Here is a 57,036-nt window from a genome sequence, read left to right on the forward strand (position 1 = left end):
CGTCGATGCTCCGCATCGACTCCCTCCTCCGCCTTGCAATGCACGGCACCAGACGACGCGGCCTGTCCGACCCTGATCCGCCGGACACCCCCTAGATGAGTGAGTCCGATGTTTGTGCTGGCCGCGACCATGGCGAAGGGCGCCCGTTGGCTTGTGTGTGAAGACCAGCCTGGACGCCCTTCTGGCGGCACTGTACGTGTTCATCGACGACCATGTGGCCCCACGTCGCCGGATCGGGCGACCCCCGAAACTGACGGACGCCGAACTCCTGTGCCTGGCAGTCGCCCAGGTCCTGCTCGGCTTTCCCTCGGCCCGGCACTGGATCCGCTTCGCCCACACCCGGTTGGGGCACTTGTTCCGCTACCTGCCCCAGCAGTCGGCCTACAACAAGCGTCTGAACGCCGCCGGCCCGCTGATCAGCCACGTGATCGAGGCCCTTGCCAGGCAGGTCCCCACCTGGGACGACGACCTGCGGCTGATCGACTCCACCCCGCTGCCCTGCGCGGCCTCCCGCGAGACGGTCAAACGATCCGACCTGGCCGGGCACTGCGGCTACGGCTACTGCCGTTCCCACTCCCGGTTCTTCTGGGGCTTCCGGCTCTACCTGGTCGCCACCGCCGAGGGCATGCCCGTCACCTGGTGCCTGGCCAACCCGAAACTCGGCGAACGGGAGGTGATGGCCGCGCTGCTGGAACGCGACCACCGCCTCGTCCGGGCCGGTCAGGTGATCCTGGCCGACAAGGGCTTCGCCGGGAAGGAGTTTGAAGCCTTCTGCACGGAGCGACTGGGTGTGCACCTGGTGCGGCCGGACCGCAAGGACGAGCCCGTCCGCCACGGCAAGATCGCCCGGGTCCGTCAGTGGATCGAGGCCGTCATCGACACCCTCAAAGGCCAGCTCAGCCTCGAACAACACGGCGGCAGAACCCCCGCCGGAGTCTTCGCCCGCACCGGCCAAAGACTCCTCGCCCTCGCGGCCGGAATCTGGCACAACTGGACCACCGGCGCCAAGATCAAACGCTCCCTGATCGCCTACGACCACTGAGAACATCGGACTCATTCATCTAGGCCTCCGGCCCGGTCCCGAGTCGGCTGCGGGGCCGGCTCTGCAGGGCTGGGTGTGGGCCGGCGCCGGAGCCCCCGGGTCCGGGCAGAGCCCGGCCGTACCCTCCAGCCCGTCCGGCGTTTGAGGACCGGGTCTGGGGCGGAGCCCCAGTCTCGGGAAGGGGCGGGGTGGGGGACGGCTCCGCACACCCGGCCCCGGCGGGGTGGTGCGGGGCTGCGGGGATGCCCCGGTGAACACCCGGCCCTGTCCGGGCCGGCGGGTGCCGGTCCGGTCAGTGGGCCATTGCACGGGCCGCGTCGGCTGATGGGCGGCCCTTGGGGAGGAGGGCTGCCGCGGTCAGGGTCAGGGCCAGGGCCGGGAGTGGGAGGGTGCTGAAGCCGCCCGGGGCCAGGGCGGCTACGCCGAGGGCCGCGCCGAGTTCGTGCGAAGTGCCGACCAGGCCGGAGGCCACTCCGGAGTGTTCCGGGGGGACTTCGGAGAGGGCGGCCGTCGTCGCGCAGACGAAGGCCCCGCCGAGACCGAGGGCCAGCAGGGCGAAGCCGGGGACCAGGCCGGTCCAGAGCCCGCCCGTCGGAGCCAGGGCGGCGCCCGCCGCGGCGAGGGCGAAGGCCGTCGCGCCGACCGGGCGCCAGCCGAAGCGCACCACCGCCGGGCCGCCCAGGTGAGCGCCCGCGGTGACCGCCACCGCCACCGGGAGGAAGGCCAGCCCGGTGACGAGGGCGCTGCGCCCGAGGGCGTGCTGGATGTGCAGGGAGCTGAGGTAGAAGCCGGCCACCAGGAGTCCGGCCGCCCCGAGCATCACCGCGCTCCCGCCCAGCAGGGCTCGGCGGCCCGGGAGGGCGGAGGGCAGCAGGGGGTGCCGGCTGCGCCGTTCGGCCACCGCGAGGAGGAGGCCCGCCGCGGCGGCTCCGGCGAGCCAGGGCCAGGAGCGTTCGGTCAGCCCGTAGACCAGGCACGCGGAGGCCCCCGTCAGCAGCGCGGCTCCCGTCAGGTCCACGGGGTACCGGCGGGTGGGGGTGCGCAGCGAGTGCCCCAGCAGCAGCGGGACCGCGATCAGTGCCAGGGCCCCGGCGGGGAGGTTGACGTAGAAGATCCACCGCCAGCCCGGCCCGGCGGCCAGGATCCCGCCGAGCAGGACTCCGAGTGCCGCTCCGGCGCCGCCGATCCCCGCCCACACGCCGAGGGCGCGGTGGCGTGCCGGGCCCTCGAACAAGGCCAGGACCAGCGCCATCGCCGCAGGTGAGAGCAAGGCAGCGCCGATGCCCTGGGCGGAGCGCGCCACGATCAGCGTGCCGCCGGTCCCCGCGAGGCCGGAGGCCACGGAGGCCGCGGTGAACAGCGTCAGGCCGGTCAGGAACATCCGCCGCGCCCCGAACCGGTCGGCGAGTCGCCCGCCCACGAGCAGCAGGGCGCCGAAGAAGAGCGTGTAGGCGGTGACGACCCAGGGGAGGCCGGTGTCGGAGAGCGCGAGGTCGGCGCCGATGACGGGCAGGGCCACGTTCACCACCGTGACGTCCGCGATGAGCATGAACTGGGCCAGGCAGAGGAGGGCCAGGAGGCGCCACCGGTGCGGGTGCGTGTGGAGCTGCGTATGGGCGTGGGCGTGAGAGGGCATGGCGAAGCCGCTCCTAAAGTTAACAGGGCTGTTAGGGATCGAGTATGCGCGTCCGCCCGTGGAATGTGAACAGTGGTGTTAAGTTTGGGTTCATGGCAACCGACACCCCCGGCTCCCGGCCCCGCCGCGCCGACGCCGAGCGCAACGCCGCCGCGATCGTCGACGCGGGCCTGGACTGCTTCCTCGCCGACCCGCAGGCCGGCATGGCTGCCATCGCCCGCGCCGCCGGAGTCAGCCGGGTCACGCTCTACTCCCACTTCGCCACCCGGGAGGCGCTCCTCGACGCCGCCTTCGACCGGGCCGAGGCCGAAGCCGCCGCCGCCCTCGCGGACGGCGGCGACCTCGCCGGGCTCGTCCGCACCTCCTGGCGGCTGCTGGACCGGCACTCTGCCGTCTTCGCCGCAGTCTCCGCCGCCTTCCCGCCCGAGCGGCTCCGCGAGCGCCACGACCGGATCCTGGCCCCGGTCCGCCGCCTGATCGTGCGCGGCCAGGAGGCCGGCGAGCTGCGCTCCGACCTGTCCGCGGACTGGCTGGTCACCGTCGTCTACAGCCTCGTCCACGCGGCCGCCGCCGAGGTGCAGGCCGGCCGTTTGGACCCGGTGGACGCCCCCGAGGTGCTGACCTCGACCGTCCTCGCCGCCGTCCGGGGCTGAGCGGGCAACGCGAAGGCCCCGGCTTCCGCCCTGGGGAAGGGTGGAGGCCGGGGCCTTCGGTCACTGCGTGAAGATGCTTGCGCCGCACCCGCGTGGCGAACGCAGGCCGCGTGCGGCGCGGTGTGCCGGTGAGGGAGCGGAAGAGAGGGCCCGCTGGGTCCCTACCGGCGATTCACATCGAGAGCTCAGCCCTGGAGGGAGGCAACCTTGGTGGCCAGCGCCGACTTCTTGTTGGCGGCGGCGTTCTTGTGGATGACACCCTTCGAGACAGCCTTGTCGAGCGCACGCGCGGCGGCGCGGGAAGCCACGGTGGCCTTCTCGACGTCACCGGCGAGGACGGCCTCGCGGGCCTTGCGGATCGCGGTCTTGAGCGAGGACTTGACGGCCTTGTTGCGCAGGCGCGCCTTCTCGTTCGTCTTGTTCCGCTTGATCTGGGACTTGATGTTCGCCACGAAAGAGCCTTTTCAGGTTCAGAGTTTGATCTTCGGATTGTGTCCCGACAGCTGAGAGGGCATACGAGACACAGCTGCCCAGGCTACCAGGGACGCTCCCGGCGGCCCAAACCGAGCGCACTGCCCCGTCCATGGGACCATGGGAGGACTTCAGACTTCGTTCCGCGTTCCGACTGCGACCGAGAATCAGGACACTGCGTGCCCGCGATCCCCAGCCACGTGCCCGAGCCGAGCCGTACCGACCCGGCGCTGATCCGCAATTTCTGCATCATCGCGCACATCGACCACGGCAAGTCGACCCTTGCCGACCGGATGCTCCAGCTCACCGGTGTGGTCGACCAGCGGCAGATGCGCGCCCAGTACCTCGACCGCATGGACATCGAGCGTGAGCGCGGTATCACGATCAAGTCCCAGGCGGTCCGACTGCCCTGGGCGCCCACCGAGGGCGAGGGTCAGGGCAAGACGCACATCCTCAACATGATCGACACCCCCGGGCACGTCGACTTCACCTACGAGGTCTCGCGTTCCCTCGCCGCGTGTGAGGGCACCGTCCTCCTGGTGGACGCCGCCCAGGGCATCGAGGCGCAGACCCTCGCCAACCTGTACCTGGCGATGGAGAACGACCTCGCGATCGTCCCCGTGCTCAACAAGATCGACCTGCCGGCCGCCCAGCCGGAGAAGTTCGCCGAGGAGCTGGCGAACCTGGTCGGCTGCCAGCCCGAGGACGTACTGCGCGTCTCGGCCAAGACCGGCCTGGGCGTCGAGGCCCTGCTCGACAAGGTCGTCGCCACCGTCCCGGCCCCGGTCGGCGTCAAGGACGCCCCCGCCCGCGCGATGATCTTCGACTCGGTCTACGACTCGTACCGCGGCGTGGTCACCTACGTCCGTGTGGTCGACGGCCAGCTCAACAAGCGCGAGCGCATCAAGATGATGTCCACCGGCGCCACCCACGAGCTGCTGGAGATCGGCGTCTCCTCGCCCGAGATGACCCCGGCCGACGGCATCGGCGTCGGCGAGGTGGGCTACATCATCACCGGCGTGAAGGACGTCCGTCAGTCCAAGGTCGGTGACACCATCACCAGCCTGCTGGGCGGCGCGACCGAGGCCCTCGGCGGCTACAAGGACCCGCGCCCGATGGTCTTCTCGGGCCTGTACCCGCTCGACGGCTCGGACTACCCGGACCTGCGCGAGGCCCTCGACAAGCTCCAGCTCAACGACGCCGCGCTCGTCTACGAGCCGGAGACCTCGGCGGCGCTCGGCTTCGGCTTCCGTGTCGGCTTCCTCGGCCTGCTCCACCTGGACGTGGTCCGCGAGCGCCTGGAGCGCGAGTTCGGCCTCGACCTGATCGCCACCGCGCCCAACGTGGTCTACCGGGTGGTCCTGGAGGACGGCAAGGAAGTCACCGTCACCAACCCGAGCGAGTTCCCCGAGGGCAAGATCTCGGACGTGTTCGAGCCGGTCGTGCGGGCCACCATCCTCGCGCCCAGCGAGTTCATCGGCGCGATCATGGAGCTCTGCCAGACCCGCCGCGGCACCCTCCTCGGCATGGACTACCTCTCCGAGGACCGGGTCGAGATCCGCTACACCCTCCCGCTCGCGGAGATCGTCTTCGACTTCTTCGACCAGCTGAAGTCCAAGACGCGCGGTTACGCCTCCCTCGACTACGAGCCCACCGGCGAGCAGAGCGGCTCGCTCGTCAAGGTCGACATCCTGCTGCACGGCGACAAGGTCGACGCCTTCTCCGCCGTCACGCACAAGGACGCCGCCTACGCCTACGGCGTGCGCCTGGTCGCCAAGCTGCGCGAGCTCATCCCGCGGCAGGCCTTCGAGGTGCCGATCCAGGCCGCGATCGGCTCCCGCGTCATCGCCCGCGAGACCATCCGCGCCATCCGCAAGGACGTCCTCGCCAAGTGCTACGGCGGTGACATCTCCCGTAAGCGGAAGCTGCTGGAGAAGCAGAAGGAAGGCAAGAAGCGGATGAAGATGGTCGGCTCCGTGGAGGTCCCGCAGGAGGCCTTCATCGCGGTGCTGTCCAGCGACGACTCCGGCGGCAAGAAGAAGTAGCCCGACGACGGGCATTGCGTACGAGCCAGGCCCCCGAGTGGATACCCGGGGGCCTGTTTCGTTATGAATCGGCCGCTCGGGGGCTCTTACGCACCGGCCGGAGGGCCCCTACTCTGATCACTGCTCGATGGTTACTCGCCAGTTACAACCCTGAGTCACCGCCCTGAATGACAGGCCCTGCCGCGTGGTCCGGAGGACGTCCGTGAGCGACACACAGACCTTGATCGAGAACCGCCCGCCCACCGTGGCGACCCTCTTCCTTGAGCGCGTCGCCAAGACGCCCGACGACGAGGCCTACCGGTTCCCGGTGCCCCCGGCGAGCGGCCAGGGCCCCGACGACTGGAAGTCGCTCAGCTGGGGCCAGACGGCCGAGCGGGTCTTCGCCATCGCCGCCGGGCTGATCGACCTCGGCATCGGGTCGGAGCAGCGGGTGGCCCTCGCCTCCAACACCCGGGTCGAGTGGATCCTGTCCGACCTCGGTGTGATGTGCGCGGGCGGCGCCGTGACCACCATCTACCCCAGCACCAACGCGGACGAGTCGGCGTTCATCCTTTCGGACTCCGAGAGCCGCATCCTCATCGCCGAGGACGGCAAGCAGCTCGCGAAGGCCCGCGAGCGCCGCGCCGACCTGCCGCACCTCGCCCACGTGGTGGTCGTGGAGTCCGCCGACGCGGTCGCCGAGAAGGGGGACCCCGAGGGCTGGGTGCTCTCGCTCGCCGACCTGGAGAAGCGCGGCGCGAACTACCTCGCCAAGCACCCCGAGGTCGTCAAGGAGCGGATCGGCGCCATCACCGCCGACCAGCTCGCCACCCTCATCTACACCTCCGGCACGACCGGCCGCCCCAAGGGCGTACGGCTGCCGCACGACAACTGGTCGTACATGGGCAAGGCCATGGTCGCCACCGGCCTGCTCGCCAAGGACGACGTCCAGTACCTGTGGCTGCCGCTGGCCCACGTCTTCGGCAAGTGCCTGATCTCCGGGCAGATCGAGGCCGGCAACGTGACGGCCGTCGACGGCCGCGTCGACAAGATCATCGAGAACCTCCCGGTCGTCCAGCCGACGTACATGGCGTCCGTTCCGCGCATCTTCGAGAAGGTCTACAACGGCGTGGCCGCCAAGGCCCGGGCCGGCGGCGGCGCCAAGTACAAGATCTTCCAGTGGTCGGTCGGCGTGGCCCGCGAATACGCCAAGGTCACCCAGGACAACTTCCGGCGCACCGGCCGCAAGACCGCGCCGCTCGGCCTCACCGCCAAGCACAAGATCGCCGACGCGCTCGTCTACTCCAAGCTGCGCGAGGCCTTCGGCGGAAAGCTGCGCGCCGCCGTCTCCGGCGCCTCCGCCCTGGCGCCCGAGATCGGCTACTTCTTCTCCGGCGCGGGCATCCACATCCTGGAGGGCTACGGCCTCACCGAGTCCAGCGCCGCCTCCTTCGTCAACCCGGGCGAGGCCTACCGCACCGGCACGGTCGGCAAGCCGCTCCCCGGCACCGAGGTCCGCATCGCCGACGACGGCGAGGTCCTGCTGCGCGGCCCCGGCATCATGCAGGGCTACCACGGGCACCCGGAGAAGACCGCCGAGGTCCTGGAGTCCGACGGCTGGCTGCACACCGGCGACATCGGCGAGCTCTCGGCCGACGGCTACCTGCGCATCACGGACCGCAAGAAGGACCTGATCAAGACCTCGGGCGGCAAGTACGTCGCCCCGGCCGAGATCGAGGGCCAGTTCAAGGCGATCTGCCCGTACGTGTCGACCATCGTCGTGCACGGCGCCGACCGGAACTTCTGCTCGGCGCTCATCGCGCTCGACGAGCCGTCGATCCTCGTCTGGGCCGCCGAGAACGGGCTCGAGGGCAAGACCTACGGCGAGGTGCTGGCCGCGCCCGAGACCGTACGGCTCATCGAGACGTACGTGCAGACCCTCAACGAGGGCCTGCAGAGATGGCAGACGCTCAAGAAGTTCCGCCTGCTCCCGCGCGACCTGGACGTGGAGCACGGCGACCTCACGCCCAGCCTGAAGCTGAAGCGGCCGGTCGTCGAGCGTGAGTTCAAGCACCTGATCGACGAGATGTACGAGGGCTCCCGCGAAGCCTGACGCCTGCCGCGGGCCCGGCGGGGGCGGGGCGGTGCCGGTGCGCGGTTCCCTGCGGGCCGCGTGCGGGGGCTCCGCCCCAGACCCTCCCCCGGACTCCGTCCGGGGGACCCGCACGCCTCAAACGCCGGCGGGGCTCGGTCTCCCGCGGGTGCGGGATGATGGGGGTATGCCTTCCGCACTCCCCGACGGTGACCCCATGCCCGAAGACGGCTCGCTGCCGTCGCACGCCCTGGCGGGCGCGGGGGACCGGCCGCTCGGCTTCTACCTGCACGTCCCGTACTGCGCCACGCGCTGCGGGTACTGCGACTTCAACACCTACACGGCCACCGAGCTGCGGGGCACCGGCGGTGTGCTCGCCTCGCGGGAGAACTACGCCGACACCCTGATCGACGAGATCCGGCTCGCGCGCAAAGTGCTCGGGGACGACCCGAGGGCCGTGCGCACCGTGTTCGTCGGCGGCGGCACGCCGACCCTGCTGCCCGCCGGAGACCTCGTACGGATGCTCGCGGCGATCCGGGACGAGTTCGGCCTGGCCGAGGACGCCGAGATCACCACCGAGGCCAATCCGGAGTCGGTGAACCCGGCCTACCTGGCCGAGCTGCGCGCCGGCGGCTTCAACCGGATCTCCTTCGGCATGCAGAGCGCGAAGCAGCACGTCCTGAAGGTGCTGGACCGCACGCACACGCCGGGCCGTCCCGAGGCGTGCGTCGCGGAGGCGCGGGCGGCGGGCTTCGAGCACGTCAACCTCGACCTGATCTACGGGACCCCGGGGGAGTCGGACGACGACTGGCGGGCCTCGCTCGCCGCCGCGCTCGGCGCCGGGCCGGACCACATCAGCGCCTACGCGCTGATCGTCGAGGAGGGCACGCAGCTGGCGCGGCGGATCCGCCGGGGCGAGGTCCCGATGACGGACGACGACGTGCACGCCGACCGGTACCTGATCGCGGACGAGGTCATGGCCGAGGCCGGCTACGCCTGGTACGAGGTGTCCAACTGGGCCACCTCGGAGGCCGGGCGCTGCCTGCACAACGAGCTGTACTGGCGCGGCGCCGACTGGTGGGGCGCGGGCCCGGGCGCGCACTCGCACGTGGGCGGGGTGCGCTGGTGGAACGTGAAGCACCCGGGTGCCTACGCCGCCGCCCTGGCGGAGGGCCGCTCCCCGGGCGCGGGCCGCGAGCTGCTGTCCGAGGAGGACCGCCGGGTGGAGCGGATCCTGCTGGAGCTGCGCCTGGTGGACGGCGTACCGCTGTCCCTGCTGGCCCCCGCCGGTCTGGCCGCGTCCCGCAAGGCCCTGGCGGACGGGCTGCTGGAATCCGGCCCGTACGAGGCCGGGCGGGCCGTGCTGACCCTGCGGGGACGGCTGCTGGCGGACGCGGTGGTCCGGGACCTGGTCGACTAGGGCGGCGGGTCCGGCCTGATCCGGAAGACCCGCCCTAGGGGGCCGTGACGTGGTCGATCAGGTGCTCCACCGAGCCCAGCAGCGTCGGCTCCAGGTCCTTGTAGGACGTCACCCGGGACAGCATGTGCTGCCAGGCGGCCCCCGTGTTCTCCGGCCAGCCCAGCGCCCGGCAGATGCCCGTCTTCCAGTCCTGGCCGCGCGGGACCACCGGCCACGCCGGGATGCCCAGGGCGGACGGTTTCACCGCCTGCCAGACGTCGATGTACGGGTGGCCCACGATCAGGACGTCCGGGGAGGTCACCGCGGCCGCGATGCGGGACTCCTTCGACCCCGGGACGAGGTGGTCCACCAGGATGCCCAGGCGGGCGTCCGGGCCCGGGGCGAACTCGGCGACGATGGCCGGGAGGTCGTCGATGCCCTCCAGGTACTCCACCACCACGCCCTCGATGCGCAGGTCGTCGCCCCAGACCTTCTCGACCAGTTCCGCGTCGTGGCGGCCCTCCACGTAGATGCGGCCGGCCCGCGCCACCCGCGCCCGGGCCCCCGGGACGGCGATGGAGCCCGAGGCCGTACGGGAGGGCGCCGCGGGGGCGCGTGAAGGGCGGACCAGGGTGACGACCGCCCCTTCCAGCAGGAACCCGCGCGGCTCCATCGGGAACACCCGCCGCTTGCCGAAGCGGTCCTCCAGGGTCACCGTGCCCGCCTCGCAGGCCACCACCGCGCCGCAGAAGTCCGTACCGGCCACCTCGACGACCAGGTCCCGTTCCGCCGCCACCTCCGGCACGGCCTTCGGGCGCTTCCACTGCGGGGTCAGGTCGGGGGAGTACTCGCGCATCCGGCCGAGAGTAGGAGAGGTACGGCGATCACCGCTACGACACGCCGAAACGCGCCGCCAGTGTGGCGCGTTGCGCACGGACGAAGCCCGCGTCGACCACCGCTCCGTGACCCGGGACGTACAGGGCGTCGTCCCCGCCGAGCGCCAGCAGCCGGTCCAGGGCGGCGGGCCACTGGCCCGGAGTCGCGTCCGGGCCCGCCATGGGTTCGCCCGACTCCTCCACCAGGTCGCCGCAGAACACCGTCTCGCGCTCGCCCGGCACGAAGACCGCCAGATCGTTCCGGGTGTGCCCGGGACCCACATTGGCCAGCAGCGCCTGCACCCCGCCCAGTTCCAGCGTCCACTCGCCCGACACGAGGTGCTTCGGCATCACCAGCAGGTCCGCCGCCTCCGCCGCCTCCGCCTCGGCCAGGCCCTGCCGCACCGCGTCGTCGCGCAGCTCCTCGCGGCCCGTGGCGAGCACCGCGTCCAGCCCGACCGCCCCGTACACCTCGACCCCGGAGAACGCGGCCCCGCCCAGGACGTGATCGAAATGGCCGTGCGTGAATGCGATATGGGTCACTCGCCGACCGGTGAGCAGCTCCGCCTCCGCGCGCAGCTGCGCGCCCTCGCGCAAGCACGAACCCGGGTCGATGAGGAGGACGGAATCGTCGCCCACCACCAGTCCCGCGGTGCAGTCCCACACCGGCAGCCGTCTGCGGCCGGTCCGTCCGGTCAGGCGTTCCCAGCCCGTCTCTTCCCAACGCACGTCCATGCCGCGACGCTACCCTGGCGGGCCTCCCTTGCCAGGGTCTTACTACCCGGCCGTACACTGAGCGGGGGATCTCTGGCACTCGAACGATCAGAGTGCCAAACGAACAGGGCAACGGACCACAGCCGGAGGTGTGCGCGATGCTCAGCGAACGCAGACTCGAAGTGCTGCGCGCCATCGTCCAGGACTACGTCGGGACGGAGGAGCCGGTCGGCTCCAAGGCGCTCACCGAGCGGCACCGCCTCGGGGTCTCGCCTGCCACCGTGCGCAACGACATGGCCGTGCTGGAGGAAGAGGGCTACATCGCCCAGCCCCACACCAGCGCCGGCCGGATCCCCACCGACAAGGGCTACCGCCTCTTCGTCGACAAGCTGGCGGGGGTCAAACCGCTGTCGACCCCCGAGCGGCGGGCCATCCAGAACTTCCTCGACGGCGCCGTCGACCTCGACGACGTCGTCGGGCGTACGGTGCGGCTGCTCGCCACGCTCACCCGGCAGGTGGCCGTCGTCCAGTACCCGAGCCTGACCCGGTCGACCGTCCGGCACGTGGAGCTGCTCTCGCTCGCCCCCGCGCGCCTGATGCTCGTACTGATCACGGACACCGGGCGCGTCGAGCAGCGGCTGATCGACTGCCAGACCCCCTTCGGCGAGGCCTCCCTCGCCGATCTGCGGGCCCGGCTCAACGCCCGCGTCGTCGGCCGTCGCTTCACCGACGTGCCCCCGCTCGTCCAGGACCTGCCCGAATCCTTCGAGGCCGAGGACCGCGCCACGGTGTCCACCGTGCTCGCGACGCTCCTCGAAACCCTGGTCGAGGAAGCCGAGGAGCGGCTGATGATCGGCGGCACCGCCAATCTCACGCGCTTCGGACACGATTTTCCCCTGACGATCAGGCCGGTGCTCGAAGCGCTGGAGGAGCAGGTCGTGCTCCTCAAGCTGCTCGGCGAGGCCAACGAGTCGGGAATGGCCGTGAAGATCGGGCATGAGAATGCCTACGAGGGACTGAACTCCACGTCCGTCGTCTCGGTCGGTTACGGTTCGGGCGGCGAAACGGTCGCCAAGCTCGGCGTGGTCGGACCGACCCGCATGGATTACCCCGGAACGATGGGAGCGGTACGCGCAGTGGCACGTTACGTCGGACAGATCCTGGCGGAGTCGTAAGTGGCCACGGACTACTACGCCGTGCTCGGCGTGCGCCGCGACGCATCCCAGGATGAGATCAAGAAGGCATTCCGGCGGCTCGCGCGCGAGCTGCACCCGGATGTGAACCCCGATCCCAAGACGCAAGAGCGTTTCAAGGAGATCAACGCAGCCTACGAGGTGCTGTCGGACCCGCAGAAGAAGCAGGTCTACGACCTCGGCGGCGACCCGCTGTCCTCCTCGGGCGGCGGCGGCGCGGGCGGCTTCGGGGCGGGCGGCTTCGGCAACTTCTCCGACATCATGGACGCCTTCTTCGGCCAGTCCTCGCAGCGCGGCCCGCGCTCGCGGACCCGCCGCGGCCAGGACGCCATGATCCGCCTGGACCTGGAGCTGGACGAGGCGGCCTTCGGCACGACCAAGGACATCCAGGTCGACACCGCCGTCGTCTGCACCACCTGCTCCGGCGAGGGCGCAGCCCCCGGCACCTCGGCGCAGACCTGCGACATGTGCCGCGGCCGCGGTGAGGTCTCCCAGGTCACCCGGTCCTTCCTGGGCCAGGTCATGACCTCGCGCCCCTGCCCGCAGTGCCAGGGCTTCGGCACCGTCGTCCCGACCCCGTGCCCCGAGTGCGCGGGCGACGGCCGGGTTCGCTCCCGCCGCAGCCTCACGGTCAAGATCCCGGCGGGCGTCGAGAACGGCACCCGGATCCAGCTCGCGGGCGAGGGCGAGGTCGGCCCCGGCGGCGGTCCCGCCGGCGACCTGTACGTGGAGATCCACGAGCTGCCGCACCCGACGTTCCAGCGGCGCGGGGACGACCTGCACTGCACGGTGACCATCCCCATGACGGCGGCGGCCCTGGGCACCAAGTGCCCGCTGGAGACCCTCGACGGCATGGAGGAGATCGACATCCGGCCCGGCACCCAGTCCGGCCAGGCGATCCCGCTGCACGGGCGCGGCGTCACCCACCTGCGCGGCGGCGGGCGCGGCGACCTGATCGTCCACGTCGAGGTCACCACCCCGGGCAAGCTGGACGCCCAGCAGGAGGAACTGCTGCGCCAGCTGGCGAAGCTGCGCGGCGAGGAGCGGCCGACGGGCCAGTTCGCGCCCGGCCAGCAGGGTCTGTTCAGCCGCCTGAAGGACGCGTTCAACGGCCGCTGACCGGCCCGTGCGCACCGCATAGGAGCCCGGCCGGGGACCATCCCCGGCCGGGCTCCGTGCGTTGCCGGCGGGTGGTCCGTACACCGGTTTCGGCCAGCGGGGGAAGCGGACTATGCCAGGCGAATGCCGTGATTCGGCCCGCTGAGCGGGACATGGCACGATGCAGTCCATGTCCTCGCCACCGAACGGTCTCTCCCCCCATCCGATCGTGCAGGCGCCCATGGCGGGCGGCGCCTCCTGCCCCGCGCTCGTCGGGGCGGTGTGCGAAGCGGGCGGACTGGGCTTCCTGGCCGGCGGCTACAAGACCGCCGACGGCATGTACCACGAGATCAAACAGGTGCGCGCGCTCACCCGGCGCCCCTTCGGTGTCAACCTCTTCATGCCGCAGACCGGTTACGTGGACCCGGCCGCCGTCGAGGCGTACCGCGGGCAGCTCGCCGGGGAGGCCAGCTGGTACGCGATCTCCCTCGCCGAGGACGACATCATCGGCACCAGCGACGACGGCTACGACGCCAAACTCGCCATCCTCCTCGAAGACCCGGTCCCGGTCGTCTCCTTCACCTTCGGCTGCCCCACCCCCGAGGCCCTCGCCGCCCTGCGCAAGGCCGGTACGTACACCGTCGTCACGGTGACCTCCGTCGACGAGGCGCGCGCCGCGCAGGCAGCCGGAGCCGACGCGGTCTGCGTGCAGGGCGTCGAGGCCGGGGGCCACCAGGGCACGCACCGCGACGACCCCCAGGCGGACGGCACGGCGGCCGTGGGGCTGCTCGCGCTCGTGGCCCAGGTACGGGAGGCGGTCGCGCTCCCGATCATCGCGGCGGGCGGCCTGATGCGGGGCTCGCAGATCGCGGCCCTGCTGGCGGCGGGCGCGGTGGCGGCCCAGCTCGGCACGGCCTTCCTCGCGTGCCCCGAGTCGGGGGCGGACCCCCTGCACAAGAAGGCGCTGACCGACCCCCTCTTCGTACGGACGGAGCTCACGCGGGCCTTCTCCGGGCGGCCCGCGCGCGGCCTGGTGAACCGCTTCATGCGGGAGCACGGGCCCTACGCGCCCGCCGCGTACCCGCAGGTGCACCACCTGACCTCGGGGCTGCGCAAGGCGGCCGCCGCGGCCGGGGACCCGCAGGGCATGGCCCTGTGGGCGGGCCAGGGGCACCGGCTGGCGCGGGTGCTGCCGGCCGGCCAGCTGGTGGAGGTGCTGGCGGCCGAACTCGCCGAGGCGCAGAGAGCGTTGAAGGACATGCAGATGAGGAGTGCGTCATGACCGCCCCCGTGTTCGTGGTCGAAGAGGTCCCCGCGGGGCCGGAGTTCGTCCTGGACGGCCCCGAGGGCCGGCACGCGGTCTCCGTGAAGCGGCTGAACCCGGGCGAGGCGGTGGTCCTCGCGGACGGCCGCGGGCGCTGGGCCGAGGCCGTGGTGAAGGCGGCGGAGGGCAAGGACCGGCTCGTCGTCTCGGTGTCCGGGGTCTTCGAGGAGGCCGAGCCGGCCGTCCGGATCACCGTCGTGCAGGCCCTGCCCAAGGGCGACCGCGGCGAGGTGGCGGTGGAGACCATGACCGAGACCGGCGTGGACGCGATCGTGCCGTGGCAGGCCTCGCGGTGCATCACCCAGTGGCGCGGCGACCGGGGGGCCAAGTCCCTGGCCAAGTGGCGGGCCACCGCCCGGGAGTCGGGCAAGCAGTCCCGCCGGGTCCGCTTCCCGGAGGTGGCCGAGGCCATGTCCACCAAGCAGGTGGCCGCGCTGCTGGCGGGCGCCGACCTGGCGGTGGTCCTGCACGAGGACCGGGACACCCCCTCCGAGGCGCTGGCCGTGGCGGAGCTCCCGTCCTCCGGCTCCGTCGTGCTGGTGGTCGGCCCGGAGGGCGGGGTCTCCCCGGAGGAGCTGGCCGCCTTCGCCGAGGCCGGCGCGCGGCCGTACCGGCTGGGCCGCTCGGTGCTGCGGACCTCCACGGCGGGCACGGCGGCGACGGCGGTGCTGCTGGCGCGTACGGGCCGCTGGTCCTGAGGGGTTCCGCTCCGGTACGGCCGATACGATGCCCGGACCGATCAACGTCACGGGAGGCTCAGCAATGGCCGGGGAACCGCAGGCGGACTGCCTGTTCTGCAAGATCGTCACGGGAGTCATCCCGGCGACGGTCGTCCGGGAGACCGAGACGACCGTCGCCTTCCGGGACATCAACCCGCAGGCGCCCACGCACGTGCTCGTCATCCCCAAGGTGCACTACCCCGACGCGGCCTCGCTCGCGGAGGCCGAGCCGACGGTCGTCGCCGACATACTGCGGGAGGCCGGGCGGATCGCCGCCGACGAGAAGATCGACGACCACGGCTACCGGGTCGTCTTCAACACCGGCGCCGGCGCGGGCCAGACCGTCTTCCACGCCCACCTGCACGTCCTCGGGGGCCGCGGCCTCCAGTGGCCGCCCGGATAAGTCGTGTCGGTACGAGAGTTCGTGGTGCTGGGCACCGCCAGTCAGGTGCCCACCCGCCACCGCAACCACAACGGCTACCTGCTGCGCTGGGACGGCGAGGGCATCCTCTTCGACCCGGGCGAGGGCACCCAGCGGCAGATGCTGCGGGCCGGGGTCGCCGCGCACGACATCAACCGGATCTGCGTCACCCACTTCCACGGCGACCACAGCCTCGGGCTCGCCGGGGTGATCCAGCGGATCAACCTCGACCGGGTGCCGCACCCGGTCACGGCGCACTACCCGGCGTCCGGGCAGAAGTTCTTCGACCGGCTGCGGTACGCCACGGCCTACCGGGAGACCGTGCTCCTGGAGGAGGCTCCGGTGGCCGAGGACGGGCCGCTCGCGCGCGGGGACTCGTACGTCCTGGAGGCGCGGCGGCTCTCGCACCCGGTGGAGTCCTTCGGCTACCGGCTCACCGAGCCGGACGGCCGGCGCATGGTCCCGGAGCTGCTCGCGCGGCACGGGATCAAGGGGCCGGACGTGGGCCGGATCCAGCGCGAGGGGCGGCTCGGGGAGGTGTCGCTGGACGACGTCAGCGAACACCGGGCGGGGCAGCGGTTCGCCTTCGTGATGGACACCCGGATGTGCGAGGGCGTGGAGGCCCTCGCGGAGGGCTGCGACATGCTGGTGATCGAGTCGACCTTCCTGGAGGCGGAGGCCGCGCTGGCCACCGAGCACGGCCACCTGACGGCCGGCCAGGCGGCCCGGGCGGCGCGGTCGGCGGGCGTCCGGCACCTGGTGCTGACGCACTTCTCGCAGCGGTACACGGACCCGGAGGCGTTCGAGCGGGAGGCCCGGGAGGCCGGGTTCGAGGGCGAGTTGACGATCGCGGCCGACCTGCTCCGGGTCCCGCTCCCGAAGCGGGGCCCTGCCGGGTCCCTGGCCGGGGGCTCGGCGGGCTAGGGCCTGTCCGGCGGATCATGGCCGGGGCCGCGGTGTCTGGCACGGCGCCTCGCCGCGTTGCCGAAACGCCCCGATAGCTCCGCTATCGAGACGCTCCGGCGCCTTGCGATGCACCGCACCAGACACCGCGGCCTGTCCGACCCTGATCCGCCGGACAGGCCCTAGGCGGATCCCGCGGGTACGGCTGCGCCGGGGCTCGGCGGTGTTCGCCAGCGAGGGTGCCGGGTCCCTGACGGGGCTCGGCGGGGTTGCCTGGCGGGAGTTACGTGAGGGGTCTCGTGCCGGGGCTGCGTGTGGGGGCCGGTGCCGGGGTGGGGTGTCATCCGGGACTGCATGATTTATGGCGCCTGGACGCGTCTTCGTCTGTGCGGGCGCTGCCGCGCCACAAATCACGTTCTACGTCCCGGACAACACCCCACCCCGTCCCCGTCCAGGGCGTTCCAGTCCCGGCCGCGCACAATCCAGCCCCTCCGGCGATTGAGGAGCGGGGTCTGGGGCGGAGCCCCAGTTTCGGGAAGGGGCGGGGTGGGGGACGGCCCCGCGCAGCGGCCACCGGCCGGTACGGGCGGCGACCGTGGTCATGGGGGCGGCCACCGCGAGGAGCACGGCCGCCAGGGCCAGGCCCGCGCCCGGGAAGCCCGCCGCTTCGGCGAGGAGGCTGCCGGCCAGCGGCCCGCACGCGACGCCCAGGGAGGACGCCGCCCCGGCGAGGACCGCCCACCGCCCCCGGGGGTCGAGCGCGGCGGCCAGCCCGATCGCGTACGACAGCACGACCGGGTAGAGCGCGTTCCACAGGATCTCCCCGGCCGCGAAGGAGCCCGGCCCGCGCGCGGAGGAGGCAAGCAGCACGCAGCCGGCGATCAGTACGGTGCCCGCGCCGATCGGGACGGCCCGCCCGAGGCGCGGGCCGAGCGCGGAGGCGGCCGTCACCCCGAGCAGGCCCGCGCCGAGGGCGGCGGCGAAGACGGTGCCGAGGGCGACCTCGGACAGCCCCGCCTGTTCGGCGCCGATCCGGCCGCTGACCCCCCACAGGGCGTTCTGGGCCGGCGACCACAGCATCAGGCCCAGCGAGAGGGCCAGCCCGGCCCGCGGCCGGGGGAGGCGGGCGGCGGTCAGCTGAGGGGCGGCGGCCGGGGCGTGGACGAGCCGACCGGTGGCCGGCCAGGCCGCCGCCGCGACCAGCGCGAGGGCGAGGAAGGGCAGCCCGTGTCCGCCGCCCAGCCGCGGCAGGGTCAGGTAGAGCGCGCCCGCGGTCGCCGACACCGACAGCAGCCCGAGGGCGGACGCGCGGTGCGGATCGGGCCGGCCGGCCATCCCCGAGGCGGCCACGGCGGTCGCGGTACCGGAACCGAAGCCGCCGAGGACCGCGCCCGCGACGACCAGCGGGAGCACGGCGGTCGCGGCGGCCGTGCCGTAGCCGGCGACGGCGAGCAGCAGCCCGAGCCGGGCGAGCCGGCGGGGCCCGTGGCGGGGGATGCGGGGGGCGAGGACGAACCCGGCCGCGGCGGAGCCGAGGAGCAGCACCGTGCCGGTCAGACCGGCTTGCGCGGGGCTCAGCGGAAGGTGCGCGTCGAGGCGCCCGACGACGGTCGGCAGCAGGTACGGGGCGGCGTAGCCGGCCGTGAACAGGGCCACCAGGGGCCACGTGGCGGGGCGGTGGTGCACGGGCGTTCCAGGTGGTGCGCGGGGTCGCCGCGGAGGGCGGGGGCTCTGTCTATCAAGCGGGCCGAGCCGCGGAGAAGAGCGCTCCGGTGGTGATCTGCGCCACACTGGGGTTTGGTTCTGGCCGAGGAGGGCAGGACGCGACCCTTCCAGAATTGCGGGGAGCACACGTGACCAGTCGGGACGCCTTCGACAGAGCCTCAGCCGCCGTGGACCCGCTCGGTCCGGTGCGGGACCCCGAGGAGCCCGGCTGCGACGTCTTCCTCACCGGAACGGTCTTCCTCGACATCATCTTCACGGGCCTGGACTCCGCGCCCGTGCGCGGTACGGAGTCCTGGGCGCGCGGCATGGGCTCCAGCCCCGGCGGCGTCGCCAACATGGCCACCGCCCTGGCGCGACTGGGCCTGCGCACCTCGCTGGCCGCGGCCTTCGGGGACGACCACTACGGCGAGTACTGCTGGGACGCGCTCGAACAGGGCGAGGGCATCGACCTCTCCATGTCGCGGACCATCCCCGGCTGGCACAGCCCCGTCACGGTCTCGATGGCGTACGAGGGCGAGCGCACGATGGTCTCGCACGGCCACGAGGCACCGCCCCCGGCGGGCCCCGGACCCTTCCCGCAGTGCCCGCCGAGGGCCCGGGCGGCCGTGGCCTCGCTGGGCCCGGGCCGCGGGGAGGGCTGGATCGGCGAGGCCGCCCGGCGCGGTTCGCGGGTCTTCGCGGACACCGGGTGGGACGAGAGCGGGCGGTGGGACCTGGCGGCCCTGGCCGACCTGGAGCACTGCGAGGCGTTCCTGCCGAACGCGGGCGAGGCGATGCGCTACACCCGGACCGAGTGCCCGCGCGCGGCGGCCCGGGCGCTGGCCGAGAAGGTGCCGATCGCGGTGGTGACGATGGGCGCGGAGGGTTCGTACGCGGTGGACGGGCACACCGGGGAGACGGCGCAGGTCCGCGGGATCGCGGTGGACGAGCTGGATCCGACGGGCGCGGGCGACGTGTACGTGGCGGGTTTCGTCACCGGCACCCTGGCGGGCTGGCCGCTGGCGGACCGGCTCGCCTTCGCCGGGCTGACGGCCGCGCTGTCGGTCCAGGAGTTCGGCGGCTCCCTGTCGGCCCCCGGCTGGCCGGAGGTGGCCCACTGGTGGCGGTCCGCCCCGGAGGAGCTGCGCGGCCGGTACGGCTTCCTGGAGGACCTGGTCCCGCGGGGGTCGACGCCGGCCGCGCGCCGGCGGGCGGTGCCGACGATCGGCTTCCGGCACTCCGCGTAGCCGCTGCCCCGGGTCCGGGCGGAGCCCGCCTGGTCCGCCGGGAAAACCTCTCGGGGATGGCGCCGGGGCGTCGTAGGCTTGGTAGTCCGGAGGTCGTCGAACGGCGCGGCCCCTCAGCGGGAGGTATGTGCAGGCCACAGTGCCGGCCCATGACTCAGACATCGACAGCCCACATCCCCGCGCCGGGGCAGGCGCGAGCCCACTTCACCGTTCCGGCCACGCACCCGATGGTGAGCGTGCTCGGCTCGGGTGACGCCCTGTTGCGCGTGATCGAGAAGGCCTTCCCGAAGGCCGACATCCATGTTCGGGGCAACCAGGTCAGCGCGATCGGTGCGGCGGCGGAAGTCGCTCTGATCCAGCGCCTGTTCGACGAGATGATGCTGGTGCTCCGCACCGGGCAGCCGATGACGGAGGACGCAGTGGAACGCTCGATCGCCATGCTCAAGTCGAGCGAGAACGGCAACGGCCCGGACGAGACGCCCGCCGAGGTGCTCACCCAGAACATCCTCTCCAGCCGCGGCCGCACCATCCGCCCCAAGACCCTCAACCAGAAGCGGTACGTCGACGCGATCGACAAGAACACGATCGTCTTCGGCATCGGCCCCGCCGGTACCGGCAAGACCTACCTCGCCATGGCCAAGGCGGTCCAGGCCCTGCAGTCCAAGCAGGTCAGCCGGATCATCCTGACCCGGCCCGCCGTCGAGGCGGGGGAGCGGCTCGGCTTCCTGCCGGGCACCCTCTTCGACAAGATCGACCCGTACCTGCGGCCGCTCTACGACGCGCTCCACGACATGATGGACCCCGACTCCATCCCGCGCCTGATGGCGGCCGGGACCATCGAGGTCGCGCCGCTGGCCTATATGCGAGGCCGTACGTTGAACGACGCGTTCGTCGTACTGGACGAGGCGCAGAACACGACCGCCGAGCAGATGAAGATGTTCCTGACCCGGCTCGGCTTCGACTCGAAGATCGTCGTCACCGGTGACGTCACCCAGATCGACCTGCCGGGCGGCGCCAAGAGCGGTCTGCGTCAGGTCCAGGAGATTCTGGAAGGCGTGCCGGACATCCACTTCTCGCGGCTCACGTCCGAGGATGTCGTCCGGCACAAGCTGGTCGGCCGTATCGTCGACGCGTACGAGAAGTACGACGACAGCCAGCAGCCGGCACCGAACGGCCATCAGCGGAAGTAGAACCCAGCGCACCATGTCGATCGACGTCAACAACGAGTCCGGAACCGAGATCGACGAGCAGGCGATCCTCGACATCGCCCGCTACGCGCTCACCCGGATGCGGATCCACCCGCTCTCCGAGCTCTCCGTCATCGCCATCGACGAGGAGGCGATGGAGCAGCTCCACATCCAGTGGATGGATCTGCCCGGAGCGACCGACGTCATGTCCTTCCCGATGGACGAGCTCCGTCCGCCGTCGAAGGACGACGAGGAGCCCCCGCAGGGGCTGCTCGGCGACATCGTGCTCTGCCCCGAGTTCGCGAAGAAGCAGGGCCAGGAGGCCCCGACGCAGCACTCCATGGACGAGGAGCTCCAGCTCCTGACCGTCCACGGGGTGCTGCACCTGCTCGGTTACGACCACGAGGAGCCGGACGAGAAGGCCGAGATGTTCGGCCTCCAGGCGGCCATCGTCGACGGCTGGCGCTCCGAGCGCGGCATCACCGGCCCGTCCCCGGCCCCGACCGTCTCGTGAACGCCCCCCAGCTGATCACCGGAGCGGTGCTGCTGGTCGTGGTCGCCTGGTTCGCGGCGTGCGCGGAGTCCGGGATCGCCCGGATCTCCAGCTTCCGCGCGGAACAGGCCGTACGGGAAGGACGGCGCGGCAGCGCGAAGCTCGCCCAGGTCGCCGGGGACCCCACCCGCTACCTGAACGTGGCGCTGCTGGTCCGCGTCACCTGCGAGATGGCGGCCGGTGTCCTCGTCACCTACGTCTGCCTCGACGAGTTCGGTGAGAACTGGACCGCGCTGCTCGTGGCCATCGCCGTGATGGTGCTGGTGTCGTTCGTCGCGGTGGGCGTCTCGCCGCGCACCATCGGCCGCCAGCACCCGCTGAACACGGCGACGGCGGCCGCGTACGTCCTCGTACCGCTCGCCCGGGTCATGGGGCCGATCCCGCAGCTGCTGATCCTCATCGGCAACGCGCTCACCCCCGGGAAGGGCTTCCGCAAGGGGCCGTTCGCCTCCGAGGCCGAGCTGCGCGCCATGGTGGACCTCGCGGAGAAGGAATCGCTGATCGAGGACGACGAGCGCCGGATGGTGCACCAGGTCTTCGAGCTCGGCGACACGCTGGTGCGCGAGGTGATGGTGCCGCGCACCGACCTGATCTGCATCGAGCGGTACAAGACGGTCCGTCAGGCGACCACGCTCGCGCTGCGGTCCGGCTTCTCGCGCATCCCGGTGACCGGGGAGAACGAGGACGACATCGTCGGGATCGTCTACCTGAAGGACCTGGTCCGCAAGACCCACATCAGCCGCGAGGCCGAGTCCGACCTGGTCTCGACGGCGATGCGGCCCGCGGTCTTCGTACCCGACACCAAGAACGCGGGCGATCTGCTGCGGGAGATGCAGCAGGTGCGCAACCACGTGGCGGTGGTCATCGACGAGTACGGCGGCACGGCCGGCATCGTCACCATCGAGGACATCCTCGAAGAGATCGTCGGCGAGATCACCGACGAGTACGACCGGGAGCTCCCGCCGGTCGAGGAGCTCGGCGAGGACCGCTACCGGGTCACGGCCCGGCTCGACATCACCGATCTGGGTGAGCTGTTCAAGGTCGAGGCCTTCGACGACGAGGACGTGGAGACGGTCGGCGGCCTGCTGGCCAAGGCGCTCGGCCGGGTGCCGATCGCGGGGGCCACGGCGCTGGTGGAACTGCCCGACGGGCGACCGCTGCGGCTGACGGCCGAATCCCCGGCGGGGCGCCGGAACAAGATCGTGACGGTGCTCGTGGAGCCGGTTGCTCCGGCCGCGGGCGAAGGCGAGGGCGAGGAGGGCGAATGACCCCGGAGCAGCTGCGCGCGTTCTGCCTGGGCTTCAACGCGGCGGTGGAGGAGTTCCCCTTCACGCCGGAGACCTCGGTGTTCAAGGTGCTGGGGAAGATGTTCGCGCTGTCGGCGCTGGACGCCGAACCGCTGAAGGTCAACCTCAAGTGCGAGCCGGAGCTGGCGGTGCGGCTGCGGGCGGAGCACGAGGCGATCGTGCCCGGCTGGCACATGAACAAGCGGCACTGGAACACGGTCACGGTGGGCGGGCCCGGCGGGCTGCCGGACGGGATGGTCCGGGAGCTGGTGGAGGACAGCTACGACCTGGTGGTCGCGGGTCTGCCGAGGGCGGAGCGGCTGCGGCTGGACCGGCCGTGACGCGTCCCGCGGGGTAGGACGAGGCAGGGTCGAAGGTCATTCCAATCGGGGACCTTCGGATCGCAGGATCTTCTTACGGCCCGCTTATGTTTGTCCTGCCCCAGGGGGAACGGGGTGTGGAGGGGAGGGCGCCCCGGCGGGGTCGTTGTACGGTCCGGCCGGGGTGCTCCATATGCTTCGCCCATGACCGACAGCACGGGGATCGACCCCGAGGACAGCAAGATCATCACGCTCGCCCGCAGCGCGCGGGCCCGCAACGGCGTGCCCGAGGGGGCGGCGGTACGGGACGAGACCGGCCGCACCTACGTCGCCGGAACGGTGGAGCTCGACTCCCTCAAGCTGAGCGCGCTGCGGACCGCGGTCGCGATGGCCGTGGCGAGCGGGGCGCAGTCGCTGGAGGCGGCGGCCGTCGTCAGCGCCGCCGAAGCCCCGGCCGACGCCGACCGCGCGGCCGTCCGCGACCTCGGCGGCCCGGACACCCCGGTCCTGCTGGCCGCGCCGGACGGCACCCTGAAGTCCACGACGCCCGCCGGAGCGTAGCCCCGCCGCGCGCCCGGCCCCGGCGGCCCCTTGCGTGCGGGCCGGGGGTGGGGCCGCTGCGCGGGGCTTCCCCCACCCCGCCCCTTCCCGAAACCGGGGGCTCCGCCCCCAGACCCCCGGTCCTCAAACGCCGGACGGGCTGAAAGGCGCCTCAAACGCCGGCGGGGCTGAGTTTGGATGGTCGCCCGCCCGCCGGAGGCTAACGGCGGCGGATGACCATCGCCATCAGTGCCGCCATCGCGCACAGCCCGCCGGACGCGTACCAGACCAGGTCGTACGAGCCGAAGGCGTCCCGCGCCAGGCCGCCCAGGAAGGCCACCACCGCCGCGCCGATCTGGTGCGAGGCCAGCACCCAGCCGAAGACGATGGCGCTGTCCTCCCCGTACTGCTCTCGGCACAGGGCGATGGTCGGCGGGACCGTCGCGACCCAGTCCAGGCCGTAGAAGACGATGAAGAACACCAGCGGCGGCCGCACCGACGGCGCCAGCAGCATCGGCAGGAAGAGCAGCGAGATCCCGCGCAGGGCGTAGTACACGGCCAGCAGGCGCCGCGCCTCGAAGCGGTCCGTGAACCAGCCCGACGCGATCGTGCCGACCACGTCGAACACGCCGATCACCGCGAGCAGCCCCGCGGCCGCCGTCACCGGCATGCCGTGGTCGTGGGCCGCCGGCACGAAGTGGATCCGTACCAGCCCGTTCGTCGAGGCCCCGCAGATCGCGAACGTGCCCGCCAGCAGCCAGAACGGGCCGGTCCGGGCCGCCCTGAACAGGACGGTGACGGCCCTGCGCGCCGCACCCGGCACCGGTGCCGGCTTGGGTGCATACGTGCCCCCGTACGGGGCGAGGCCCACGTCCGCCGGGTGGTCGCGCAGCAGCAGCCAGACGAACGGGACCACGGCCAGGGCGGCGAGCGACACCGTGATCGCAGCCGGGCGCCAGCCGTGGCGTTCCACCAGCCACGACAGCAGCGGCAGGAAGACCAGCTGCCCGGAGGCGCCCGCGGCGGTCAGGATGCCCGTGACCAGCCCGCGCCGGGCGGTGAACCAGCGGTTGGTCACCGTCGCCGCGAACGCGAGCGCCATCGAGCCGCTGCCCAGGCCCACCAGCACGCCCCAGAACAGCACCAGCTGCCAGGACGCGGTCATCCACACCGTGGCCGCGGAACCGCCGGCGATGACGGTGAGGGCCACCGCGACGACCTTCCGGATGCCGAAGCGGTCCATCAGCGCGGCGGCGAACGGCGCCGTGAGCCCGTAGAGGGCGAGGTTGACCGAGACCGCGAAGCCGATCGTGCCGCGCGACCAGTCGAACTCCTCGTGCAACGGCTCGATGAGCAGTCCCGGGAGGGAGGCGAACGCGGCGGCGCCGATGATCGTCACGAAGGCGACGGCCGCGGCGAACCAGGCGCGGTGGATGCGGCCGGGCCGGCGGGGGGCCTGCGGGGCGGCCGTGGAGGCGGGGGCTGTCTGTGTCACGCGGACAGCTTCCGGGCCGCGGGGCCCCGTACGACAGTGGCCTGACTGTCATGCTTCGCTACGATCGGGCCATGGACCCGCAGCCGCACCCCCACCGCGTCGTCGTCCTCGCGCTCACCGGGCTGCTCCCCTTCGAGCTCGGCATCCCGCACCGGATCTTCGGCCGCGCCAATGACCAGGCCGGGCGGCCGCTCTACGAGGTCCTCACCTGCGGACTCGCCCCCGGGCCGGTGCGCACCGAGGCCGACTTCGCGGTCCAGGTCGAGCACGGCCCGGAGCTGCTGGCCACCGCCGACACGGTGGTGGTGCCGGCCTCGTGGGAGCTGGGCCCGGTGTACGAGTCCGGCACGCTGACCGACGAGCTCGCCGCGGCCCTCGCGCACATCCGGCCCGGCACCCGGCTCGTCTCCATCTGCACCGGCGGCTACGTACTGGCCGCCGCCGGCTACCTGGACGGGCGGCCGGCCACCACCCACTGGGCCTCCGCCGAGCACTTCCAGCGGCTGTTCCCGGCCGTACGGGTGGACGCCGGGGTGCTCTACACCGACGACGGGGACGTGCTGACCTCGGCCGGAGTCGCCTCCGGGGTCGACCTGTGCCTGCACATCGTGCGCCGAGACCACGGCGCGGCCGTCGCCAACGAGGTGGCCCGGCGGACCGTCGTACCGCCGCACCGGGACGGCGGGCAGGCCCAGTTCATCGAGCGCCCGGTCCCCGAGCCGCAGCTCGCCACGACCGCGGCGGCCCGCGCGTGGGTGCTGGACCGGCTGCACGAACCGCTGCGGCTGACCGACCTGGCCCGGCAGGAGGCCATGTCGGTACGGACCTTCACGCGCCGGTTCCGCGAGGAGTCGGGCACCAGCCCCGGCCAGTGGATCCTCGGCCAGCGCGTGGAGCGGGCCCGGCGGCTGCTGGAGCAGACGGAGCTCTCGATGGAGCAGGTCGCGCGGGAGAGCGGCTTCGGGACGGCGCAGTCGCTGCGCAAGCACGTCCAGGCGGTGCTGGGGGTCAGCCCGACGGCCTACCGGCGCACCTTCCGGGCCGCGAGCAGCGTCGGCACCCTGCCATCTCCTGATGGGCCATCAGTTGATGCGGGATCCGTCCATTGACTTCTCCCGCCGCCCGCTCGTGAATGGCCCCCTGGGGAGCGGAGGGGGCGGGCAGTGCGAACAGGGGCGCGCAGCAGGAGAAGCAGCAGATGGTCGGCGGCCGTCGGCATGGCCGTGCTCGCCGCCGCGAGCGGGGGAGCGCTCGGCGCACCGGCGGCCGCCGAGGGGGAGGCCCCGGTGGGCCAGGTGGAGTTCCCCACGCACTGCCTGCCGCCGCAGGAGGCCGGACTCCCGCCCGCCGACGGGCCGACCACCGCCCGGATCACCGTCGACAACCCGGCCCCGCGGGTCGGCGACACCGTCACCGTGACCTACCAGGTGGCCGCCACCCCCGCGGCCAACCCCGCCGGAGCGGAACTCCCCGCCGACGCGCTGACACCGACCGGGCGGGTCCTCCTCTCCGGCGCGCAGAGCGGCGAGGTCACCGTGGTCGGCGCGAAGCGGAACGATCCCGTGCCGGCCGGGGCGGCCCTGCCCGCCGTCACCATGACGGGCACCTTCACCGTCACCGCCCCCGGGCAGACGGCCCTCGCCCCGGGCTCCTACACCCTGCACACCAGCCATCCGCTGGACCTCGACACCACCTGCACCCCCGCCGCCGAGGCGTCGGCGGTGCCGGTGTCGGCGCGGCTCACCGCGAGCGAGCTGCCCACGGCCAACCTGCGCAGCGTCTTCCTCGCCGCCGCCTCCGGGAAACCGGGTGCCAAGGTCGAGGTCACCGCCGCCGGCTTCGCCCCGGGCGCGGCGGTGACCGTCGCCGGGCGGGCGGGCGCCGCCGAGACCGCCGACCGGGTCACCGCCACCGCCGACGAGCGGGGCGTGGCGGTGGCCGCGCTGCCGGTCACGGACAAGGCCACGACGGCCGTGGTCGCCTACGAGGGCGAGGCCTGGTCGGCGGGGCAGGGCTCCGGCCCGGCGGCGTACGCGGTCATCGACGCCGCGCCCGCGCCGACGGCCACTCAGCGGGTCCTCGCCACCGTCGAGCCGGGCGCGCTGGCCATGACCCAGACCGGCGAGGACATCACCCTGGGGGCGGTCCCGTACGGCGACGGGGGCGCGGCGCCGGGGCGGATCGGCACGGTCACCGTCACCGACGCGCGGGGCGGGCCGGCCGGGTGGTCGCTGATCGGCAAGGTCACCGACTTCACGGGGCCGGGCGGGGTGCGGATCCCGGGTGCGTCGCTGTCCTGGACCCCGGTGTGCGTGGTGGCCGTGGGCCCCAGTGCGTGTGTGGCGGGGAGCGCGGGGGTGGTGGGGCCGGAGGGGGCGCTGCTGGCCTCGACGCCCGACGCGGCGGTGGTCGGCGGCACGTTCACGATCGACGCGGCCGTCACCCTCCAGGTCCCGCGGTACACCCCGCCGGGCGCGTACACGGCGGTCCTGACTCTGACCCTCTCGTGACGGGGGCCGCCGCCCCCGCACCAGTGCGGGGGCCGCTGCGCGGGTTTGCGGTCGGCGTGGCCGTGGTGGTGGCCGGGTTGCTCGGCCCCGCAGGGGTGGCGGCTGCCGCGGACAACGGGCAGTGGTCCGTGCTGCCCGCCGCCAACGCCGTCGGACAGCGGCCGTACTTCTACCTCGCCGCCTCCCCCGGCGCGGCCGTCACCGACACCGTCACGCTCGCCAACCGCTCCGACCGCCCCCGCACCTTCCGCCTGTACGCCGCCGACGCCTACAACACCGCCCGCGACGGCGGCTTCGCCCTCCGCGGTCCCGACGAGCCCCGCCGGGCCACCGCCGCGTGGGCGCGGCTCGAGCGGGAGCGGGTCACCGTCCCGGCCGGCGGCACGGTCAGCGTCGCGTTCACCGTCACCGTCCCCGAGCGGGCCGAGCCCGGCGACCACCCCGGCGCCATCGTCGCCCTGGAGGAGCGGCCCGCCGCCGCCCCGCAGGGGATCGGGGTGCAGCAGGCCGTCGCCGCCCGGGTGTACCTGCGGGTGACCGGCCCGACCGCCGCCGCCCTCGCCGTCGAGGGGGTCCGGGTCCACGGCAGCGGCGCCCGCGCGGAGGTCTCGTACACGCTCCGCAACAGTGGCAACGTCACCCTCCGCCCCCGCGCCGCCCTCACCGCCACCGGAGCCCTCGGCCGGACGCTCGCCGACCGCGAGCTCGGCGGGCTCCCGGCCGAGCTGCTGCCGGGGCAGGAAGTCCGGCTCAGCGCCCGCTGGGACGGCCCGCCCCTCGTGGAGCGGGCCGAGGTGGCGGTCCGCGCCCGGGCCGACGGGGCGACCGCCCGGGGCACCGCCGACTACGCCGCGAACCCGCTGCTCACGACCCTGGTGGCCCTCGTCACCGTGGCCTGGTCGGCGCTGGGAGCCGCATCGGGGAGAATGGCCCGTATGAGCGATCGTTCCCCCGAGTCCACCGCCCCGCACCGTGCGGGCTTCGCCTGCTTCGTCGGCCGCCCCAACGCGGGGAAGTCGACCCTCACCAACGCACTCGTGGGCACCAAGGTCGCGATCACCTCCAACCGGCCGCAGACCACCCGCCACACCGTCCGCGGCATCGTGCACCGCCCCGACGCCCAGCTCGTCCTCGTCGACACGCCCGGTCTGCACAAGCCGCGGACGCTGCTCGGCGAGCGCCTGAACGACGTCGTGCGGACCACCTGGGCCGAGGTCGACGTCATCGGCTTCTGCCTGCCGGCCGACCAGAAGCTCGGCCCCGGCGACAAGTTCATCGCCAAGGAGCTTGCGGCGATCAAGAAGACCCCCAAGATCGCCATCGTGACCAAGACGGACCTGGTGGAGTCCAAGGCGCTGGCCGAACAGCTCCTCGCCATCCACCAGCTCGGCGCGGAGCTCGGCATCGAGTGGGCCGAGATCGTCCCCGTCTCGGCCGTCGGCGACACCCAGGTCCAGCTGCTGGCCGACCTGATCGCGCCGCTGCTGCCGGAGAGCCCGCCGCTGTACCCGGAGGGCGACCTCACCGACGAGCCCGAGATGGTCATGGTCGCGGAGCTGATCCGCGAGGCCGCGCTGGAAGGCGTCCGCGACGAGCTGCCGCACTCCATCGCCGTGGTCGTCGAGGAGATGATCCCGCGCGAGAACCGCCCGGCCGATCGGCCGCTGCTGGACATCCACGCGAACGTCTACATCGAGCGCCCCAGCCAGAAGGGCATCATCATCGGCCCGAAGGGCTCCCGTCTGAAGGAGGTCGGGATGAAGTCGCGCAAGCACATCGAGGCGCTGCTCGGGACCCCGGTCTTCCTCGACCTCCACGTGAAGGTCGCCAAGGACTGGCAGCGGGACCCCAAGCAGCTCCGCAAGCTGGGCTTCTAGCCGAGCCGCCCCGGGCACCGCCTAGTGCTGTGGCCGGAAAGGTTTGCCGGGGCGCGGTGTCCGGCGCGGTGCATCGCAAGGCGGAGGGCCGCGCCTCGTACTGGACGTACTTGCGCGGTCCGACAACGCAGCGAGGTGCCGTGCCGGGCGCCGTGACCCGGTGAACCTTGCCGGTCACAGCACTAGCGGAGCCGCCGGACCTTGAGCACGTTGTCGTAGCCGGGGCCCGGGCGGGCGGCCTCGGCGCCCACCCGGGCGTGCTCCGCGCAGACCAGGACCTCCCAGTCGCCCTCGGGCAGTTCCAGGTCCGCCAGGACCTCCTGCGGGGTGGGGAAGTGCAGCTCCGGGTGCGGGTCCTGCGTCCCGGGGGCCGCGCCCCCGTGCCCGCCCACGAGCAGGACGCCGCCCGGGGCGACGGCCGCCGCGGCGGTGCGCAGGATCCGAGCGCGGGGCATGTCGCCCGGGCTGTGCAGGAAGCAGGCGGAGACCAGCTCGAACGCGCCGGCGGGGAAGGACTCCCCGAGGTCGTGGTGCTCGAAGGAGATCCGGTCGCCGACCCCCGCTTCGGCCGCGTGCTCGGCGGCCCGGCCCAGGGCGACCTCGGAGATGTCGATGCCGGTGACCCGCCATCCCTTCCGGGCCAGCCAGACGGCGTCGGCCCCTTCCCCGCACCCGAGGTCCAGCGCGCGGCCCGGGGCCAGGCCCTCGGCCTCCCGCACCAGCAGCGCGTTGGGCTTGCCGCTCCAGATCCGGGTGCTCTCGCTGTAGCGGCCGTCCCAGAACTCCTGGCCGCCGTCGTGCTCGGGAGCGTGGGTCCGGGGGTGCTCGTGCTGATGCATGGGGGCCTTCTTCCTCTACGGGTCGGCGTCCCTCCGATGCTCCGCCCGCCCCCGAGATCCGGCAAACCCTGTTGCCGATCCGGCAAACCCCGCGACCGGGCTACGCCTCCGGCGGCTCCGCGATCAGGGCCGTCCCCACCCGGCGGAAGCCGATGCGGGAGTAGATCCGGGCCACGTCCTCGTCGCCGGCGGAGAGGAAGACGGTGCGCGCCCCCTGCTCCAGGGCCCGCGCGACCAGGGCCGCCGTGACCGCGAGGGCGAGGCCCTGGCGGCGGGCGGCCGGGAGGGTGCCGACGCCCACGACCTCGGCGACGTCCCCGACCGGGATGTACTGGCCCGCGCACAGCACCACGCCGTCGCGTACGGCCGCGGCCAGGGCGGTGGTGCCCGCAGTGATCTTCCCGGCCACCCGGGCCCTGCCCTCCTCCGCCGACGGCTCGGCCGTCTTCGCCGCGAGCTCCGCGGGACCGGCCTCGCCCACCGCCGTCCCCGGGGCCGCGAAGGCCAGGGCCGGGACCGACACCGCCGCCTTCAGCAGCGGGTCGTCCGCGCCGAACAGGCGTACGTCGGGATGTGCGGGGAGCGGTGCCGCCCCGGGGTCGAGGACCATCAGCGGGTGCGCGTGGACGTGCAGTCCGGCGGCCTCCACCGGAGCCCGCAGGGAGGGGCTGGTTTCGGCCACCCACTCGAAGGCCTCGGGCACCTTCAGCTCCCGCTGCCGGGCCAGGACCCGCTCCACGTCGGCCGCCGTCGCGTCGGGACCGCCGGCGAGCGCGGGCCGCGCGTAGTACGGCCAGCCCGTGCCCTCCTGGACGAACAGGGTCAGCGGGCCGAAGTCCTCGGCCCGCGCGCCGCCCACCCGGGGTGCCGTGTCGTAGTAACGCTCCAGCGAGTCCAAGATCGTAGTCATCCGGACATCCAAGCAAAGCGGCGCTGCCCCGGCACCTCCTTTCGGGCGCCCCGGGTCAGGCGCCCTCCTTCAGGCACCTTCCTTCAAGACCCGCGAGACCAGTGCCCGCTGCGCGTCCGAGAGGTGCGGGTCGTGGCAGGACACCGTCCGCCCGTCCACCGTGATCTCGTACGAGAACCCGTCCCGCACCCCCTCCGGCGCGTGCCCCTGCGGACCGGGCCGCAGTGCCAGCTGGGCCAGCGCCCGCCACTCGTCCTCGTCCGGCCGGCCCGAGGTGTCCACCTCGGCCCGCCGCTCGATGCCCGCGAAGCCGCCCGTCCGCACCACCTGAATCCGCATGGCAGTCGTACTACCCCGTGATCGGGACGCCCACCACCGACCACGCCTTCTGCAGCGCCCGGTGCTCGGCGCCGCCGTCCCCGTACCGGGCCGCGGCCGCGGCGGTCGACAGCCGGGCGAAGTCCGTGAACTTGGCGTTCGAGGCCAGCTCGCCGCCCGTCAGGGTGTCGTACCAGATCTGTCCGGCGCGCTCCCAGGCCTTGCCGCCCAGCTCGGTGGCCGCGACGTAGAAGGCGTGGTTGGGGATGCCGGAGTTGATGTGCACCCCGCCGTTGTCGCGGTTGGTGGTCACGTAGTCGTCCATCGTGGCCGGCTGCGGGTCCTTGCCGAGCTCGTCGTCGTCGTACGCGGTCCCGGGCGCCTTCATCGACCGCAGCGCGACCCCGGTGACGTTGGGTCCGAGCAGCCCGGCGCCGATCAGCCAGTCGGCCTCCTCGGCCGTCTGGTCCAGGGAGTACTGCTTGATCAGCGAGCCGAAGACGTCCGACATCGATTCGTTCAGGGCGCCGGACTGGCCGAGGTAGGCGAGGTTCGCCGTGTACTGGGTGACCCCGTGGGTCAGCTCGTGCCCGATGACGTCGATCGACACCGTGAAGTCGAGGAAGAGGTCCCCGTCCCCGTCGCCGAAGACCATCTGCTGCCCGTCCCAGAAGGCGTTGTTGTACTCCTCGCCGTAGTGGACGGTCGCGTCCAGGGCGAGCCCGGAGTCGTCGATCGAGCGCCGCCCGAAGCCCTTCAGGAAGAGCTCGTACGTGGCTCCCAGCCCCGCGTAGGCGCGGTTGACGGTGGCGTCCTTGTGTACCGGGTCGCCCTCGGCGCGCACCTTCTTCCCGGGCAGCCGGGTGCGGTGCTGGGCGTCGTAGATCGTTCGGCGCGGTTCGTCGGCGGCGGGCGCGCCGAGCCCGGGGGTGATCCCGCGGACGGCGGTGACGCGGCGCCGGGTGCGCAGCATGGAGTCGTGTTCGAGGGTGCGCTGGGCGAGGTCGGCGCGCCGGGAGTCCGCGGAGAGGGCGGCCTTGTCGAGCAGGTGCGGCGGCACGACGGTGCAGAAGACGGGGTGACGGTGGGCGTGGGAGGCATCCATGCCCGGAAATGTGGCAGTGGGTCACACCAGTGTCACTACCCGCGACCATGATTCATTCGCATGTCCGAAAGCCGTATCGCCGGGTTGACGGATCAAACGGAACCCATGAGGAGAAAGGAGGCCTAGCTCACATTCAGTACAAATCGGACAGGCGGGTCTTGCATACTGAAACACGTCCTCGCGTTACGGCGCGGCTCGGCTAGGCTCGGACCATCATGCGTTTCGGGCTGCTTCTCCTTAGCTGCCGCGGCGAGGGTCTGTAGTCGTAGGCCGACCCCCTCCCCGCGGAGTTTGGTGTTGCGGTTTTTGCGACCGCCGTCGGCCGTATCAGCGAACTACCGCGGACACGCGAGGAGCCCAACGCCATGAGCCAGCAGCCTTTTGTCGGTCGCCCCACGCCCATCACCAACGCGACCCACTCCCAGAAGTCCTCCGGGATGCCGATCCACAAGTACGGCCAGTACGAGCAGGTGGACATCCCGGACCGCACCTGGCCGGACGCCCGCGTCACCAAGGCTCCCCGCTGGCTGTCCACCGACCTGCGCGACGGCAACCAGTCGCTGATCGACCCGATGACCCCCGCCCGCAAGCGCGAGATGTTCGACCTGCTGGTGCGCATGGGCTACAAGGAGATCGAGGTCGGCTTCCCGTCCTCCGGCGAGACCGACTTCGCCTTCGTGCGCTCCATCATCGAAGAGGGCGCGATCCCGGACGACGTCACCATCTCCGTACTGACCCAGGCCCGCGAGGACCTGATCGAGCGGACCGTCGAGTCGCTGATCGGCGCCAAGCGCGCCACCGTGCACCTGTACAACGCGACCGCCCCGACCTTCCGCCGGGTCGTCTTCCGCGGCTCCAAGGAGCAGATCAAGCAGATCGCCGTCGACGGCACCCGCCTGGTCATGGAGTACGCCGACAAGCTGCTGGGCCCCGAGACCGTCTTCGGCTACCAGTACAGCCCGGAGATCTTCACCGACACCGAGCTGGACTTCGCCCTGGAGGTCTGCGAGGCCGTCTGCGACGTCTGGCAGCCGTCCGAGGGCCGCGAGATCATCCTGAACCTGCCCGCCACCGTGGAGCGCTCGACGCCCTCCACCCACGCGGACCGCTTCGAGTGGATGGCCCGCAACCTGACCCGCCGCGAGCACATCTGCATCTCCGTACACCCGCACAACGACCGCGGCACCGCCGTCGCCGCCGCCGAGCTGGCCCTGATGGCCGGCGCCGACCGCATCGAGGGCTGCCTGTTCGGGCAGGGCGAGCGCACCGGCAACGTCGACCTGATCACCCTGGGCATGAACCTGTTCTCGCAGGGCATCGACCCGCAGATCGACTTCTCCCAGATCGACGAGATCCGCCGGACCTCCGAGTACTGCAACCAGATGGAGGTCCACCCGCGCCACCCCTACGCGGGCGACCTGGTCTACACCGCCTTCTCCGGCTCCCACCAGGACGCCATCAAGAAGGGCTTCGACGCCATGGAGGCCGACGCGGCCGCCCAGGGCAAGACCGTGGACGAGATCGAGTGGGCGGTCCCGTACCTGCCCATCGACCCGAAGGACGTCGGCCGCTCCTACGAGGCCGTCATCCGCGTCAACTCGCAGTCCGGCAAGGGCGGCATCGCGTACGTCCTGAAGAACGACCACAAGCTGGACCTGCCGCGCCGCATGCAGATCGAGTTCTCCCGGATCATCCAGGCCAAGACCGACGCCGAGGGCGGCGAGGTCACGCCGAAGGCGATCTGGGAGGTCTTCTCGGACGAGTACCTGCCGAACCCCGAGAACCCGTGGGGCCGCATCCAGCTGCGCTCCGGTCAGACCACCACCGACAAGGACGGCACCGACACGCTGACCGTCGAGGCGGTCGTGGACGGCGTGGACACCGTCCTGGACGGCACCGGCAACGGTCCGATCTCCGCGTTCTTCGACGCGCTGGCCGGCATCGGCGTCGACGCCCGCCTGCTGGACTACACCGAGCACACCATGAGCGAGGGCGCCTCCGCCGTGGCCGCCTCGTACATCGAGTGCGCGATCGACGGCCGGGTCCTGTGGGGCATCGGCATCGACGCCAACACCACCCGCGCCTCCCTGAAGGCGGTCATCTCCGCCGTCAACCGCGCGGGCCGCTGACCCACTCGTACGTGAACCCCGCTCCTCCCCCGTGGAGGGGCGGGGTTCCGCCTTTCCCCGGCGCTCAGCGGGCCAGGTAGCCGCCGTCCACCGGCAGCACCACGCCCGTCACGAACGAAGCCGCGTCCGACGCCAGGAAGGCGATGACCCGGGCCACCTCGTCCGGCTCGCCGAGCCGGCCCATCGGGTGCGCGGCGGAGATCTCCGCCAGGTACTCCGGGCCGCCCGGCTCGTCGTCCAGCGCCAGCACCCGCTCCGTACGGATGGTGCCGGGGGCCACCGCGTTGACGCGGATCCCGTGCGCCGCCCACTCCACCGCCAGGTGCTTGGTCAGCCCCGACGCCACGAACTTGGCCGGCCCGTAGGCGGCCTGCCGCGCCTGCCCGGCCACCCCCGAGATCGAGGACACGCAGACCAGCGCCCCGCCGGGCCGCTCCTGCGCGGTCATCGCCTCGATGGCGTACTTGCAGGTCAGGAACATGCCGCGGCCGTCGACCGCCATGACGTGGTCCCAGTCCTCGGGGCTGGTCTCCCGTACATCCGAAAGGGGGAGCACCCCGGCGTTCGCCACGGCGACGTCGAGGCGCCCGTACGCCGGGACCGCGGCGGCGACCATCGCGCGGTTCGCCTCCGGATCGGAGACGTCACCCGTCACCGTCGCGATGCCGAACCCCTCGGCGGCGAGCGAGGCACGCAGGGACTCGACACCGGGGCCGTTGGTGTCGGCCGCCGTGACCCGGGCCCCCGAGCGGGCCAGCAGCGCCGCGGTGGCCCGGCCGATCCCGCTCGCGGCGCCCGTCACCAGGCAGGACTCCTCGTTCATGGGGCAGACCATAGGGCCCGGAGACGGGGGCGCGGATCGGCCAACTCCGCGCGGCGCCACATGTTGTCCGGTCACACGACTGACGCGGCCTCACCTATGTGGCTAACATCACGCCAACCCGGCGATGTTGCCGGAAGGTTACGGAGGTGCGACGTGCTGCCAGTTCGGGGTGGGGACGGCCGGAAGCTGACGGTCTGGGGCATCCGTACCACCTGGAGCACCGTGGGCGACGGGGAGTTCTTCTGCCCCTCCTGCGGTGGCGACCGCAACTACCGCAGGCGCACCGGGCGCCGCCGGTTCACCGTCCTCGGCGTGCCGCTGCTGCCGCGCGGGCAGGCGGGGCCGATCGTCGAGTGCCAGGGCTGCCAGGAGCGCTTCGACACCGAGGTCCTGGAGCACCTCACCACCACCCGGTTCACCGCGATGCTGCGCGACGCCGTGCACACCGTGAGCCTGGCCGTGCTCGCCGCGGGCGGGACGGCCGCCCGCGGGACGCTGGAGGCCGCGGTGGGCGCCGTACGGGCCGCCGGGTTCCCCGAGTGCACCGAGGAGCAGCTGGAGTCCCTCGTTGCGTCGCTGACCGCGGACGAGGGCAGGCTCGGGCTGTACGACGTCCCGGAGTGCTGCGGCGCCGCGCTGTCCATCGAGCTCCACGAGGCCCTGGAGCCGCTGGCACCGCACCTGGCCGGACCGGGCCGCGAGTCGATCCTGCTCCAGGGGGCCCGGATCGCGCTCGCGGACGGCCCCTACACCCCGGCCGAGCGCGAGGTGCTCTCCACCGTCGGCGCGGCCCTGCGCATCGACGTGGACGAGGTGGGCCGGCTGCTGTCGGCGGTCCGGGCACCCTGACGGGGCCTGACGGGGCCCGACGGGAACTCTGTCGGACGAACGGAGAGGGGCTGCCGAGTGCAGCCCCTTCTTCGTGACGGGCGCGGCCGGCGCGCGGTCGGCGCGCCGCGCGGTAAGTGGCTACATGCGATGACGCAGGTGTCCGCGGCCGCGTAGCGGACTCCTTTCGTCCGAAACACGCTCGCGGGAGGTAACGATCCGGCCTCACAGGGTGCGGTTTCGGGACTCGTGAACGCCGTGTGAACGCCGGACGCGACTCCTCCACACACCGGGAGTCCACCTGTTGGACGGCCGGAGCGGGGGCTTCGAGTTTGCGTCGGTCGAAGACCGCAAAGGCGATAACAGCACGTCAAGATGCGTGCGCTTCGCTGCCGCGCACCGGGAACCAAGCCCTCCGGAGGGCTTCGCCCATACCCCCGCGGGCGGGCTCGCGCCACTGTAGAAACCTACAGAGCCCGTGTGCAGGATCGTCAACAATTTGTGTCAGTTGACGATATCTGTGAGGCCCCCCACAGGCGTTCAATTCCGGTCACACGAGAAGTCGCCGCACGTAGCACGGCAAGGCTTCGATTCACGTGAACGCACTGACAACCCTGGCGGATCAACGGGATAGCGACCCACTTCGCCCAGGGATAACCAGATCTCCTCTCATTTACCTACCTACCTCTTGAAGGGCAAGGCAGAGATGGCACGTGTCGCCGCCCGGCTTTCCGAAAACGGAGAGCAGAGCTCGCACCCGGTCGACGAGGTGCTCCCCCTCCCCAAGCTCGCGCTGTACGGCTTCCAGCACGTACTCGCGTTCTACGCCGGTGCGGTGATCGTCCCGATCATCGTCGGCAGCGCGCTCAAGCTGAGCCCTGAACAGCTGGTCTACCTGATCAACGCGGACCTCTTCACCTGCGGTATCGCCTCCATCATCCAGGCCTGGGGCATCGGCCGGGTCGGCGCGCGACTGCCGCTGATCCAGGGCGTCACCTTCACGGCCGTCTCCCCGATGATCGCCATCGGCCTCGGCGCCGGCGGCGGAACCGCAGCCCTGCTGGTCATCTACGGCGCCGTCATCACGGCCGGTATCGCCACCTTCGCCTTCGCGTGGCTGCCGCCGGGTGCCTTCCGCATGGTCATGCGGCTCTTCCCGCCGGTGGTCACCGGCACGGTCATCACGGTGCTCGGCATCGTGCTGATCCCGGTCGGCCTGCGGGACGCCGTCGGCGGTGTCCCGACCCTGGCGGACGGCGGTGTGCCGACCCAGCTCGCCTACGCCGGCGGCACCATGGCCTTCATCTTGGTCCTGATGAAGTTCGGCGGCCAGTTCCTGCGCAGCATCTCCATCCTGATCGGCCTGGTCGCCGGCACCGCGGCGGCGTTCGCCTTCGGTGACGCCAAGTTCGGCGACGTCTCCAAGTCCGACTGGATCGGCATCACCACCCCGTTCCACTTCGGTGCCCCGAAGTTCGAGTGGTTCCCGATCGTCCTGATGCTGATCGTCATGCTGATCACCATGGTCGAGACCACCGGTGACACCTACGCGGTCGGCGACATCGTCGGCAAGGAGGTCGACAGCGAGACCGTGGCCCGCGCCCTGCGTGCCGACGGTGCCGCGACCGCCCTCGGTGGTGTCCTCAACTCCTTCCCGTACGTCGCCTTCGCCGAGAACGTCGGCCTGGTGCGGATGACGAAGGTCAAGAGCCGGTTCGTGGTCGTCGCCGCGGGTGTGTTCATGATCATCCTGGGCATGCTGCCCAAGGCCGCGGCGATCGTCGCCTCCGTCCCGCCGGGCGTGCTCGGCGGCGCCGCCACCGTGATGTTCGGCATGGTCGCCCTGGCCGGTATCCAGACCCTGGCCAAGGTGGACCTCAAGGAGGAGAAGAACGCCCTGATCGTCGGCGTCTCGCTGGCCTTCGCGCTCTTCCCCTCGACCGCGACCAACTTCTTCCCGAAGCACGTCGACCCCGACCTGGCCTCGCTCCTCGACAGCGGTGTCACCCTCGGTGCCACGGCGGCCATCGTCCTCAACCTGGTCTTCAACGGCCTGGGCAAGGACGACGCCCACGGCGTGGTCAAGACCGAGCTGCCGGCCCAGCCGGTGGCGGCGCCGGCCGCTGCCGAGAAGGCGGGTGCCGAGAAGGCCGACGACGCCCCGAAGGCGGGCGGCGAGGCCAAGGCCGAGGACGCGGGAACTCCTGCCTCCTGATCCTCCCAAGGGGTGCCTGCCCCCGTCCGGACCCGCTCGGTCCGTACGGGGGCTCGCGCTGTGCGCGTCCGTACCGGGCTCCGCGCAGGGGACAATGGGCCCATGAGTCTGTTCCGCGACGACGGCATAGTGCTGCGCACCCAGAAGCTGGGTGAGGCGGACCGCATCATCACGCTGCTCACCCGGGGCCACGGCCGCGTGCGGGCCGTCGCACGCGGAGTACGGCGTACGAAGTCCAAGTTCGGGGCCCGGCTGGAACCTTTCTCCCACGCCGACGTGCAGTTCTTCGCCCGCGGCAGCGAGCTGGTCGGCCGCAGCCTGCCGCTCTGCACCCAGACCGAGATCATCGCCCCGTACGGCAACGGCATCGTCACCGACTACGCCCGCTACACCGCCGGCACCGCGATGCTGGAGACCGCCGAGCGCTTCACCGAGAACGAGGGCGAGCCCGCCGTACAGCAGTACCTGCTGCTCGTCGGCGCCCTGCGCACCCTCTCCCGCGGCGAACACGAACCCCACCTGATCCTCGACGCCTTCCTGCTGCGCTCCCTCGCCGTCAACGGCTACGCGCCCAGCTTCCAGGACTGCGCGAAGTGCGGGATCCACGGCCCCAACCGGCACTTCTCCGTCGCCGCGGGCGGGGTCGTATGCGGGGACTGCCGCGTCCCCGGCAGCGTCGTACCCTCGTCGGAGGCCATCGCCTTGCTCAGCGCCCTGCTGACGGGCGACTGGGGGTATGCCGACGCGTGCGAGGCGCGTCACGTGCGGGAGGGCAGCGGGCTGGTCTCGGCCTACCTGCACTGGCATCTGGAGCGCGGGCTACGCTCCCTGCGATACGTCGAGAAATAGGAGCTGGGCACATGGCACGACGCGGGATTCTGGGACGCTCTCGCCGGGAGTACAAGGTTCCCGAGCCGCACCCGTCCGGTGCGGTCCCGCCGAAGATCCCCGGCGAGCTGATCCCGAACCACGTGGCCATCGTCATGGACGGCAACGGCCGCTGGGCCAAGGAGCGCGGCCTGCCGCGCACCGAGGGGCACAAGGTCGGCGAGGGCGTCGTGCTCGACGTGCTCAAGGGCTGCCTGGAGATGGGCGTCAAGAACCTCTCCCTCTACGCCTTCTCGACGGAGAACTGGAAGCGCTCGCCCGACGAGGTCCGCTTCCTCATGAACTTCAACCGCGACGTCATCCGCCGCCGCCGCGACGAGATGAACGAGCTGGGCATCCGCATCCGCTGGGTCGGCCGCATGCCGAAGATGTGGAAGTCCGTCGTCCAGGAGCTCCAGATCGCGCAGGAGCAGACCGTCGGCAACGACGCGATGACCCTGTACTTCTGCGTCAACTACGGCGGTCGCGCCGAGATCGCGGACGCGGCACAGGCCATCGCCCGCGACGTCGCCGCCGGGAAGCTGGACCCGTCGAAGGTCAACGAGAAGACCTTCGCGAAGTACATCTACTACCCGGACATGCCGGACGTGGACCTGTTCCTGCGCCCCAGCGGCGAGCAGCGCACCTCCAACTACCTGATCTGGCAGAGCGCGTACGCCGAGATGGTCTACCAGGACGTGCTGTGGCCCGACTTCGACCGCCGCGACCTGTGGCGGGCCTGCCTGGAGTACGCCCAGCGCGACCGCCGCTTCGGCGGCGCCGTGCCCAACCAGCCCGAGGGCCCCGGCTCGGCCGGCTGACCTCCCGGCCCTTAGGATCCCCGCTCATGGGCGACATGGGCGGGGATCAGCTGTACCGGATGCACGAGTCGGGATCGGGGGGCCAGGCGGTCGAGCTCCGCTACACGCCGACGACGGCGGACATGGCCGAGGCGCTGCACGCCCGGAACAGGACTCCGGCCGGGCGCCGCCAGCGTCGGCCGTGGCTCCTCCTGGGCCTGCTGGGCCCGGTGCTCGCCGCCGTGCTGATCGTGCTGGACGGCCGGGTGGCCCCCGTGACGACGGGGCTGCTCGCGGTCGTCGTGTTCAGCTGGGTGTTCGTGTTCTCCGGCCACCGGATGATGGCCCGGGCCTACAGGGGAGTGCTGGACGCCGCGGGCGAGTGCCTGGCGGTCGTCGACGCCACCGGGGTGGCCGTCACCGGCGCCCGGACCTCCACGCACCACCAGTGGGCCGCTCTGGCCCACTACGCGGAGACGCCGACGCATTTCGCGGCGTTCTCCGGCGACAAGCAGGCGCTCATGGTGATGGTGCTGCCCAAGCGCGGCCTCGCGGGCCCCGCCGACGAGGAAATGCTGCGGGCGATTCTGGAGCGGAACCTGAAGCGGGTCTAGCCGGCCGCGGCGCACTCCGCGCAGGTGCCGAAGATCTCCACCGTGTGGGCCACGTTCACGTAGCCGTGCTCCGCCGCGATGGACTCCGCCCACTTCTCCACCGCCGGGCCCTCCACCTCGACGGCCTTGCCGCACTTGCGGCAGACCAGGTGGTGGTGGTGGTCCCCGGTGGAGCAGCGGCGGTAGACGGACTCGCCGTCGCTGGTGCGCAGGACGTCGACCTCGCCGGCGTCCGCGAGCGACTGGAGGGTGCGGTACACGGTGGTCAGGCCCACGGAATCGCCACGGTGCTTGAGCATGTCGTGGAGCTCCTGGGCGCTGCGGAACTCGTCCACCTCGTCCAGCGCCGCCGCCACCGCGGCCCGCTGCCGAGTGGATCGTCCTCGTACTGGCGCGTTCATCTCGCCAGGCGCAGTCGCCACCGGTTCCTCCTCGTATCGGCCTGCCGCCATTGTGCCAGGCGGCCGACGGCCCTAGACCTTCACGTCGTCGCGCGTGCAGACCTCTTCGGCGGCGCGGGCCGCCTTCGCCCGGCGCTTGGCCAGCGGTGCGGACACCGCGGTCATGATCATGAAGACGGCGATGGCGAGCAGCACGATCGTGCCGCCGGAGGGGGCGTCGATGTAGTACGTGGTGACCGTGCCGGTCAGCGAGACGAGCACGCCGATGGCCATGGCCGCAGTCAGGGTCGCGGTGAACCCGCGGGTGATCCGCTGGGCGGCCGCGACCGGGATCACCATCATGGCGCTGACCAGCAGCAGGCCCACGATGCGCATGGCCACGGTCACCGTGACGGCGGCGGTGACCGCCATCAGCAGGTTCAGCGCGCGCACCGGCAGGCCGGTGACCCGGGCGAACTCCTCGTCCTGGCAGACCGCGAACAGCTGGCGGCGCAGGCCGAGCGTGACGGCGAGGACGAACACGGCGAGGACCACCACGGCCGTGATGTCCTCGGCCGAGACGGTGGTGATGGAGCCGAAGAGGTAGCTCGTCAGATTGGCGGTGGAGCCGCCCGGCGCCAGGTTGATGATCATGACGCCGCCGGCCAGGCCGCCGTAGAAGAGCATGGCGAGCGCGATGTCGCCGCTGGTCTTGCCGCGGGAGCGGATCAGCTCCATGCCGACCGCGCCGATGACCGCGACCAGGGTGGCCATCCAGACCGGGCTGGTGTTGAGCAGGAAGCCGAGGGCGACACCCGTCATGGCCACGTGGCCGATGCCGTCGCCCATGACGGCCTGCCGGCGCTGGACGAGGTACGTGCCGATCGCGGGAGCCGTGAGGCCGACCAGGACGGCCGCGAGCAGGGCCCGCTGCATGAAGGCGTAGTCGAGGATGTCCATCAGCTCAGCAGTCCCGTCCGCAGGGGCTCGGCGTCGTGCGCCGCGTGGGGGTGTACGTGGTCGTGGCCGGGCAGCGCGTGCTGGCCCACGGCCTCCGGGGGCGGGCCGTCGTGGACGACGCAGCCGTCGCGCAGGACGACGGCCCGGTCGATCAGCGGCTCCAGCGGGCCCAGCTCGTGCAGGACGAGGAGGACGGTGGTGCCGGCGGCGACCTGCTCGCGCAGCGCGCCCGCGAGGACCTCCTGGTTGGCGAGGTCCACGCCCGCCATCGGCTCGTCCATGATCAGGAGCTCGGGTTCGACGGCGAGCGCCCGGGCGATGAGCACGCGCTGGTGCTGGCCGCCGGAGAGGGCGTTGACCGAGGCATCGGCGTGCGACTCCATCCCGACGAGGACCAGGGCGCGCTCGACGGCGGCCTTGTCGGCCTTGCGCAGGAACCCGAAGCGGGAGCGGGCGAGGCGGCCGGCGGAGACGACCTCGCGGACGGTGGCCGGGACCCCGCTGGCGGCGGTGGTGCGCTGCGGGACGTAGCCGATGCGCGACCAGTCGCGGAAGCGCTTGAAGCCGGTGCCGAAGAGGGAGAGGGTGCCGTCGGTCAGCGGGACCTGGCCGACCACGGCGCGGACGGCCGTGGACTTGCCGGAGCCGTTGGCGCCGAGCAGGGCGACGACCTCACCGCGGCGGACGGTGAGGTCGACCCCGCGCAGCACGGGGCGCGAGCCGAGCGAGGCCGTGGCCCCGCGCAGGGATATGACGGGCTGGTCGTCAGCCGGTCGGGGCGTGGACTGCATGGCTCGCGCCTCCGTTGCTGCTGCTGTCATTACTTGGCTCCGAGCGCCTTCTGCAGGTTCTTCAGGTTGGACCGCATGACCTCGAAGTAGTCAGCGCCCTGGGACTTGTCGGTGATTCCCTCGAGCGGGTCGAGGACGTCGGTCTTCAGGCCGGTGTCCGCCGCGAGGGTCTTGGCCGTCTTGTCGCTGGCCAGGGTCTCGAAGAACACGGTGGAGACATTCTCCTGCTTCGCGAGGGCCTGGAGTTCCTTCATGCGGGCCGGGCTGGGCTCGGACTCGGGGTCGACCCCGGAGATGCCCTCCTGGTCCAGGCCGTAGCGCTCGGCGAGGTAGCCGAAGGCGGAGTGGGTGGTGATGAAGGTCTTGGAGGCCGTGTTCTGCAGGCCGTCCTTGAACTCGGTGTCCAGCGCGGTCAGCTTGCCGACCAGCTCGTCGGTGTTCTTCTTGTAGTCCGCCGCGTGGTCGGGGTCGGCCTTCTCCAGGGCCGCGCCGACGCCCTTGGCTACCTCGGCGTACTTGGCCGGGTCGAGCCAGATGTGCGGGTCCTCGCCGGCCTCGCCCTCGTGGGCGTGGCCGTCGCCCTCGGTGTGGCCCTGCTCGCCCTCGTGGCCGTGGTCGTGGCCGGAAGTGCCGTGGACCTCCAGCTTGGTGAGGGTGCCCGCGTCGACGACGTTCTTCACGCCGGACTGGGCGACGGCCTTGTCGACGGCCGGCTGGAGGGTCTTGAGGTACAGGACCACGTCGGCCTCGCCGAGCTGCGCGGTCTGCTTCGGCGTGATCTCCAGGTCGTGCGGTTCGACGCCCGGCTTGGTCAGGGTGTCGACCTTCACGTGGTCCTTGCCGATCTGCTCGGCGAGGAACTGCATCGGGTAGAACGACGCCATCACGTCGAGCTTGCCGTCCTTGCCGCCACCGGCGGCACCGGCGCCGGAGCACGCGGTGAGGGCCGTCGCGCCGAGGGCGACGGAGGCGGCGAGGGCGGCGGTGGGTATGAGGCGTCGTACGTTCATGACATCCATTTTCATCAAAGATGGAAACGATTGTCAAAAACCCTGGTGAGGGGTCCGCGGAGGGGCCGAAGAAGGGGGGTCCCGATTTGAAAGGGGAGGTGCGGGCGCCGGTAACCTAAGGGCTTCGCCGTTCGTCCTCGTAATGAAGAGAGCACCGTGGCCGCCGACAAGATCGACACCATCGTCAGCCTGAGCAAGCGCCGTGGCTTCGTTTTCCCGTGCAGTGAGATCTACGGCGGCTCTCGGGCTGCCTGGGACTACGGCCCGCTCGGTGTCGAGCTCAAGGAGAACATCAAGCGCCAGTGGTGGAAGGCGATGGTCACCGGGCGTGAGGACATCGTCGGTATCGACTCCTCCGTGATCCTGGCCCCCGAGGTCTGGGTGGCCTCCGGTCACGTCGCCACCTTCTCGGACCCGCTGACCGAGTGCACCGCCTGTCACAAGCGGCACCGCGCGGACCACCTTGAAGAGGCGTACGAGGCCAAGCACGGCCGCCTGCCCGAGAACGGCCTCGCCGACATCAACTGCCCGCACTGCGGTGTGAAGGGCCAGTTCACCGAGCCCAAGCAGTTCTCCGGCATGCTGGAGACCCACCTCGGCCCGACCCAGGACACCGGCTCCAAGGCGTACCTGCGCCCCGAGACCGCCCAGGGCATCTTCACCAACTTCGCCGTGGTGCAGACCACCTCGCGCAAGAAGCCCCCGTTCGGCATCGCGCAGATGGGCAAGTCCTTCCGCAACGAGATCACGCCGGGCAACTTCATCTTCCGCACGCGCGAGTTCGAGCAGATGGAGATGGAGTTCTTCGTCAAGCCGGGCGAGGACGAGCAGTGGCAGGAGTACTGGATGCAGGAGCGGTGGAACTGGTACCGCGACCTCGGCATCCGCGAGGAGAACATCCGCTGGTACGACCACCCGAAGGAGAAGCTCTCCCACTACTCGAAGCGCACCGCCGACATCGAGTACCGCTTCAACTTCGGCGGCAGCGAGTTCTCCGAGCTCGAGGGCATCGCCAACCGCACCGACTTCGACCTCAAGGCCCACTCCGCGGCCTCGGGTGCGAACCTGACCTACCACGACCAGGAGTCGGGCGAGCGCTACACCCCGTACGTCATCGAGCCGGCGGCCGGCGTCAACCGCGCCATGCTCGCCTTCATGCTCGACGCGTACGTCGAGGACGAGGCCCCGAACGCCAAGGGCGTCATGGAGAAGCGCACCGTGATGCGCCTCGACCCGCGCCTGGCCCCGATCAAGGTCGCCGTCCTGCCGCTGTCCCGCAACGCGCAGCTGTCGCCGAAGGCCAAGGGCCTCGCCGCCGACCTGCGCAAGTTCTGGAACATCGAGTTCGACGACGCGGGCGCCATCGGCCGCCGCTACCGCCGCCAGGACGAGATCGGTACCCCGTTCTGCGTCACCGTCGACTTCGACACCCTGGACGACAACGCGGTGACCGTGCGCGAGCGCGACACGATGAAGCAGGAGCGCGTCTCCCTGGACCAGATCCAGACCTACCTCGGCAGCCGCCTGCTCGGCTGCTAGGCGCTCCGCGGGGGAGTGCGGTGTGCGAGCTGCGGGCCGTCCGTGGCTGGTCGCGCAGTTCCCCGCGCCCCTGACGGGCCGCTCAGGTCTGCGGATAGGTGAAAGACCGTTGGCCGGTGCGCACACAGCGCGCCGGCCAACGGTCTTTGCGTTGCGGTCAGGCGCTGGTGGCCTGGTCGGCGGCGGCCGCGGCTTCGGCCGCCCGGCGCTCGCCCTCGGCCTGGGACCGCTTCCCGTAGAGCGCGGTCCACACGCCCAGCGCGCCCAGCACCCCGTAGATCATGATGGGGCTGACCACCACCATGGTCTTGGTGTCCAGGGCGTACGCCAGCGCGACCCGGACCAGCGCCTCGATCACGTAGGCCACGCCCCACACCAGGGTCATGGTGCGCATGGTGGTGCGGAAGCCCTCGTACTGCCACAGGCCGTTCCACCAGGCGGTGCTCTCGGGGGTGCCGTCGGTGGCGAACTTGCGGCCGAAGTAGAACATCAGCGGGCGCGGCGCGAGCAGGGTGGCCAGGCAGAGCAGCCCGAACAGCCCGGTCACGCCGGAGTCCTTGACCAGCAGGGTCCTGGCCGAGTGGTCGCCGACGAGCGAGACGACGGCCGTGATCACGATGAACACCAGGGTGACGACGGCGAACTCGTCGAGCTTGCGCCGCCAGGCCAGGCTGATGGCGCTGTCGAGCACCGGCCAGGCGCTGCTGAGGAGCAGTGCCGAGAACTCGCTCCAACCGTGGTCGTCGACCAGCGTGTTGTACGTGACGATCGGCGCGACCACATTGAGGCCGATGGTCAGGATCCAGCCGAGGGCGGTCGCGGCCCCGGAGCGGGCGGGAGGTTCGGGTCGTGCTTCTTGGGCTGACAAGGTTCCCCCTGGAACGTGCCTGATGAGTGCGGTAGGGGGACCGTACGGACGCGGCGATGACATGTACAAGGCGAGCGCACTAAAATGATCACCAAGCCGTCCGGACCGACTCGTTCCGGACAGATCCGGGGGCCGCGTCAGGCGCGCAGGCCCCGGATGACCAGGGTGGTGACCGCCTCGAACTCGGCGACGATCGTCGGCGACTGCCAGTCGGCCGCGTACTGCGGGTCGTGGAAGCGGCCGGTGGCATCGAAGACCGCACGGGCCGCCGCCGGCACGTCATCGGCGGCGAGCGTGCCCGCCGCGACACCCTCGGAGATGATCCGGGCCAGCTGGTCGATCAGCTCGGTCAGGTGCGCGTCGACCACGCCGCTGTTCTCCGCGAGCAGCACCGTGTAGGTGGCGAACAGCTCGGGATCGTCCCCGGACTTGTGGCGCTTGGCCTCGAAGAGCGCCTCCAGCCACGTCTCCAGCTTGGAGGGCGCGCTCTCGGCCGGGGCCGAGGTGATCTCCTCCAGCACGGCGACGCTCTTGGCGAGCCAGCGGTCGGTCACGGCCTCGCGCAGCGCGGCCTTCGACGGGAAGTGCCGGTACACGCTGCCGTGGCTCACGCCCAGGGCGCGGGCCACGTCCACCACGGTCGCCTTGGTCGGGCCGAAGCGGCGCAGCACGTCCTCGGTGGTCTCGAGGATGCGCTCGGGTGTCAGGGGCTCGGTCGCGGCGGGGGACATGGACAAGACGGTACAGCCGGCTCAGCGCTCGCTGTCGAGGTGGGCCATCTGTGCCGCCGGGTAGCGGTCCCCGGCCGCGGCGCCCGCGGGCACGGCCTCCTCGATCGCGGCCAGGTCGGCGGCGCTGAGGGATATCTCCATGGCACCCAGTGCCTCGGCCAGCCGCTCCCGGCTCCGGGCGCCGACCAGCGGCACGATGTCCTCGCCGCGGGAGAGCACCCAGGCGATGGCGGTCTGGGCGACGCTCACGCCCTTGCCCTCGGCGACCTTGCGCAGCGCGTCGACCAGATCGAGGTTCCGGTCGAGGTTGTCGCCCTGGAAGCGGGGGCTCATGCCGCGGAAGTCGCCCGCGCCCAGCTCGCGCTCCCGGGTGAAGTGGCCGCTGATCAGGCCGCGGGAGAGCACCCCGTACGCGGTCACGCCTATGCCGAGCTCGCGCGCGGTCGGCAGGATCTCGGCCTCGATGCCGCGGGAGATCAGCGAGTACTCGATCTGGAGGTCGGCGATGGGGGCCACGGCGGCGGCCCGCCGCAGGGTGTCGGCGCCGACCTCGGAGAGGCCGATGTGGCGCACGTGCCCGGCCTCGACCGCCTCGGCGATGGCCCCGACGGTCTCCTCGATCGGCACGGCCGGGTCCACCCGGGCGATCCGGTAGATGTCGATGTGGTCCCGGCCGAGCCGCTGGAGGGAGTAGGCCAGGAAGTTCCTGACGGCCTCGGGCCGGCCGTCATAGCCGGTGAAGCCGCCCTCGACCGTGCGCAGGGCGCCGAACTTGACGCTGGTCAGCGCCTGCTCGCGGGCCGCGGTGGGCGCGGTGCGCAGGGCCTCGTTGATCAGCAGCTCGTTGTGGCCCATGCCGTAGAAGTCGCCCGTGTCGAGCAGCGTGCTCGTGCCGGCCGGCGCGGCCTCCAGGTAGGCGTGGATGGTCGCGATGGATTCGGCCCGGTCGGCCGTCCCGTAGAGGGCGGACATCCCCATGCAGCCCAGCCCCAGCGGGAAGACGGCGGGGCCGGTGCTGCCGAGGGCGCGGCGGGTGGTGGTCGCGATGGTGCTCTCGTTCGTCGTCATGGAACGAGAATGGCATGACGAGTGACAGATTTCAATATCTGTCACTCGTCAGTGTCAGGAGAGGATCCGCAGAGCCAGCGCGGCCGCCGCGACCAGGGTGAGCACGGCCGCCGGCGCGAGCTCGTGGTCCTTCACCCGCAGGTGGGCGACGACCGCGCCGAGGAAGTAGAGGGTCACTCCGGTCGCGGCGGCGATGCCGAGCGGGGTGACCCACAGGCCGGCGACCAGGCCGATCGCGCCGGCGGCCTTGAGGGTGGCCAGTCGCGGCAGCCAGGAGTCCGGGACCTGGACGCGTCGCATGCTCGCGACGATCTGGTCGTTGCGCTGGAGCGTGAAGGTGGCGGAAGCGGTGAGGACCAGGGCGAGCAGCCCGCCGACGACGGCGTAGGCGATGAACATGGGGGATCTCCAACGGTCGGTGATGTCGAATCATTGAATAGCATCAACGATATGATCGATGCAATCATTTCCCCATTGCTACGATGTGACACATGACGGCAGATCAGGACGGATCGCACCCCCCGCAGCGGCTGGGCCTGCTGCTCGCCTGGCACGGATCGGTCACCCAGACCCGGATGAAGAGGGCGCTCAGCGCAGCGGGGCTCACCCCCCGGCACGCGATGACGCTGATGCACCTGGAGGACGGCCCGATCAGCCAGCGGGCGCTCGCCGAGCGGCTGGAGGTGGACCCGAGCGTGCTGGTCGGGATCCTGAACGACCTGGAGGGCGACGGCCTGGCCGAACGCCGCCGGGACCCGGCGGACCGCCGCCGTCACAACGTGGCGATCACCGCGGCGGGCGAAGCCGCCCTCGGCACGACGAACGCCGCCCTCGACGAGGTCGAGGGCGGCATCTTCGCCGGTCTGTCGAACCAGGAGCGCGAGGTCCTGCGCGGCCTCCTCGGCCGGGTCAACACCTCGGCCGAGGACTTCGCCTGCGACGAGTAGGACGAGCAGGCGGCGCGAGCCCCGTCACGCGCGCGGGACGCCCGCCTCCGCGGCGGGGCTGACGGGCTCCTCCAGGGCGCGGGCCGTGCGGTCCGCCGTGCCCAGCGCCCAGGCGCCGGTCGTCACCGCGCCGACGACCAGCACGAGCGCTCCGCAGACCGTGATGATCCACCAGGCCGGGACCGCCGCCTCGACGAACCCGCGGCCCTCGGCCATCCCCGCCGCCAGGACCGCGCCCACGACGGCGACGCCCAGGGTGCTGCCGGTCTGGCGGCTGGTGGAGGCGATGGCGGCCGCGACGCCCGCCTGGGAACGAGGCATCCCGGAGACGGCCGTATTGGTGACCGGCGAGTTCACCATGCCGAAGCCGAGGCCGTACAGCACGTACCCGGTGAACAGCAGCGCGGTGGACGCCTCGCCCCGGAAGGCGGCGAACAGCAGCCCGCTCCCGCCCATCGCGGCACCCGCGATCAGCAGCGGCAGCCGTGGCCCGCGACTGCCCACCAGCCGCCCCGACAGCGGCGCGACGGCCATGGTCATGGCGGCCATCGGCACCATGTAGAGCCCGGCGTGCAGCGCGTCCAGCCCCCGTACGTCCTGGAGGTACAGGGTGTTCAGGAACAGGAAGCCGGCCATCGAGGCGAAGGCGCTGACCGCGATCACGGTCGCGCCGCTGAACGGCACGCTCCGGAAGAACCGGAGGTCGATCAGCGGCTCCTCGCGCCGCGGCTCGTAGAGCAGCAGCCCCACCAGCGAGGCGACGGCCACCAGGGCGCACCCCGCGATCAGCGGCGACCGCCACCCGGCGGCCGGCGCCTCGATGATCCCGTACGTCACGCAGCCGAGCAGCGCCATCACCAGCAGCTGGCCCACCGGATCGGGGCGCCGCGGCCGCGCCGCCCGGGACTCGGGGATGTGGCGCAGGGTCAGCACGAGCGCCGCGAGGCCGATCGGCAGGTTGACCCAGAAGATCGAGCGCCAGCCCACCGTATCGACCAGCAGCCCGCCGATCAGGGGCCCCGCGGCCATGGAGATGCCCGCGACCGCGCCCCACACGCCGATCGCCCGGGCCCGCTGCGCCGGATCGGTGAAGGTGTTGGTGATGATCGACATCGCCACCGGGTTGAGCATGGCGCCGCCGACCGCCTGCACCATCCGGAAGAGGATCAGCCATTCGAGCCCCGGGGCGAGCGAGCACAGCAGGGAACCGGCGGTGAAGAGCACCAGGCCGGTGACGAACACCTTGCGGCGCCCGATCCGGTCGGCCGTGGAGCCCATGAGCATCAGCAGCGAGGCCAGCACGAGGGTGTAGGCGTCGATGGTCCACTGCATGCCCGCCACCGAAGCGTGCAGGTCGGCGCGCATGGTGGGGAGCGCGACGTTGAGGACGGTGTTGTCGAGGCTCACGATCAGCAGGCTCATGCAGCAGATCGCCAGGACGAGCGTGCGCTGCCGGGAACTCGTCTCGATCATGCGGCCGATGGTACGTCCGCATCCATGGGCGCGGCATGCGGGACAATGGGCGGATGACCACGCTCCCCCCGCCCCTCGCGATCGGCCCGCACACCGTGCAGCCCCCGGTGGTGCTCGCGCCCATGGCCGGTATCACCAATGCCCCGTTCCGTACCCTCTGCCGGGAGTTCTCGGGCGGCAAGGGGCTGTTCGTGAGCGAGATGATCACGACCCGCGCCCTGGTCGAGCGCAACGAGAAGACCATGCAGCTGATCCACTTCGACGAGACGGAGAAGCCGCGCTCGATTCAGCTGTACGGGGTCGACCCCGTCACGGTCGGCAAGGCGGTCCGCATGATCGTCGAAGAGGACCGCGCCGACCACATCGACCTGAACTTCGGCTGCCCGGTCCCCAAGGTCACCCGGAAGGGCGGCGGCTCGGCCCTGCCCTACAAGCGGAACCTGCTGCGCGCGATCCTGCGCGAGGCCGTCGCGGGCGCCGGCGACCTGCCGGTGACCATGAAGATGCGCAAGGGCATCACCGACGAGCACCTCACCTACCTCGACGCCGGCCGGATAGCCGTCGAGGAGGGGATCACCGCCATCGCCCTGCACGGCCGCACCACCGCCCAGCACTACGGCGGCACCGCCGACTGGGACGCCATCGCGCGGCTCAAGGAGCACGTGCCGGAGATCCCGGTGCTCGGCAACGGCGACATCTGGTGCGCCGAGGACGCGCTGCGCATGGTCCGCGAGACCGGCTGCGACGGCGTGGTCGTGGGGCGCGGCTGCCTGGGGCGGCCGTGGTTGTTCAACGACCTCGTGGCGGCCTTCGAGGGGCGCCCGGAGGACTTCCACAAGCCCACCCTGCGCGAGGTCGCGGCGACCATGCACCGCCACGCGCAGCTGCTGGGGGAGTGGATCGGGGACGAGGCGCGCGGGGTGATCGACTTCCGTAAGCACGTCGCCTGGTACCTCAAGGGCTTCTCGGTGGGATCCGAGATGCGGGGCAAGCTCGCGGTGACCTCTTCGCTGGCCGAACTGGACGCTCATCTGAGCGAGCTGGACCTGGACCAGGGCTGGCCCGAGAGCGCGGACGGCCCGCGTGGCCGGACGTCCGGAAACAACCGAGTTGTCCTGCCGGACGGCTGGTTGAAGGACCCGTACGACTGCGCCGGTGTGAGCGAGGACGCCGAACTGGACACCTCCGGCGGCTGACAAATCGCCCTGCGTGGCGCGTGATATACGCCACGCATGGGTGAGGTTTCGCTCAGATGAGCGCTTAAGTCACGGGTAAGACTTTCAAAGGGTGGCACTGGGTGCCACCCTTTGTGCGTTCAAGACTTGAACGCAAATGTATCGATGATCGCTCATCCGAGCGTGATCGCGGCCCAAACGCCGCCTCTCCCTTCGGCTTGTGAAGGCTTTTCGTAGGTTCTCCTTACTCATGAGTTACTTTCGATCTGCTGGCGCACGGGTGGTTACGGCCGCATGTCGACCAAGTGGACATACCCAGAAGCCTTCGATCTGGGTATGTTCCTGGCCGTCAGGGCAGCCACCGAGCCTCGAGGAGTCGAGACCCGTGTCGGAAAACAAAGATCAGAAGTTCGTCTACGACTTCACCGAGGGCAACCGCGACCTCAAGGACCTTCTCGGCGGCAAGGGAGCCAACCTCGCCGAGATGACCAACCTTGGTCTCCCGGTGCCCCCCGGCTTCACCATCACCACCGAGGCCTGCAAGGTCTACCTCGACAGCGGTTCGGCCCCGGCCGCGCTGCGCGACGAGGTCAGCGCCCACCTTGCCGCCCTCGAGTCCAAGATGGGCAAGAAGCTCGGCCAGTCGGACGACCCGCTGCTGGTCTCCGTGCGTTCCGGCGCCAAGTTCTCGATGCCCGGCATGATGGACACCGTCCTCAACATCGGCCTCTCCGACGAGTCCGTGACCGGCCTCGCCGCCCAGGCCGGCAACGAGCGCTTCGCGTGGGACTCGTACCGCCGCCTGGTCCAGATGTTCGGCAAGACCGTCCTCGGCATCGAGGGCGAGCTCTTCGAGGACGCCCTCGACGAGGCCAAGGCCGCCAAGAAGGTCACCGTCGACACCGACCTCGACGCCGCGGACCTGAAGAAGCTGGTCAAGGTCTTCAAGAAGATCGTGGCGAAGGAAGCCGGCCGCGAGTTCCCGCAGGACGCCCGCGAGCAGCTGGACCTCGCCGTCGAGGCGGTCTTCAACTCGTGGAACACCGACCGCGCCAAGCTCTACCGCCGCCAGGAGCGCATCCCGAGCGACCTGGGCACCGCGGTCAACATCTGCTCCATGGTCTTCGGCAACCTGGGCCCCGACTCCGGCACCGGCGTCGCCTTCACCCGCGACCCGGCCAGCGGCCACGCGGGCGTCTACGGCGACTACCTGCAGAACGCCCAGGGCGAGGACGTCGTCGCGGGCATCCGCAACACCGTGCCGCTCGCGGACCTGGAGGCCATCGACAAGGCCTCGTACGACCAGCTCATGACGATCATGACGACGCTGGAGACCCACTACAAGGATCTCTGCGACATCGAGTTCACCATCGAGCGCGGCCAGCTGTGGATGCTGCAGACCCGCGTCGGCAAGCGCACCGCCGGCGCCGCCTTCCGCATCGCCACCCAGCTCGTGGACCAGGGCCTGATCGACGAGGCCGAGGCCCTCCAGCGCGTCACCGGCCACCAGCTCGCGCAGCTGATGTTCCCGCGCTTCGACGAGGGCGCCAAGACCGAGCTGCTCGGCCGCGGCATCGCCGCCTCGCCGGGCGCGGCCGTCGGCAAGGCCGTCTTCGATTCGTACACGGCCGTCAAGTGGTCCCGCTCCGGCGAGAAGGTCATCCTGATCCGCCGCGAGACCAACCCGGACGACCTGGACGGCATGATCGCCTCCGAGGGCATCCTGACCTCCCGCGGCGGCAAGACCTCGCACGCCGCCGTCGTCGCCCGCGGCATGGGCAAGACCTGTGTCTGCGGCGCCGAGGAGCTCGACGTCGACACCAAGCGCCGCCGCATGACGGTCGGCGAGACCGTCATCGAAGAGGGCGACGTCGTCTCCATCGACGGCTCCACCGGCAAGGTCTACCTCGGTGAGGTACCCGTCGTACCCTCCCCGGTCGTCGAGTACTTCGAGGGCCGCATGCACGCCGGCGCCGACGACGCCGACGAGCTCGTCGCCGCCGTGCACCGGATCATGGCCTACGCCGACCGCGTCCGCCGCCTGCGGGTGCGCGCCAACGCCGACAACGCCGAGGACGCGCTGCGCGCCCGCCGCTTCGGCGCCCAGGGCATCGGCCTGTGCCGCACCGAGCACATGTTCCTCGGCGAGCGCCGCGAGATGGTCGAGCGCCTGATCCTCGCGGACACCGACGAGGAGCGCGAGGGTGCGCTGGCCGCCCTCCTGCCGCTGCAGAAGAAGGACTTCATCGAGCTGTTCGAGGCGATGGACGGGCTGCCCGTCACCGTCCGCCTGCTCGACCCGCCGCTGCACGAGTTCCTGCCCGACATCACCGAGCTGTCGGTCCGCGTCGCCCTCGCCGAGTCCCGCAAGGACGCCAACGAGAACGACCTGCGCCTGCTCCAGGCCGTGCACAAGCTGCACGAGCAGAACCCGATGCTGGGTCTGCGCGGCGTCCGCCTCGGCCTGGTCATCCCCGGCCTGTTCGCCATGCAGGTCCGGGCGATCGCCGAGGCCGCGGCCGAGCGCGCCAACGCCAAGGGCGACCCGCGCGTCGAGATCATGATCCCGCTCGTGGGCACCGTCCAGGAGCTGGAAATCGTCCGCGAGGAGGCCGACGCGGTCATCGCCGAGGTCGAGGCCGCCACCGGCACCACCCTCAAGCTGGCCATCGGCACGATGATCGAGCTGCCCCGCGCCGCCCTGACGGCCGCCCAGATCGCCGAGGCCGCGCAGTTCTTCTCCTTCGGCACGAACGACCTGACCCAGACGGTGTGGGGCTTCTCCCGCGACGACGTCGAGGCCAGCTTCTTCACGGCCTACCTGGAGAAGGGCATCTTCGGGGTCTCGCCCTTCGAGACCATCGACAAGGACGGCGTCGGCTCGCTGGTCCGCCACGCGGTCAAGCAGGGCCGGGCCACCCGCCCCGACCTCAAGCTCGGCGTCTGCGGCGAGCACGGCGGTGACCCCGAGTCCGTCCACTTCTTCCACGAGGTCGGCCTCGACTACGTCTCCTGCTCGCCCTTCCGGATTCCGGTGGCGCGCCTGGAGGCCGGCCGTGCGGCCGCCGAGGCGAAGGGCAGCGACAGCCGCTGACCCCCGGCCCTGAGAAGGGCCTCCGAGACGGCGCGTCTGCCCCCGGGATCCCTGACCCCCGAGGGCAGACGCGCCTATTTTTTTCCTGTTCAACAAATCTTTACGCCAGCAGGCGGTGGACGGATCCCCACCCGTCCACCGCCGCTGTCATTCTGCCGGGCACGTCGGCGCTTCCCGTGCGACCGACCGCCAGGCCCCGCAAAGCCCCCCACGGCCTTCGCGGAGCGTTTCGGTCGCATCGGAGTGTGCCCGGCGGAGTACAGGATTTCGGTTGTCACGCCTCTGCCGAAAGGGGTTTCAACTGTGGCCGAAAGGGCGTGGTGACCACGTGTGACTGCATGCATACTCATGGGGCGGGGGGATTGCGGTTGCACAGGTGGGGGTTCGGTGCTGCGTATCCATTTCACTGGAGTGGACCTGGCACGCGTACGGATGGCAGGGCGTCCCGATGCGTTGTGGGAAACGATTCTCAGCTTTCATCGGCTAAGAGACCGGCGAGATGTCCGGTTGTTCGGTGAATGGCGGACGGAATCCCGAATCAGGTTGAACAGTGAAACACGCACGCTCGGTATGCTTATACCGAGCAGGGGGTATTTCCCCGATTTCCTGACGCCCGTTGAGGGGCAGTACGGGTGGGACGTGGGCCTCGACGCCCTGCGCGGGATCCGTCCCGAGCGGATGCGGCGGGAGCTGCGCCTGCTGGTGGGCGCCGGCGGCGGCGCGGGCGCGGCCGTGCAGCCGCGGCTGCGGGAGTTCATGGAGAACGGCGCCAAGCACCTGCCGAGGCTGCTGGGCGAGCTGCGCGCGTACCACCGGGCGGCCGTCGAGCCGTACTGGAGCCACATCCAGGCCCAGATCGAGGCCGAGCGGGCCGCCCGCGGGCGCGCCCTGCTGGACGGGGGCGCGGACGAACTGCTGGCCTCGCTGCCGCCGATGCTGCGCTGGCGGGCGCCCGTGCTGGAGTGCGACTACCCCGTGGACCGGGACGTACGGCTGCGCGGGCGCGGGCTGCTGCTCCAGCCGTCCTTCTTCTGCCGCCGCACGGCGGTGACCCTGCACGACCCGGAGCTGCCGCCGGTGCTGGTCTACCCGGCCGCCGCGCAGCTGGCCTCGGCGCCGGCGGGAGGCGAGGCGGCGCGGCCGGCGGTGGAGGAGCAGCGGGTCCGCACGCTGGGCAAGCTGGTGGGGCACACCCGCTCGGTGGTGCTGCGGGCCATCGGGGACGGGGCCACCACCAGTGAGCTGGCCCGCCGGGCCGGGGTCTCGCTGGCCTCCGCGAGCCAGCACGCGTGCGTGATGCGGGAGGCGGGGCTGGTGACGACGCTGCGGCACGGGAACGCGGTGCTGCACACCGTGACGCCGCTGGGAGCCGCGCTGCTGAAGGGTGGGGCCGTGGCTTCCTGACCCCGCGGGGCCGGCTGAACGCCGGCGGGGCTGGAGATGCCGCTGCGCGGCACCTCCAGCCCCGCCTGAGGGATCAGACCCGGAACGGGCCCGTTACCTCGTAGGTGATGCCGCCGGTCGAGCTGCCGCTCGTGCCGCGCTGGCTGGAGAAGTACAGGCGGTTCCCGGCGGGGGAGAAGGCCGGGCCGGTGATCTCCGAGGAGGACTGGCCGGTGATCCGCAGGAACGGGGCGACCACGTCGTCCGGGGTGATCAGGCAGATCTCCATGTTGCCGCCGTCCTCGGCGATGTACAGGTCGCCGTACGAGGACCCGGTGACGTTGTCCACGCCCGTCAGCGGGGCCGCGCCGCCGGGGACGAGCGAGTCGTCGTAGGCCAGCTCGTAGGTGTTGTTCGCGAGGTTCAGCTGCCAGACGCGGTTGTCGCCCTTGGTGGTGAACCAGACCGTGTCGTTGGCGTAGTGGCAGCCCTCGCCGCCGTTGAACTTCTTCGAGCCCGAGACCTGGGTGCGGGTGGTCGTCGGGGAGCCGTCCGGGTCCGGGACGTTCTGCCAGGTGAAGGATCCGGAGGTGGCGGTGCCGGCGACCATCACCTGGAGGGTGCCGGAGGAGAGGTTGCCCCAGGTGGTGGGGATGAACCGGTAGAAGCAGCCGCTGCTCTCGTCCTCGGTCAGGTAGATCACCTGCCGCACCGGGTCGGCGGCCGCCGCCTCGTGCTTGAAGCGGCCCATCGCGGGGCGCTGCACGGCCGAGTTCACGCCGTACGGGTCGGTCTCGTAGACGTAGCCGAGGCTGACCTCCTCACAGGACAGCCAGGTGTTCCACGGGGTCTTGCCGCCCGCGCAGTTCTGCCGGGTGTTGGAGAG

At 71.7% G+C, this 57,036-nt stretch carries 52 protein-coding genes and 1 pseudogene (1 of these 53 only partly in view); 32 read left to right on the forward strand and 21 right to left on the reverse strand.

The window, feature by feature from the left end; all coding sequences use genetic code 11:
* Positions 1-157 precede the first annotated feature (157 nt).
* A complete protein-coding gene (locus tag AB0O21_RS33125; protein WP_365177208.1) occupies positions 158-1,042 on the forward strand; it encodes an IS982 family transposase in 885 nt (294 codons plus the stop codon).
* Between the two features lie 292 nt (positions 1,043-1,334).
* Here AB0O21_RS33125 and AB0O21_RS33130 read toward each other — a convergent pair whose 3' ends face one another.
* Complete coding sequence (locus tag AB0O21_RS33130) at positions 1,335-2,678, reverse strand: MFS transporter (RefSeq protein ID WP_365177211.1); 1,344 nt, start codon at positions 2,676-2,678, stop codon at positions 1,335-1,337.
* 92 nt (positions 2,679-2,770) lie between these two features.
* Between AB0O21_RS33130 and AB0O21_RS33135 the strand changes: the two genes are divergently transcribed.
* Positions 2,771-3,331: a TetR family transcriptional regulator gene (locus AB0O21_RS33135; RefSeq protein ID WP_365177213.1), complete on the forward strand. Its 561-nt coding sequence runs from the start codon at positions 2,771-2,773 to the stop codon at positions 3,329-3,331.
* Between the two features lie 185 nt (positions 3,332-3,516).
* Here AB0O21_RS33135 and rpsT read toward each other — a convergent pair whose 3' ends face one another.
* Entirely contained in the window at positions 3,517-3,783 is a 267-nt protein-coding gene (gene rpsT, locus AB0O21_RS33140) for a 30S ribosomal protein S20 (protein ID WP_030010251.1), read from the reverse strand.
* Positions 3,784-3,981: 198 nt separating this feature from the next.
* Here rpsT and lepA point away from each other — a divergent pair, with 198 nt between their 5' ends.
* The 3 genes from lepA (at position 3,982) to hemW (ending at position 9,338) form a co-directional block, all read left to right on the forward strand.
* Entirely contained in the window at positions 3,982-5,847 is a 1,866-nt protein-coding gene (gene lepA, locus AB0O21_RS33145; protein WP_365177216.1) for a translation elongation factor 4, read from the forward strand.
* A 202-nt stretch (positions 5,848-6,049) separates the two neighbouring features.
* A complete protein-coding gene (locus tag AB0O21_RS33150; protein ID WP_365177218.1) occupies positions 6,050-7,939 on the forward strand; it encodes an AMP-dependent synthetase/ligase in 1,890 nt (629 codons plus the stop codon).
* Between the two features lie 166 nt (positions 7,940-8,105).
* Positions 8,106-9,338: a radical SAM family heme chaperone HemW gene (gene hemW / locus AB0O21_RS33155; protein ID WP_365177221.1), complete on the forward strand. Its 1,233-nt coding sequence runs from the start codon at positions 8,106-8,108 to the stop codon at positions 9,336-9,338.
* Between the two features lie 34 nt (positions 9,339-9,372).
* Here hemW and AB0O21_RS33160 read toward each other — a convergent pair whose 3' ends face one another.
* Together AB0O21_RS33160 and AB0O21_RS33165 are read right to left on the reverse strand one after the other, a co-directional pair.
* Positions 9,373-10,173, reverse strand: coding sequence for a DUF3097 domain-containing protein (locus AB0O21_RS33160; protein ID WP_365177224.1), 801 nt, complete (start codon positions 10,171-10,173; stop codon positions 9,373-9,375).
* A gap of 34 nt (positions 10,174-10,207) precedes the next feature.
* Positions 10,208-10,927: an MBL fold metallo-hydrolase gene (locus tag AB0O21_RS33165; RefSeq protein WP_365177227.1), complete on the reverse strand. Its 720-nt coding sequence runs from the start codon at positions 10,925-10,927 to the stop codon at positions 10,208-10,210.
* A 137-nt stretch (positions 10,928-11,064) separates the two neighbouring features.
* Between AB0O21_RS33165 and hrcA the strand changes: the two genes are divergently transcribed.
* From hrcA to AB0O21_RS33195, 6 genes are all read left to right on the forward strand, one after another.
* The gene (gene hrcA, locus AB0O21_RS33170; protein WP_365177230.1) at positions 11,065-12,081 is read left to right on the forward strand and encodes a heat-inducible transcriptional repressor HrcA; all 1,017 of its coding nucleotides are present in this window, start codon (positions 11,065-11,067) and stop codon (positions 12,079-12,081) included.
* On the forward strand, positions 12,082-13,218 hold the full coding sequence (gene dnaJ / locus AB0O21_RS33175; RefSeq protein ID WP_365177233.1) for a molecular chaperone DnaJ: 1,137 nt from the start codon (positions 12,082-12,084) through the stop codon (positions 13,216-13,218).
* Between the two features lie 169 nt (positions 13,219-13,387).
* The gene (locus AB0O21_RS33180; RefSeq protein WP_365177236.1) at positions 13,388-14,479 is read left to right on the forward strand and encodes a nitronate monooxygenase; all 1,092 of its coding nucleotides are present in this window, start codon (positions 13,388-13,390) and stop codon (positions 14,477-14,479) included.
* A complete protein-coding gene (locus AB0O21_RS33185; RefSeq protein WP_365177239.1) occupies positions 14,476-15,219 on the forward strand; it encodes a 16S rRNA (uracil(1498)-N(3))-methyltransferase in 744 nt (247 codons plus the stop codon). Before AB0O21_RS33180 ends, AB0O21_RS33185 begins: the two co-directional genes overlap by 4 nt.
* Before the next feature lie 64 nt (positions 15,220-15,283).
* Positions 15,284-15,643 (forward strand): histidine triad nucleotide-binding protein, encoded by a 360-nt coding sequence (locus tag AB0O21_RS33190; protein ID WP_365177241.1) that lies wholly within the window; start codon positions 15,284-15,286, stop codon positions 15,641-15,643.
* Between the two features lie 3 nt (positions 15,644-15,646).
* Positions 15,647-16,585, forward strand: a complete 939-nt coding sequence (locus tag AB0O21_RS33195) for a ribonuclease Z (RefSeq protein ID WP_365177244.1) — start codon at positions 15,647-15,649, stop codon at positions 16,583-16,585.
* Between the two features lie 396 nt (positions 16,586-16,981).
* Here AB0O21_RS33195 and AB0O21_RS33200 read toward each other — a convergent pair whose 3' ends face one another.
* Positions 16,982-18,250, reverse strand: a complete 1,269-nt coding sequence (locus AB0O21_RS33200; protein ID WP_365177247.1) for an MFS transporter — start codon at positions 18,248-18,250, stop codon at positions 16,982-16,984.
* Between the two features lie 167 nt (positions 18,251-18,417).
* Between AB0O21_RS33200 and AB0O21_RS33205 the strand changes: the two genes are divergently transcribed.
* The 6 genes from AB0O21_RS33205 (at position 18,418) to AB0O21_RS33230 (ending at position 23,422) form a co-directional block, all read left to right on the forward strand.
* Positions 18,418-19,515 (forward strand): PfkB family carbohydrate kinase, encoded by a 1,098-nt coding sequence (locus tag AB0O21_RS33205; protein WP_365177249.1) that lies wholly within the window; start codon positions 18,418-18,420, stop codon positions 19,513-19,515.
* Between the two features lie 149 nt (positions 19,516-19,664).
* A complete protein-coding gene (locus tag AB0O21_RS33210) occupies positions 19,665-20,705 on the forward strand; it encodes a PhoH family protein (protein ID WP_365177251.1) in 1,041 nt (346 codons plus the stop codon).
* A gap of 13 nt (positions 20,706-20,718) precedes the next feature.
* Complete coding sequence (ybeY, locus tag AB0O21_RS33215; RefSeq protein WP_365177254.1) at positions 20,719-21,216, forward strand: rRNA maturation RNase YbeY; 498 nt, start codon at positions 20,719-20,721, stop codon at positions 21,214-21,216.
* Positions 21,213-22,523 carry a hemolysin family protein gene (locus AB0O21_RS33220; RefSeq protein WP_365177257.1) on the forward strand — a complete coding sequence of 437 codons (1,311 nt, stop codon included), beginning with the start codon at positions 21,213-21,215 and terminating at the stop codon, positions 22,521-22,523. The genes ybeY and AB0O21_RS33220 overlap by 4 nt, the downstream gene beginning before the upstream one ends.
* Entirely contained in the window at positions 22,520-22,882 is a 363-nt protein-coding gene (locus AB0O21_RS33225) for an MmcQ/YjbR family DNA-binding protein (RefSeq protein ID WP_365177260.1), read from the forward strand. Before AB0O21_RS33220 ends, AB0O21_RS33225 begins: the two co-directional genes overlap by 4 nt.
* 183 nt (positions 22,883-23,065) lie before the next feature.
* The gene (locus tag AB0O21_RS33230) at positions 23,066-23,422 is read left to right on the forward strand and encodes a cytidine deaminase (protein WP_365177263.1); all 357 of its coding nucleotides are present in this window, start codon (positions 23,066-23,068) and stop codon (positions 23,420-23,422) included.
* 199 nt (positions 23,423-23,621) lie between these two features.
* Here AB0O21_RS33230 and AB0O21_RS33235 read toward each other — a convergent pair whose 3' ends face one another.
* Positions 23,622-24,896, reverse strand: a complete 1,275-nt coding sequence (locus AB0O21_RS33235) for an MFS transporter (RefSeq protein WP_365177266.1) — start codon at positions 24,894-24,896, stop codon at positions 23,622-23,624.
* Between the two features lie 71 nt (positions 24,897-24,967).
* On the opposite strand from AB0O21_RS33235, the gene AB0O21_RS33240 reads away from it, so the two are divergent.
* From AB0O21_RS33240 to era, 4 genes and pseudogenes are all read left to right on the forward strand, one after another.
* Positions 24,968-26,005: a helix-turn-helix domain-containing protein gene (locus AB0O21_RS33240; protein ID WP_365177269.1), complete on the forward strand. Its 1,038-nt coding sequence runs from the start codon at positions 24,968-24,970 to the stop codon at positions 26,003-26,005.
* 108 nt (positions 26,006-26,113) lie between these two features.
* Positions 26,114-27,406, forward strand: a complete 1,293-nt coding sequence (locus AB0O21_RS33245; protein WP_365177272.1) for a beta-xylosidase — start codon at positions 26,114-26,116, stop codon at positions 27,404-27,406.
* Positions 27,407-27,534: 128 nt separating this feature from the next.
* Positions 27,535-27,846: pseudogene (locus AB0O21_RS33250) on the forward strand (DUF916 domain-containing protein); the annotation flags it as partial.
* Between the two features lie 486 nt (positions 27,847-28,332).
* On the forward strand, positions 28,333-29,283 hold the full coding sequence (era, locus tag AB0O21_RS33255; RefSeq protein ID WP_365177356.1) for a GTPase Era: 951 nt from the start codon (positions 28,333-28,335) through the stop codon (positions 29,281-29,283).
* Between the two features lie 182 nt (positions 29,284-29,465).
* On the opposite strand, the gene AB0O21_RS33260 is transcribed toward era, so the two are convergent.
* The 4 genes from AB0O21_RS33260 to AB0O21_RS33275 all read right to left on the reverse strand — a co-directional run bounded on the left by AB0O21_RS33260 (position 29,466) and on the right by AB0O21_RS33275 (position 32,455).
* Positions 29,466-30,122, reverse strand: coding sequence for a class I SAM-dependent methyltransferase (locus AB0O21_RS33260; protein WP_365177275.1), 657 nt, complete (start codon positions 30,120-30,122; stop codon positions 29,466-29,468).
* Positions 30,123-30,222: 100 nt separating this feature from the next.
* Positions 30,223-31,032: a GNAT family N-acetyltransferase gene (locus AB0O21_RS33265; protein ID WP_365177278.1), complete on the reverse strand. Its 810-nt coding sequence runs from the start codon at positions 31,030-31,032 to the stop codon at positions 30,223-30,225.
* A 69-nt stretch (positions 31,033-31,101) separates the two neighbouring features.
* Positions 31,102-31,371 (reverse strand): protealysin inhibitor emfourin, encoded by a 270-nt coding sequence (locus AB0O21_RS33270; protein WP_365177281.1) that lies wholly within the window; start codon positions 31,369-31,371, stop codon positions 31,102-31,104.
* Positions 31,372-31,381: 10 nt separating this feature from the next.
* The gene (locus AB0O21_RS33275; RefSeq protein ID WP_365177284.1) at positions 31,382-32,455 is read right to left on the reverse strand and encodes a M4 family metallopeptidase; all 1,074 of its coding nucleotides are present in this window, start codon (positions 32,453-32,455) and stop codon (positions 31,382-31,384) included.
* Between the two features lie 365 nt (positions 32,456-32,820).
* Here AB0O21_RS33275 and leuA point away from each other — a divergent pair, with 365 nt between their 5' ends.
* Positions 32,821-34,584, forward strand: a complete 1,764-nt coding sequence (leuA, locus tag AB0O21_RS33280; RefSeq protein ID WP_365177286.1) for a 2-isopropylmalate synthase — start codon at positions 32,821-32,823, stop codon at positions 34,582-34,584.
* A 64-nt stretch (positions 34,585-34,648) separates the two neighbouring features.
* On the opposite strand, the gene AB0O21_RS33285 is transcribed toward leuA, so the two are convergent.
* Entirely contained in the window at positions 34,649-35,407 is a 759-nt protein-coding gene (locus AB0O21_RS33285) for an SDR family NAD(P)-dependent oxidoreductase (protein ID WP_365177289.1), read from the reverse strand.
* Positions 35,408-35,560: 153 nt separating this feature from the next.
* On the opposite strand from AB0O21_RS33285, the gene AB0O21_RS33290 reads away from it, so the two are divergent.
* From AB0O21_RS33290 to AB0O21_RS33310, 5 genes are all read left to right on the forward strand, one after another.
* A complete protein-coding gene (locus AB0O21_RS33290; RefSeq protein WP_365177291.1) occupies positions 35,561-36,256 on the forward strand; it encodes a TerB family tellurite resistance protein in 696 nt (231 codons plus the stop codon).
* A 685-nt stretch (positions 36,257-36,941) separates the two neighbouring features.
* Complete coding sequence (locus AB0O21_RS33295) at positions 36,942-38,450, forward strand: nucleobase:cation symporter-2 family protein (RefSeq protein ID WP_365177294.1); 1,509 nt, start codon at positions 36,942-36,944, stop codon at positions 38,448-38,450.
* A gap of 102 nt (positions 38,451-38,552) precedes the next feature.
* Positions 38,553-39,299 (forward strand): DNA repair protein RecO, encoded by a 747-nt coding sequence (recO, locus tag AB0O21_RS33300; protein WP_365177297.1) that lies wholly within the window; start codon positions 38,553-38,555, stop codon positions 39,297-39,299.
* An 11-nt stretch (positions 39,300-39,310) separates the two neighbouring features.
* Complete coding sequence (locus AB0O21_RS33305; RefSeq protein ID WP_365177299.1) at positions 39,311-40,138, forward strand: isoprenyl transferase; 828 nt, start codon at positions 39,311-39,313, stop codon at positions 40,136-40,138.
* Between the two features lie 26 nt (positions 40,139-40,164).
* On the forward strand, positions 40,165-40,731 hold the full coding sequence (locus tag AB0O21_RS33310; protein WP_365177302.1) for a YcxB family protein: 567 nt from the start codon (positions 40,165-40,167) through the stop codon (positions 40,729-40,731).
* Here AB0O21_RS33310 and AB0O21_RS33315 read toward each other — a convergent pair.
* Genes AB0O21_RS33315 through AB0O21_RS33330 form a run of 4 tightly spaced genes read right to left on the reverse strand, consistent with a single transcriptional unit; the run spans position 40,728 to position 43,872 of the window.
* Complete coding sequence (locus AB0O21_RS33315) at positions 40,728-41,153, reverse strand: transcriptional repressor (RefSeq protein ID WP_365177305.1); 426 nt, start codon at positions 41,151-41,153, stop codon at positions 40,728-40,730. The two genes, AB0O21_RS33310 and AB0O21_RS33315, sit on opposite strands and share 4 nt — an antisense overlap.
* A 51-nt stretch (positions 41,154-41,204) precedes the next feature.
* Entirely contained in the window at positions 41,205-42,071 is an 867-nt protein-coding gene (locus AB0O21_RS33320; protein ID WP_365177308.1) for a metal ABC transporter permease, read from the reverse strand.
* Positions 42,071-42,862, reverse strand: a complete 792-nt coding sequence (locus AB0O21_RS33325; RefSeq protein WP_365177359.1) for a metal ABC transporter ATP-binding protein — start codon at positions 42,860-42,862, stop codon at positions 42,071-42,073. Before AB0O21_RS33325 ends, AB0O21_RS33320 begins: the two co-directional genes overlap by 1 nt.
* Positions 42,863-42,891: 29 nt before the next feature.
* Positions 42,892-43,872, reverse strand: coding sequence for a metal ABC transporter substrate-binding protein (locus AB0O21_RS33330; protein WP_365177310.1), 981 nt, complete (start codon positions 43,870-43,872; stop codon positions 42,892-42,894).
* A gap of 156 nt (positions 43,873-44,028) precedes the next feature.
* On the opposite strand from AB0O21_RS33330, the gene AB0O21_RS33335 reads away from it, so the two are divergent.
* Entirely contained in the window at positions 44,029-45,411 is a 1,383-nt protein-coding gene (locus AB0O21_RS33335) for a glycine--tRNA ligase (RefSeq protein ID WP_365177313.1), read from the forward strand.
* 157 nt (positions 45,412-45,568) lie between these two features.
* On the opposite strand, the gene AB0O21_RS33340 is transcribed toward AB0O21_RS33335, so the two are convergent.
* The 4 genes from AB0O21_RS33340 to AB0O21_RS33355 form a co-directional block, all read right to left on the reverse strand.
* Entirely contained in the window at positions 45,569-46,279 is a 711-nt protein-coding gene (locus tag AB0O21_RS33340) for a VC0807 family protein (RefSeq protein WP_365177316.1), read from the reverse strand.
* Between the two features lie 137 nt (positions 46,280-46,416).
* Entirely contained in the window at positions 46,417-47,010 is a 594-nt protein-coding gene (locus tag AB0O21_RS33345) for a TetR family transcriptional regulator (RefSeq protein WP_365177318.1), read from the reverse strand.
* A gap of 21 nt (positions 47,011-47,031) precedes the next feature.
* Positions 47,032-48,078, reverse strand: a complete 1,047-nt coding sequence (locus tag AB0O21_RS33350) for an aldo/keto reductase (protein WP_365177321.1) — start codon at positions 48,076-48,078, stop codon at positions 47,032-47,034.
* A 54-nt stretch (positions 48,079-48,132) separates the two neighbouring features.
* Positions 48,133-48,477: a DoxX family protein gene (locus AB0O21_RS33355; protein ID WP_365177324.1), complete on the reverse strand. Its 345-nt coding sequence runs from the start codon at positions 48,475-48,477 to the stop codon at positions 48,133-48,135.
* A 92-nt stretch (positions 48,478-48,569) separates the two neighbouring features.
* On the opposite strand from AB0O21_RS33355, the gene AB0O21_RS33360 reads away from it, so the two are divergent.
* Complete coding sequence (locus AB0O21_RS33360; RefSeq protein WP_365177326.1) at positions 48,570-49,025, forward strand: MarR family winged helix-turn-helix transcriptional regulator; 456 nt, start codon at positions 48,570-48,572, stop codon at positions 49,023-49,025.
* A gap of 24 nt (positions 49,026-49,049) precedes the next feature.
* Here the strand turns inward: AB0O21_RS33360 and AB0O21_RS33365 are convergent, their stop codons facing one another.
* Complete coding sequence (locus AB0O21_RS33365) at positions 49,050-50,498, reverse strand: MFS transporter (RefSeq protein ID WP_365177329.1); 1,449 nt, start codon at positions 50,496-50,498, stop codon at positions 49,050-49,052.
* 35 nt (positions 50,499-50,533) lie between these two features.
* On the opposite strand from AB0O21_RS33365, the gene dusB reads away from it, so the two are divergent.
* The 3 genes from dusB to AB0O21_RS33380 all read left to right on the forward strand — a co-directional run bounded on the left by dusB (position 50,534) and on the right by AB0O21_RS33380 (position 56,171).
* Positions 50,534-51,694 carry a tRNA dihydrouridine synthase DusB gene (gene dusB, locus AB0O21_RS33370; RefSeq protein ID WP_365177332.1) on the forward strand — a complete coding sequence of 387 codons (1,161 nt, stop codon included), beginning with the start codon at positions 50,534-50,536 and terminating at the stop codon, positions 51,692-51,694.
* A 364-nt stretch (positions 51,695-52,058) separates the two neighbouring features.
* Positions 52,059-54,767 (forward strand): pyruvate, phosphate dikinase, encoded by a 2,709-nt coding sequence (gene ppdK / locus AB0O21_RS33375; protein WP_365177335.1) that lies wholly within the window; start codon positions 52,059-52,061, stop codon positions 54,765-54,767.
* 387 nt (positions 54,768-55,154) lie between these two features.
* Complete coding sequence (locus AB0O21_RS33380) at positions 55,155-56,171, forward strand: helix-turn-helix domain-containing protein (protein WP_365177337.1); 1,017 nt, start codon at positions 55,155-55,157, stop codon at positions 56,169-56,171.
* A 73-nt stretch (positions 56,172-56,244) separates the two neighbouring features.
* On the opposite strand, the gene AB0O21_RS33385 is transcribed toward AB0O21_RS33380, so the two are convergent.
* Positions 56,245-57,036: the 3' portion of an alkaline phosphatase PhoX gene (locus AB0O21_RS33385; RefSeq protein ID WP_365177340.1), read on the reverse strand. 369 nt of this gene lie beyond the right edge of the window; only the last 792 of its 1,161 coding nucleotides appear in the window; its start codon lies beyond the right edge, outside the window; the stop codon is at positions 56,245-56,247.

The sequence above is a fragment of the Streptomyces sp. NPDC091371 genome (assembly GCF_040684275.1).
GTDB lineage: Bacteria > Actinomycetota > Actinomycetes > Streptomycetales > Streptomycetaceae > Streptomyces.

Bases quoted from the DNA above. Each gene is read 5' to 3' on its own strand.
- AB0O21_RS33240 (WP_365177269.1), top strand. From the start codon at position 24,968: ATGGACCCGCAGCCGCACCCCCACCGCGTCGTCGTCCTCGCGCTCACC.
- AB0O21_RS33190 (WP_365177241.1), top strand. From the start codon at position 15,284: ATGGCCGGGGAACCGCAGGCGGACTGCCTGTTCTGCAAGATCGTCACG.
- AB0O21_RS33325 (WP_365177359.1), bottom strand. From the start codon at position 42,862: ATGCAGTCCACGCCCCGACCGGCTGACGACCAGCCCGTCATATCCCTG.
- AB0O21_RS33160 (WP_365177224.1), bottom strand. From the start codon at position 10,173: ATGCGCGAGTACTCCCCCGACCTGACCCCGCAGTGGAAGCGCCCGAAG.
- dusB (WP_365177332.1), top strand. From the start codon at position 50,534: ATGCGGGACAATGGGCGGATGACCACGCTCCCCCCGCCCCTCGCGATC.
- recO (WP_365177297.1), top strand. From the start codon at position 38,553: ATGAGTCTGTTCCGCGACGACGGCATAGTGCTGCGCACCCAGAAGCTG.
- AB0O21_RS33350 (WP_365177321.1), bottom strand. From the start codon at position 48,078: ATGACGACGAACGAGAGCACCATCGCGACCACCACCCGCCGCGCCCTC.
- AB0O21_RS33295 (WP_365177294.1), top strand. From the start codon at position 36,942: ATGGCACGTGTCGCCGCCCGGCTTTCCGAAAACGGAGAGCAGAGCTCG.
- AB0O21_RS33320 (WP_365177308.1), bottom strand. From the start codon at position 42,071: ATGGACATCCTCGACTACGCCTTCATGCAGCGGGCCCTGCTCGCGGCC.
- AB0O21_RS33185 (WP_365177239.1), top strand. From the start codon at position 14,476: ATGACCGCCCCCGTGTTCGTGGTCGAAGAGGTCCCCGCGGGGCCGGAG.
- AB0O21_RS33270 (WP_365177281.1), bottom strand. From the start codon at position 31,371: ATGCGGATTCAGGTGGTGCGGACGGGCGGCTTCGCGGGCATCGAGCGG.
- AB0O21_RS33345 (WP_365177318.1), bottom strand. From the start codon at position 47,010: ATGTCCCCCGCCGCGACCGAGCCCCTGACACCCGAGCGCATCCTCGAG.
- AB0O21_RS33165 (WP_365177227.1), bottom strand. From the start codon at position 10,927: ATGGACGTGCGTTGGGAAGAGACGGGCTGGGAACGCCTGACCGGACGG.
- AB0O21_RS33265 (WP_365177278.1), bottom strand. From the start codon at position 31,032: ATGACTACGATCTTGGACTCGCTGGAGCGTTACTACGACACGGCACCC.
- AB0O21_RS33260 (WP_365177275.1), bottom strand. From the start codon at position 30,122: ATGCATCAGCACGAGCACCCCCGGACCCACGCTCCCGAGCACGACGGC.
- leuA (WP_365177286.1), top strand. From the start codon at position 32,821: ATGAGCCAGCAGCCTTTTGTCGGTCGCCCCACGCCCATCACCAACGCG.
- AB0O21_RS33365 (WP_365177329.1), bottom strand. From the start codon at position 50,498: ATGATCGAGACGAGTTCCCGGCAGCGCACGCTCGTCCTGGCGATCTGC.
- AB0O21_RS33310 (WP_365177302.1), top strand. From the start codon at position 40,165: ATGGGCGACATGGGCGGGGATCAGCTGTACCGGATGCACGAGTCGGGA.
- AB0O21_RS33355 (WP_365177324.1), bottom strand. From the start codon at position 48,477: ATGTTCATCGCCTACGCCGTCGTCGGCGGGCTGCTCGCCCTGGTCCTC.
- AB0O21_RS33210 (WP_365177251.1), top strand. From the start codon at position 19,665: ATGACTCAGACATCGACAGCCCACATCCCCGCGCCGGGGCAGGCGCGA.
- hrcA (WP_365177230.1), top strand. From the start codon at position 11,065: ATGCTCAGCGAACGCAGACTCGAAGTGCTGCGCGCCATCGTCCAGGAC.
- AB0O21_RS33180 (WP_365177236.1), top strand. From the start codon at position 13,388: ATGTCCTCGCCACCGAACGGTCTCTCCCCCCATCCGATCGTGCAGGCG.
- AB0O21_RS33130 (WP_365177211.1), bottom strand. From the start codon at position 2,678: ATGCCCTCTCACGCCCACGCCCATACGCAGCTCCACACGCACCCGCAC.
- AB0O21_RS33330 (WP_365177310.1), bottom strand. From the start codon at position 43,872: ATGAACGTACGACGCCTCATACCCACCGCCGCCCTCGCCGCCTCCGTC.
- AB0O21_RS33245 (WP_365177272.1), top strand. From the start codon at position 26,114: ATGGCCGTGCTCGCCGCCGCGAGCGGGGGAGCGCTCGGCGCACCGGCG.
- AB0O21_RS33275 (WP_365177284.1), bottom strand. From the start codon at position 32,455: ATGGATGCCTCCCACGCCCACCGTCACCCCGTCTTCTGCACCGTCGTG.
- era (WP_365177356.1), top strand. From the start codon at position 28,333: ATGGCCCGTATGAGCGATCGTTCCCCCGAGTCCACCGCCCCGCACCGT.
- AB0O21_RS33135 (WP_365177213.1), top strand. From the start codon at position 2,771: ATGGCAACCGACACCCCCGGCTCCCGGCCCCGCCGCGCCGACGCCGAG.
- AB0O21_RS33360 (WP_365177326.1), top strand. From the start codon at position 48,570: ATGACGGCAGATCAGGACGGATCGCACCCCCCGCAGCGGCTGGGCCTG.
- AB0O21_RS33225 (WP_365177260.1), top strand. From the start codon at position 22,520: ATGACCCCGGAGCAGCTGCGCGCGTTCTGCCTGGGCTTCAACGCGGCG.
- ybeY (WP_365177254.1), top strand. From the start codon at position 20,719: ATGTCGATCGACGTCAACAACGAGTCCGGAACCGAGATCGACGAGCAG.
- AB0O21_RS33305 (WP_365177299.1), top strand. From the start codon at position 39,311: ATGGCACGACGCGGGATTCTGGGACGCTCTCGCCGGGAGTACAAGGTT.
- AB0O21_RS33285 (WP_365177289.1), bottom strand. From the start codon at position 35,407: ATGAACGAGGAGTCCTGCCTGGTGACGGGCGCCGCGAGCGGGATCGGC.
- hemW (WP_365177221.1), top strand. From the start codon at position 8,106: ATGCCTTCCGCACTCCCCGACGGTGACCCCATGCCCGAAGACGGCTCG.
- AB0O21_RS33230 (WP_365177263.1), top strand. From the start codon at position 23,066: ATGACCGACAGCACGGGGATCGACCCCGAGGACAGCAAGATCATCACG.